Below are 55,579 nucleotides of genomic sequence, written 5' to 3'. Positions count from 1 at the left end.
ACGGGGGTAATGGCGGCCTGGGGAGGCGGCCACCGCGGCGTCGGTGACGGCGAGTATCTACATCGATGTAAAAGTGGGCCGGGCCGGTGCGGATCCAGACTGTGGCACACCCCGCGCGGAGGGGGAAGTGGCGGCGCACACGTGGCTGATTCCCGGCAGGAGTCCCGAGCGGAAGGGGCGCCGGGTTCAAGGCGGCGGTTGCTCCCTTGTGCGATTCCGCGCGCCGCTGCTCTATCGTGAGGAGGTCATCAACTACCGCATGACTTCTGCCCGGTGCCGGGGCCGACGTGGGGTGCGCGTCCCCGCTCCACGTCACCACTGGACGGCTCCAGGCGCAGCCACGGGTCGGCACATCCGGACGCCGACGACCCCGTGTGGCGCGTCCCGCCGGGTGGCGAAAGGGATGCGTCGTGCCTTCGGTATCGGCGAACTACGGTATTCTGCTGCGCACTTCGGGTGCCGCGGCCTTTTTCCTTCCGGCCGCTGTCGGGCGTCTGGGCATCGCCATGACGGGGATCGGCATCGTCTGGCTGGTACATGCACGCACCGGGTCGTATGCCATCGCGGGTCTCGTCACCGGCGGGTTCGCTGTGGCGGACGCCGTCGCCGGGCCTCAAATAGGACGCCTTGTGGACCGGTACGGTCAGGCTCGGGTGCTCTGCTGCGCGCTCGGCGCACATGCCGGGGCCGTGGCACTGCTGCTCGCCGGCGCCGTCCCGGACCTCGCCGCCGGAGTGCTTGTCGGGGCGACGTTGCCGCAGCTCGGTGCCCTGTCCGCCGCTCGCTGGACCGTCCTACTGTCCGGTGACCGGGCCGCCGCGCTGCCCACCGCCTTCGCCCTGGAGGCCCTCGCCAACGGCGTGTCCTACCTGGCGGGCCCGGCCCTGGTGAGCATCCTCGGTGCGGCGGGCCGCCCGGACGCCGGGGTGCTGCTCGCCGCCGCGCTCGTCGTCGGCGGCGGGCTCGCCCTCGCCGCCCAGCGCCGCACCATGCCGACCCTCACCGGCCGCGCCGAACGCCGGCACGCCGGACGCGCCCTGCTGCGCTCGGCATTCCTGCGGCAGGTCGCGCTCGGCCTCGCGCTCGGGGTGTTCTTCGGCGCGATGCAGGTGTCCGTCGCCGCGTACGCCGTCGGACGTGGCACGCCGGATGCGGCGGCTCTGCTCTATTCCGCTTCCAACTGCACCAATCTGGTGGGTGGCTGGGTCTACGGAGCATGGCGCCACGGCGGCTCACCACGGCGCCGTCAGGCCGCGGCCGCCGCCTGCCTCGCTCTCGCGAGCCTCCCGCTGACCTTCCTCGACGCGCCCCTCGCGGTCGGCGCCACCCTCGCCCTGACCGGACTCTCCGTGCCGGTCCTGCTGATCCTCGCCTCCGTCCTCACGGAGGCGTCGGTTCCGCGCGCCGTCCTCACGCAGGCGTTCACCTGGGGCAACTCCGCAAGCGCGGCAGGATCGGCGGGCGCCGCGGCGGTCGCAGGGCGGGTGGTGGACGCGGGCGGCGCGCACGGCGGTTTCGGTGTGGCGGCGGGGGCCGCGGTGGTGATGACGGTCCTGGCGCTCGGCGGCCCGCGGGAGGGCGTTCCGCGAGCCGTGTGATCGCACAGTCCGGCACGGCGCTGGGTGCTGCCCGCCCGGCGCCGGACAGGTCACCAGTCGTGGACCGTCCCGTCGTGCAACCGGTTGACCGGGAGGTACGCCGCTTCGTAGGGATGTGCGGCTGCCAGGCCCTCGTCCAGGTCGACCCCGATGCCCGGGGCCTCACCCGGGTACAGGTAGCCGTTCTCGAAGGTGTAGGCGTGGGGGAACACCTCCTCGGTGAGCGGGGTGTGGCCCGAGTACTCCTGGATCCCGAAGTTGTGTACGGCCAGGTCGAGGTGGACGGCGGCCGCCATGCCGACGGGGGAGATGTCCTCCGGCCCGTGGATCGCGCTCTTGATCTGGTACTGCGCGGCGAAGTCGAAGAGCTTGCGCAGCGGAGTGACGCCTCCGAAGTGCGTGACGGCGGAACGTACGTAGTCGATCAACTGCTCGGTGATCAGGGACTGGTAGTCGTACACCGTGTTGAAGACCTCGCCGATGGCCAGCGGGGTGGTGGTGTGGCGACGGACCACACGCAGGGCCTCCTGGTTCTCGGCGGGCGTGCAGTCCTCGAGCCAGAAGAGGTGGTACGGCTCCAGGTCCTTGCCGAGGCGGGCGGCCTGGAGGGGTGTGAGCCGGTGGTGTGCGTCGTGCAGGAGGGGCAGTCCGGGGCCGAACTCGGCGCGCACGGCCTCCAGGACTCGCGGCATGTGACGCAGATAGGCGTCGGTGTCCCAGTCCTCCACCAACGGCCGGGCCTGCTGGTGCAGCACCGGCGAGCCGCTGTCGTCCGTGCTCGACACGCCGTACACCGCCTTCAGTCCGGGGATGCCGGACTGCACGCGCACGGCGGGGTAGCCCTCGGCGAGGCGGGCCCGGACCGAGTCGAGGAGCTCGGGGATGTCACGGCCGTTGGCATGACCGTACGTCCCCACCCGGTCCCGGCTCGCGCCGCCGAGGAGCTGGTAGAGCGGGAGGCCCGCCGCCTTCGCCTTGATGTCCCACAGCGCGACGTCGACGGCGGCGATCGCGGCCATCGTCACCGGTCCGCGCCGCCAGTAGGCGCCCCTGTAGAGCGACTGCCAGGTGTCCTCGACGCGGTGCGGGTCCAGCCCGATGAGGAGAGGCATCACGTGGTTCTCGAGATAGCTGACCACGGCCAGCTCACGGCCGTTGAGCGTGGCGTCGCCGAGTCCGGTGAGCCCGTCGTCGGTCGTCAGCCTGAGGGTGACGAAATTACGGCCGGGGCTGGTGACGAGGACCTTCGCGTCGACAATTTTCATGGGGGTTACTTTCTTCCGAATGCGGTGGTGAGGGTCGTTCAGCCCTTGGTGGCGCCGGAGGCCAGGGCGGCCATCAGACCGCCCCAGCCGGTGCTCGCGTACGAGATGAAGTTGCATGGCCGCCGCAAGAGGTTCCGGCAGCTGATCTCCGGGATCCCGACCGGGCACCCGATCCAGCGTCGGACGGCACAGCCCCGTGCCACCGAACGGGACGCGAAAACGGCAACCCAGCGCATCCAACCCGTTCGGGATGCGCCCAGAACACATCAGTGGGCCCAGGACTCACTCCGTCGGCCTGCCCCGAGGTCTGCTCGCACACGAAGGAACCGCGACCGGACGCGACCTCGATCAGATGCTGGGCCTCCAGCCGGCGCGGAACCTCGCGTACGACGTTCCTGCCGGCGCCGAACTGAGCCGCGAACCCACGCCGTTCGGGCGCATGCGGCCTAGCCGGACCGGCGTACAGGCTGGTCCTGGGAGGTATGCGGCTGATCGGCACCTCCGATTGCCGCTCGCGACGGCGGCCGATCAGGAACCCCGGCGGCCGAAGGAACGGTTCGGTCTACGACCTTCCGGGGACGGACGTGCCCGTCCGTGTGGCGTCCGCTCCCCAGCTCGCCAGCAGCCGCAGCGCGTCGGCCGACGCCGAGCCCGGCTCCGGGTGATAGGCCACCATCGACTGTTCCGCGTCGTCGGGCAGGGCGAACGTCTCGAAGCAGAGCGTCAGGTCACCCACGAGCGGGTGATGCAGCTGCTTGAGGCCGTGGCTCTTCTCCTTGACATCGTGCCTGGCCCACAGCCGCCGGAACTCCTCGCTCTTCACGGACAGTTCACCGACAAGTGCGGAGAGGCGAGGATCGTCGGGATGGCAGCCCGCGTCCATCCGCAGATAGCTCACGATGTCCGACGCCTTCTGGTCCCATTCCACGAACAGGTCGCGGTACTCCGGCCTCAGAAACGTCAGCCGCGCCCAGTTCCGCTCCTGCGGTGGCAGCTGTGACCAGTCACCGAAGACCGAAGCGGCCATCCGGTTCCAGGCCAGGATCTCCGAACGGCGCCCGATGACGTAGGCGGGAACGCCGTCCATCGTGTCGAGCAGGTGACAGAGAGCCGTACGCACCCGCTGCTGCCGCGTCGACGGCTTCTTCCTGTGCTGCTTGGGTTTGGCGAGGTGGGTGAGATGCGCCTGCTCGGCGTTCGTCAGCCTCAGCGCGGACGCGATCGCGCCCAGTACCTCTGCGGAGACGTTCTGTCCGTTGCCCTGCTCAAGGCGTGTGTAATACGCCACGGACACTCCGGCCAGCTGGGCCAGTTCCTCACGACGCAGACCGGGGACCCGGCGGTGCCGCCCGAAGTCGGGCAGGCCCACGTCATCGGGTTTCAGCCGCGCACGCCGGCTGCGCAGGAACTCGCTGAGCTCGGCGCGCCGGTCGAGGGCATGCCCCGTGCCACCGCCGGGACCGGGGTCATCGGCGGACCGCCGCTCGGGTACAGGCTGCTCCTCCATGGGTCCAGTATCCACGGTCGTACGCACACCATCCTGACCCCGTCAGTAGTAGGACCACTGAACGTAGGCAGAACCGTGGCCTGGGTGTATGCGGTGGGATCAGGCAGGCTGGGGTGCGTGCCCGGACCGAAAGCTGCCGGGCGCAGGACCACTCCTTAGGAGAATTCCCGCATGACCACTGTCGCTGCGTACGCCGCCCCCTCCGCGAAGGCTCCGCTGGAGCGCACCACCATCGAGCGACGCACGGTCGGAGAGTTCGACGTCCTGATCGACATCAAGTTCGCCGGTATCTGTCACTCGGACATCCACCAGGCCCGTGACGGCTGGGGCGAGGGCATATTCCCGATGGTGCCCGGCCACGAGATCGCGGGCATCGTCACCGAGACCGGTTCCGGCGTCTCCAAGTTCTCGGTGGGCGACCGCGTGGGCGTCGGCTGCATGGTCGACTCCTGCCGTGAGTGCGACAACTGCAAGGCCGGCCTCGAGCAGTACTGTGCCGAGGGCAACACCGGAACGTACAACGCCGTGGACCGGAGCGGCGAGCCCACATACGGGGGCTACTCCACGCACATCGTCGTGGACGAGAACTACACCGTGCGCATCCCCGACGGCCTTGCGCTGGACGAGGCCGCGCCGCTTCTCTGCGCGGGCATCACCACGTACTCCCCGCTGAAGCACTGGAACGCCGGACCCGGCAAGAAGGTCGCCGTGCTCGGGATGGGCGGCCTCGGCCACGTGGGCGTCAAGATCGCGCACGCGCTCGGCGCCGAGGTGACCGTGCTCTCGCAGTCCCTGCGCAAGCAGGAGGACGGACTGAAGCTCGGCGCCGACCACTACTACGCCACCAGCGACCCGAAGACCTTCGAGGAGCTGGCCGGCACGTTCGACATCATCCTGTCCACGGTGTCGGCACCGCTGGACTTCGGCGCCTACCTCTCCCTCCTCAAGACGGACGGTGCGCTGGTGAACGTCGGCGCCCCTGAGGAGCCGATCTCCGTCAACCTCTTCTCGCTGATCGGCGGCCGCAAGTCCCTCTCGGGCTCCGGTATCGGCGGCATCCAGGAGACCCAGGAGATGCTGGACTTCTGCGCCGAGCACGGATTCGGAGCGGAGATCGAACTGATCGGCGCCTCCGAGATCAACGAGGCGTACGAGCGCGTGCTGAACAGTGACGTCCGCTACCGGTTCGTGATCGACACCGCGACGATCTGAGGCCCTTGGCCCCATCCCGTCCCGTACCGGGCCTAGCGCTCGGCCACCGGCCCCGACCCAACCGTCGGGGCCGGTCCTGTTTGTCGTGTCAGTCCTCGTCGGAGCCTGTGACCGCTCCGCCGGGTTCGATCTGTGACTGCCAGCCGTGGACCAGCAGGTCGAACACCGTCTCCACGGTCGCGCGTGGATCGTGCCGGCCCTTGGCCAGAGTCGGGATCTCCAGGGCGAACCGCGCGAGCGCCGAGCAGGCGAGATCGTCCACCTCCCGGCCGAGTTCCTCCGCGATCACGGTGCTGAGGGTGCCCGCGTGCCGCATCCACATACGCTCCGCGTACTCACTGAGGGCAGGAGTCCCGTCGACGAGTGCGGTGAACCGGTCCAGACGCGGATCGGATTTGATCGACACCCAGGATGTCAGCGCGTGGGCGCGGAGCGCCTCGACGACGCCTTGGCCGGCGGGCCGTTCGCGGACGGCGGCGGTCAGCTTCGCGTCGATGCTCTCCTCGCGGTCGAACACCAGCGCCTCCTTGCTCGGGAAGTGCGCGAACAGGGTCGTCGTCGACACGTCGGCCCTTTCGGCGACGTCACGGACGCTCACTCGCTCGAAGCCGTGATCGAGGAAGAGCTCAAGGGCTGCATCGGCGATGGCCTGTCTCGTCGCGGCTTTCTTGCGCTCGCGACGGCCAACGGGAGGAGAGTCGGGCATGGCAGCACTCTACCTCACCACTGGAACGAAGCAGAAACTGTAATGGTTGCACTTATGGACTCGTTTCTGCTTTGGTGGTGTCGGCAGGGGTTGCCGACCCGTCCGGGGTCGCGGCACCGGCGGCCGTCGTGCGACGGCGCCACCGGAGACCCCGCCGGCGAAAGGAACCCACCATGAACTCTCCGACGCCCGCGAACGCGCGGATCAGCATCATCGGCGCAGGCCCGGGAGGCCTCACCTGCGCACGGATCCTCCAGCGGCACGGCATCGCGGTGACGGTGTACGACCGCGACACGGATGCGGACTCCCGCGACCAGGGGGGCTCGCTCGACCTGCACGAGGAGGACGGCCAGCTCGCGCTCGGTGAAGCCGGCCTGCTGGAGGAGTTCTTCGCCCTCGCCAGGTTCGAGGGGCAGGAGATGCGCGTCGTGGACCCGGCGGGGCGTGTCCTCTCCCACCATCTGCCGGACGAGGACGAGAAGGCCAGCCCCGAGATCGACCGTGGACAGCTCCGCGGTCTCCTGCTGCGTTCACTCCCCGCCGGGACGGTCCAGTGGGGACGCACGCTCGAATCGGTGGGCGGACCGGCCGACGGGCCGCGCACGCTGACGTTCACCGACGGGACGGCCGTCGAGACGGATCTCGTGATCGGTGCGGACGGAGCCTTCTCCCGGGTCCGCGCGGCGATGTCGGCCGCGACCCCGCGCTATACCGGGGTCAGCTTCCTCGAAGCGTGGTTCGACGGGATGGAGAGCGCACACCCCGAGCTCAGCGAACTGGTCGGGAGGGGCAGCGCCCATGTCGCCGACGGCGAGCGAGGCCTCTTCGCGCAGCGCAACAGCGGCGGCCACATGCGCGTCTACATCATGCAGCGCGTCCCGGTGGACTGGATCGCCGAGAGCGGGCTCCGCCCCGAGGACACCGAAGGCATCCGCGCGCATCTGCTGAAGACGTTCGCGGGCTGGTCACCGCAGGTGCTTCGCATGATCACCGAAAATGACGGCCCCTATGTCGACCGTCCGCTCCTCGCCCTGCCGGTGCCCCACACCTGGGAGCGCTCATCGAGTGCGGCCCTGCTGGGAGACGCCGCACACCTCATGCCGCCGCTCGGCGTCGGCGTCAACCTCGCCATGCTCGACGCCGCCGAACTCGCGCTGGCGCTCGTCCGCTCCTCCACCGTCGACGACGCCGTGCGCACCTACGAGAAGTCGATGCTCCCTCGCTCGACCGAAATAGCGCAGATGCTCGAAGGTGGCGCCGAGCAGCTTCTGGCCGTCCCCGGCCCCGACGAGATCGCGCAGTCGGGTCCGGCCAGGCGCTGACGTCAGGTGCGTCGGCGGCCGCGTTCCCCGGACTCAGCGGAGCGCGGCCACCAGTGCGTCGCTCGCGGAGCACCAGACCTGTCGGGCCTCGCTGAAACCCTGCTCCAGCAAGGTCTCCACGTGCCAGCGGGTGAGGGCAGGACGATCACGCCGACCGCCGTCCGGCCTGGGCCGGCGTGGATCGCCCAGCTGGGCGAAGCGCTCGGCCGTGGGCGCGGCGAGGTGCGGGTCACGGGCAGCAGCGTCCCACCAGTCCGCCCAGTCCACCGCCCCCTGCCGGCGCTGTCGCTCCTGACGTCCGGTGTGCAGGGAACTCAGGGCCGCGTTGATGCGGGGGGCCGAATCGTCGTGCATGTGGTCGGCGTTGAGGAAGACGCCGCCCTCGCGAAGGACTCCCGTGAGCGAGCCGTAGAGACGGCGCAGGGGCTCGGTGTCCAGCCAGTGCAGGGCGGTGGCCGTCACCACGGCATCGTAGGGCGCTCGGGGGAGGCGTCCGGTCCAGGCGGGGTCCGTGAGGTCGGCCTCCACGAAGGTGACGCGGCGGTCGTCGGCGAAGTGCCCGCGTGCGATGGTCAGGAGCGCCGGGTCGATGTCCAGGCAGGTGCTGCTGGCGCCGGGCAGCCGCCGGAGGAGCCGGTCGGAGATGCTGCCGGTGCCACAAGCCAGGTCGAGGACGCGTGGGGTGGGGCCTGCCACGGCCTCGACCGTGTCGAGCATGACCCGGAAGCGCTCTTCCCGGTCCGGCATGTACCACTCCTGCTGGCGATCCCAACTGGTCTGCCAGCGCTGCCATTCGGAGGTGGCCGTTGCTGTCATGAGTGTGGTTCTTCCCTTCCGTTCACGGTGTGCGCGGGGCCGGGGGCCCCGCGGAGCCGGCGCCCGGATGCCGGGCGCGCAGCAGCAGGCGGGTGGTCGGTGCGTCATCAAGTTATTGCAAACTCTGTGCAAGTGGTGGCGGCGGACGCCGGGTGGGTGGACGGAAGTATCGACTGAGAAGCCGTCCCAGGAATCTTCCGCATGTCGAGACGGCCAGGCATGCGGAAGGTCGTCGTCCGTATATTCGTACGCATGTCTGCATCGGCCCTGACACTGTGCCTCGCGTTGTTCGCGCACTCGGCGTGGTGCGTCGACGACGGCCTCTGTCGCGGCTGAGACCCCGCGTCGGCGGCGCCTGTCACGCCGCCGGCAGCCAATGCCGCTGTCCGCCGAGCACCATCCCGGAGACCTTTCGTGACCCCCACCGCGCCATCCGCCGGGCCGGCCGCGCCGCCGCGCGCGCTGCCCGCCCTGTTCGTTCCTTCTCCCACCTCGGTGCCGCGACCGGAGGCGCCGCCCCTGCCTCCGGTTCGCAGGACGCCACTCGTCGTGTCCGGACTGCTCGCAGTGGCTCTGACCGCGTACGTGTGGTCCGCGCACGGCGCCAAGCCGGGCGTGCTGCTCCTGCTCGGGCTGGGGCTGGGCGTCGCCCTCTTCCACTCCCGGTTCGGCTTCACCTCCGCCTGGCGGCAGCTGATCGCCGTCGGCAACGGCGCGGGGCTTCGGGCCCACGCGCTGTTGCTCGGCACCACCGCCACGCTGTTCGCGCTGATCATCGGCACGAGCACAGGGCTGTTCGGATCGCAGCCGGCGCCGTCCGCCGGACCGATCGGCGTCGGTCTGTTCGCCGGCTCGCTGCTCTTCGCCATCGGGATGCAGCTCGGCGGCGCCTGCGCCTCGGGCACCCTCTTCGCGGTCGGCTCGGGACAGACCTCGGTGCTTCTGACGCTCGGCGGATTCATCGCGGGGGCCACCCTCGCCGCCTGGCAGTTCGACCTGTGGAAGGACCTTCCCGCCTGGGAGCCGGTCGTACTCTCCGACCACATCGGCTGGTTCGGCTCCTGGGCGGTCACGATCGCCGCGCTGCTGCTGGTGGTCGTGGTCACCCGGCGGGTCCAGGCCCGGCGCAACCCGCCGCCCCTCGGCGTCGTGCCTTCCGCGCGCACCTCGGTCGTACGGGCCTTCCGCGGCTCCTGGCCGCTGGCCGCCGGCGCCCTGGCGCTGGCCGTGCTCGGCGCGGGCGTCCTGATGGTGTCCGGCGGCGCCTGGGGTGTCACGAGCGCCTTCAGCCTGTGGGGCTCGGAACTGGTGGGCGCCCTCGGTGGCCACCCGGAGAACTGGACCTGGTGGCGGCAGGACGGCAATGCGGAGATGCTGGCGGGCCCGGTTCTGGCCGACAAGACCAGCCTCACCGATATCGGCATCATGATCGGTGCGGCGGTGGCAGCCGCGCTCGGCGGTACCTGGGCCCTGCATCGCGGTATCCCGTGGCGTACGGCCGTCGCGGCGGTGCTCGGCGGTGTGCTCATGGGCGTGGGCGCACGACTGGCCGGAGGCTGCAACATCGGTGCCTATCTCGCGGGCATCGCCTCGGGCAGCCTCAGCGGCTGGCTGTGGGGCGCGGTGGCGCTGGCCGGCACCTGGATCGGGCTCCGGCTGCGTCCCCTGTTCGGTCTGGGCAACCCTGCGCCGGGTGACGGCGTCTGCTGATCACCGCGGCCTCCCGTACGCCGAACTGTCCGTTCCCATGGCGGAAGTTCGCGGTTCGCGAGCCTCCTCTACGATCATCCACGTGTGCGCAAACGTGATAGTCGCGGAAGACGACGCTAAACAGGCCGAGCTGGTCCGCCGCTACCTCGAACGCGAGGGTCACGCGGTGACGGTGGTGTCCGACGGCCTAGCCGCGCTCGAACAGGCGCGGCAGGGTGCGCCGGACCTGCTGGTACTCGACGTGATGATGCCGCGAGCGGACGGGCTCGACGTGGTTCGCGTGCTGCGCGCCGAGGGACGGGAACTGGCGGTCCTCATGCTGACCGCCCGGGCCACGGAGGACGATCTGCTGCTCGGGCTGGACCTGGGGGCGGACGACTACATGACCAAGCCCTACAGCCCGCGCGAGCTCATGGCACGGGTGCGCACGCTCCTGCGGCGCACCCGACGGGACGCGGCACGCGAGGACGGCCACGTGCTGCGGGTGGGATCGCTCGCCGTCGACTCCGTGCGCCACGAGGTAGCCGTCGACGGCGTGGAGGTCGAGTGCACGCCGGGGGAGTTCCGGCTCCTCTCGGCAATGGCCGCAGAACCCGAACGGGTCTTCACCCGGGAGCAGCTCCTCGCCGAACTCCACGGATTCGACCGCTACATCAGCAGCCGTACCGTCGATGTGCACATCATGAACCTCCGCAAGAAGATCGAGCGAGCGCCCCGCCGCCCGGTCCGGCTGCTCACCGTCTTCGGAGTCGGTTACAAACTCATGGACCCGTTGAAGGGCGCCCCGCGTGTCCCGGCGCGCTGAGCGCGGCGGACCGCGCCTGAGGCTCCCGCTGCGCAAGAGTCTCCTGGGCCGGCTGCTGGCGGTGTCGGCTCTCGTCGCGGCCTGTTCGGTCGCCGCGACCGCGTGGCTGGCCGTACAGACCACTTCCGGAGCGATCGAGCAGGAGCAGGGCCGCAACCTGGCCGCGGACACCCGCGTCCTCGACGCCCTGCTCGCCTACGCGGCCGAACACCCCTCCTGGGACGGGGTGGGCGCCACGGTGAACGAGCTGGCCGACACGTCCGGCCGGCGGATCACGCTGACGACGCAGAGCCGGCAGATCCTCGCGGACTCCGCCGCCTCCCCGCCGCCGGCCCTGCCTCCCCAGGCATCGGCGGTCGTGGACCCGCTGTCCGTCGCCGCCACCTCCGAGGCCGATTCGGGGGCCGGTTCCGTGACGGTCGCCGCACCCGGAACGGACGGGGAACAGCGCTCCGGCAACGACCGGGTCGACCCGCGGGCCGTCGGACCGTTCAGGCTGCCCGCGGCCGAGCGCACGTCGTTGAGACGTAGCGCGGACGAGGCGGTGCAGTGCCTCAGCCGGTCCGGGATCGCCTCGGACGTCGTCGAGGGGCCGAGCGGGAGGCCACGTATCCAGGTCGTGGGCAACGATCCGGACCGCGTGCGCGACACCCGGTGCTCCACGGACGCCCTGGACAGCCCCACCGCGACAGAGACGAAGGCGCTCACCGCGCTCAACGAGCTCGTCAACGCCTGCCTGGACCGTCAGGGGCGCGAAGCAGTACGGCTCGATCTCGACCTCTCGTGGAGAACGGGCTCGGAGCCGGCCACCGCGACCGCGGTCCCCCAGGCGTCGCCCGTACCCACCATGGGTGTTCCGGGGGAGCCCCGGCCCACAGAGGTCGCCACCCCGTCACCCATGGACGGCGAGACCGACCGCGACACCGCCTCGTGCGTCGGCATCGCCCGCCAGGAGCAGCTCAGTTCGTACGTCGCCTCACCCGCCCTGCTGTTCATCAGCGACCCCGGCGGCGGCGCCGTGCCCGGGTTCGAGCTGTCCCCCGCCAACACGGCGAAGATCATCGGGGTCGCGGCGCTCGTCCTCGCGCTCACCGTCGGCGCCTCGATCCTCGCCGGAGTCCGGCTCGTGAGGCCGCTGCACGCGCTCACGGGAGCGGCCCAGCGGATGCGGGACGGAGAGGAACCGTCGCATGTGGTGGTCGCCGCGGACAACGAGATCGGGCGGCTGGCCGCCGCGTTCAACGACATGTCGGCGCACCGCGCCCGGCTGGAGGAACAGCGAAAGGTGATGGTCAGCGACGTCGCGCACGAACTGCGCACACCGTTGAGCAACATCCGAGGGTGGCTGGAGGGAGCCGAGGACGGCATCGCCGACGTGGACGCGATGTTCGTCTCCTCGCTCCTGGAGGAGGCCGTGCAGCTGCAGCACATCATCGACGACCTCCAGGACCTGTCGGCGGCAGACGCCGGCTCCCTGCGTCTGCACCCCGAACCCGTACGGATCGAGGACCTGCTCGCCCATGCCGTGGCGGCACACCAGTCACAGGCCGATGGCGCCGCTGTCGGGCTCACCGTGGCCGCTCCGGAAGGGCACGAGCCGGTACCCGAGCTCACCGCCGACCCGGTCCGGCTGCGGCAGGCGATCGGCAACCTGGTGTCCAACGCCCTGCGCCACACCCCGGCCGGAGGTCACGTGACGCTGCGCGCCTACGCGACCGGGGCCGGGGGAGTGGACGGCGAGGTGGTGCTGGAGGTCGCCGACACCGGGAGCGGAATGGCGCCCGAGGACCTGCCGTACGTCTTCGACCGGTTCTGGCGCGCGGAGAAGTCACGCAGCCGGCGTACGGGGGGCAGCGGCCTCGGGCTGGCGATCGTCCGCAAGCTCGTCGAGGCACACGGCGGGACGGCCGGCGTGGTCAGCACGGTGGGACAGGGATCGGTCTTCACCCTGCGGCTGCCGTCGGCCGGCCCTGATCCGATGAACATGGCGGTCTGACAGCTTCCTCACAACTTCACTCCAGTCTGTGGGCATGCCCGGCGCCCGACGCGCATCCGTGTAAGGGCAACAACACCAATGCCGAGCTGGAATCGGAGTTCTTCATGTCCCTTCGTCCGACCCTGCGTACCGCGGTCCTGGCCACAGTCGGCCTGGGCGCGGTTCTGCTCCCGTCCGCCGTGGCCGTCGCCGACAGTGCGCCCACAGAGGTGCCCACGGCGGAGCCCGCCAGGGAGAGCGCGACCCCGACGCCCGTGCCCGAAGCCGGGGAGCCCACCAAGATGTCGACTCCGGCCCCAGCCAAGATGAAGCCCGGCACGGTCCCGCGCGGCGGCGTCGCGGCCGGCGAGCGCCCGTCCCAGGGCGCCGGTGACACCGCGCTGTACGGTTCCGCGGCCGGAACGGTGCTGCTGGCGGGCGCGGGCGTCTTCGTGCTGCGCCGCCGGTCCACCGCACAGCGCAACGGCTGATCCAGCCCGGTGGCGCCGCTCCCCGCCAGGGGGCGGCGCCACCTGCCGTTCCTCCTCCCGATATCGCTCGCCCCGCACCGGAGTACTCATGCCCCTCGCACCGAACTTGTCCTGGCGGACGGCCCTGTCCGTGGCGGCAGCAGGTCTGCTGCTCGCCCCCCTCACCGCCTGCGGTGCGGCCGACGCGCCCGAACAGTCCGTCAGGACGGCCTCGCGCACGCCCCCGCCCTCGGAAGCGCCCAAAGCGCCGGCCCCGACGCGGCTGACCGTCCCGTCGCTCGGGATAGACAGCGAGCTGCTGCGGCTGGGACTCAACGAGGACGGCACGGTCGAGGTCCCGCCCGCAGACAAGGGCATGACAGCCGGCTGGTACGCGGGCGGTGCCGTGCCCGGCGAGCCCGGCGCCGCCGTGCTCATCGGCCACAACGACACACGGTTCGGCAAGGCCGTCTTCCACGACCTGCACACGATCGCCAAGGGGGCGGACATCGCCGTGTCCGACGGGGATGGGGAAGAGACTCACTTCGCCGTCACCGGCACGGAGACCGTCAGCAAGAATGCGTTCCCCAGCGAGAAGGTCTACGGAGCCACCGACGACCGGGTGCTCCGGCTGATCACGTGCGACGGCGACTTCGACGCCGACGGACACCCTCTGGACAACCTCATCGTGTACGCGGCCCTGCGCTGACCGGGGGAGCCCGGCCGCCCCGCGGCACTCACGGCGCCGGAGCTCCTGTTACGCCGGGTTACGGGCATGCTCCGCCCGGGTGACGGCGACCAGGGCCAGATCGTCGGCCAGGACGCCGTCCGTATGGGTGTGGACCGCCCGGGCGAGCGTGTCCACGACGGCCGGCGGTCCGTGGCGCCACGACTCCCGGAGGTCCTTGTCCGGTGTGTAGAACCGCCCGTGGGCGTCACGGGCCTCCAGGAGCCCGTCCGTGCACAGCAGGAGCAGACTCCCCGGGCCGAAGGAGCGCGACTCGTCGGCCCACGGTCCCGTGTCGAGTTCGCCGAGCCCCAGAGGCAGTCCGGGATGTTCGGGCTCCCAGACCTGCAGGGCGGTCTCGTTCACCAGGAAAGCCGGGCAGTGCCCACGGCTGATCAGACGTACTTCCGTGCCGTCGTCCGGGATCTGCGCGATGGCCGCGGTGATGAACTGCTCACCGGCCACCTCGCTCCCACCGCCGACCGCGGCGGTCTCCCGGGTGTGACGGGTCACCGCTTCGTCGAGGTGGCGGGCCAGCTCGGGCAGGGTCGGGGTGTGGTGGGCGGCTTCGTGGAAGCTGCCCACCAGAGCGGCGACGCCGGGAATGGAGTTCAGCCCCTTGCCGCGTACGTCACCGATGAGCAGGCGCACGCCGTACCTGGTGTGCTCCGCCGCGTACAGGTCGCCTCCGACGGAGGCCGCGGCGGACGCGGCTTCGTAGCGGACCGCGATCCAGGTGTTGCCCCACCACGCCCGTACGGGCGGGAGAACGGCACGCTGGGCGCTCTCCGCCACACGCTGGGCTCTGAGAAGGCGGTCCCACAGGGACAGCCGCAGCCGGCACAGAGGCACGGACGCCCAGGCGAGGACCACCATCGCGACGTAGTCGACCACCGCGTGCTCGCCGTCGGACGGCAGGTGCCTCGCGAAGAGAAGGATCAGTCCGGCCAGACTGTTGAGAACCGCTACCCAGACCACGGAACGCAGCGAGTACACACAAGCCGCGATCATGGAGCTCAGGATCAGGAACACGTCCCCGCTGAACGCTCCCGGCGTGGGCAGGTCGATCGCCAGGGCGAGAAGCACCAGTGACAGCGGCGCGAACCGCGTCCACCGCGGGAGCAGGTCGCTCGTGCTGCGCGGGGCGTGCGACGTCAGCCCTGTCGCGTTGCGGTAGGGGCTCAATGCATCGCCTCCGGGGTGAAACAGGCAGGCCGCCGCCGGGCAGGATCTGCTTCCTCCTCCGACCTTGGCGCCGGAAGCCCCGTCCCGCACTCGGAGCGGGCACCAAGAAGCAAGGGAGGGGGCTGCCGCGACTCTTGACGAGTACACGTACGCAGGCAAAGAATGATCGCGCAGTGCATATGACAACGTTGTCCAATGTCCGAGAGGCGCTCATTCCATGAGATGGACCCACTGGATTCGCGGTGCGGGGACGCTGGCCGCCACGGCCGCTCTCCTCGGCGGCGCCGTCGCCGCACCTGCCGCGGCGGACGGAGGGGGGCACGCGGAGCGCGCCCGGCTCACCGATCTCGTCAACCCGTTCATCGGGACCGAGAACGAGGGCAACACCTATCCGGGCGCGGCCGTGCCGTTCGGCATGGTGCAGTTCTCGCCCGACACCGGGCACAACACCGGCTACGACTACTCGGAGACCCACATCAGGGGCTTCTCCACCGTGCACATCTCCGGTGTGGGCTGCGGCCTCGGCGGTGACCTCCCGGTACTTCCGACGACCGGTGACATCACGTCGACGGACAACGCCGCATACGCGGCGGAGTTCAGCCACGACGACGAGAAGGCGAGCCCCGGCACCTATGAGGTCGGTCTCAAGACAGGCATCAAGGCCGAGCTGAGCGCCACCGAGCGCACGGGGGTGCAGCGCTACACCTTCCCTGCCACGGACAAGGCCAACGTCCTCATCAACGCGGGCCAGTCGCTGCACAAGACCGTGAACACCGAGGTCGAGATCATCGACGACCGCACCGTACGCACGGCGATCACCGGCAGCGGCTTCTGCCAGGACACCAAGCCGTACACGGTGTACACCATCACCCGCTTCGACCGGCCCTTCACGACCTCCGGTACATGGAAGGGCGACGCGGTCAGCGAGGGTTCGAAGTCCTCGTCCGCGGCTGAGGAGCGCAACGGCGCCTTCGTGCGCTTCGACACCTCCAAGGACCGCACCGTCGAGGCGACCACCGCGATCTCGTACGTGGACTCCAAGGGTGCCGCCCTCAACCTCCGCGCCGAAGGCGGCCGTTCGTACGACCGTGTCGCGCGTGCCGCGCAGGCAGCATGGGAGGACCGCCTCGACGACGTCCGGGCGAAGGGCGGCAGCGAGACCCTGCGCCGGACCTTCTACTCGTCCCTCTACCGATCGTTCCTCGCGCCGAACACCGGCAGCGACGTCGACGGCCGCTACACCGGCTGGGACCAGGAGATCCACCGCGCCAAGGGGTTCACCTACTACCAGAACTGGTCACTCTGGGACACCTACCGCACCCAGGCGCAGCTCCTGTCGCTGCTCGCACCGCACGAGTCCCGCGACATGGCCCTGTCCGTCCTCAAGATCGACGAGGACAGCGGCTGGCTGCCCAAGTGGGGCTACGGAACGGTCGAGACGAACATCATGACCGGTGACCCGGTCACACCGTTCCTCACCAACGCCTACCAGCAGGGCCTGCTCAAGGGGCACGAGGAACAGGCCTACCGGGCCCTGAAGAAGAACGCCGACGGCGTGCCCCCCGCCGGCTCCGCCCCTGTGGGCCGCGAGGCCAACAAGGAGTACCTCGCCGACGGCTTCGCGCCGTACATCAAGGACCGTGCCCATGTGAAGCCGGGCGACTCCGACTACGACCACGGCGCCTCGGCGACCCTGGAGTACGCGCTGTCCGACGCGATGCTCGGGCAGATGGCGAAGGAACTCGGGCACGACGACGACGCCGCGCGGTATGCGGAGCGGGCGCAGAACTACCGGAAGATCTTCGACAGTTCGACCGGCTTCTTCCGCGCACGGGACGCGGGCGGTGCCTTCACCGGCCCCGCCGACCCGGCGCAGAGCGAGGGCTTCCACGAGGGGACGTCCTGGCAGTACCAGTGGCTCGTCCCGCAGGACCTGCCCGGCGTGGTCTCCCTGATCGGCGGCACGCAGTCGGCCAACGAACGGCTCGACTCCTTCTTCGCCTACGAGGAGCTGCTGCAGGACCCGGCGAAGACCGCCCGCGAGGTGTGGGTGAACGGGCCGTACGACTACTACAACGCGGACAAGTACAACCCGCAGAACGAGCCCGACCTCATCGCTCCCTACACCTACCTGTCCACCGGACAGCCCTGGAAGACGACCGACGTGGTCCACGCCGCGCTCACGCTCTTCACGGACGCCCCGACCGGCATGACCGGAAACGACGACCTCGGGACGATGTCAGCCTGGAACGTCCTGTCCTCGATCGGGATCTTCCCGGTCCAGCCGGGCACCGACACCTGGGGCCTGTCGACCCCCGTCTTCGAGAGGGTGGACCTGACCCTCGACCGGCGCTACTACCCCGAGGGCGGCCTGACCGTGAAGGCTCCCGGCACCTCCGGCTCGGCGCGCTACATCCAGGCGGCGCGGGCGGACGGGGACGCGTACGGGAAGACCTACCTGACCACCGAGGACATCCGCTCCACGCGCGACCTGTCCTTCGAGGTCGGCACGGAGCCCTCGCAGTGGGGAACATCGGCGGACGCGGCACCGCCCGCCCTGAAGTGAGGTTCTGAGCGGGTGTCGAACCGGCCGGGGAGCGTCGAGCGCCCCGGCCGGTTCCGGTCGTCAGGACGACGGGAGCTCGCCGCGGACCGTGCGGGCCGCTGCCACGAGGTTCTCCAGCGCCGCGCGGGTCTCAGGCCAGCCACGGGTCTTGAGTCCGCAGTCCGGGTTGACCCACAGCCGTCCGGCCGGGATCGCCCTCAGCCCGGTGCGCAGCAGTTCGGCGGCCTCCTCGACGCTCGGCACGCGGGGCGAGTGGATGTCGTACACGCCGGGTCCCGCCTCGCGCGGGTATCCGTGCTCCGCCAGCTCATGGGCGACCTGCATGTGGGAACGGGCGGCCTCCAGACTGATCACATCGGCGTCGAGGTCGTCGATGGCCTGGACGACGTCACCGAACTCGGCGTAGCACATGTGGGTGTGGATCTGGGTGTCCGGCCGCACCCCGCCGGTGGTGAGCCGGAACGACTCCGTCGCCCAGCCGAGATAGGCCCGGTGGTCGGCGGCGCGCAGCGGCAGGGTCTCGCGCAGCGCGGGCTCGTCCACCTGGATGACCGGCGTCCCCGCGGACTCGAGGTCGTGCACCTCGTCACGCAGGGCGAGGGCCACCTGCCGCGCGGTGTCGCCGAGAGGCTGGTCGTCGCGGACGAAGGACCAGGCCAGCATGGTGACCGGCCCGGTGAGCATTCCCTTGACCGGACGGTCGGTGAGGGACTGGGCGTACGTCGTCCAGCCCACCGTCATCGGCTCGGGGCGGGAGATGTCACCGGCAAGGACCGGCGGACGGACGTAGCGGGTTCCGTAGGACTGGACCCAGCCGTGCTGGGTGGCGAGGTAGCCGGTCAGCTGCTCCGCGAAGTACTGCACCATGTCGTTGCGTTCGGCCTCACCGTGCACCAGGACGTCCAGGCCGGTCTTCTCCTGGAAGGAGATCACTTCCTGGATCTCGGCCCTGACGCGCTCCTCGTATCCGGCCGTGTCGATGCGCCCGGTCCGCAGTCCGGCGCGGGCGGCGCGCAGTTCGGTGGTCTGCGGGAAGGAGCCGATGGTGGTCGTCGGCAGCAGGGGCAGGCCGAGGCGCGCGCGCTGGGCCGGGGCCCGTTCCCCGTACGGCTGGGAGCGGTGGGCGTCGGCCTCGGTCACCGCCGTGGTCCGGGCGCGGACGGCGGGGTCCCGGGTGACGGGGGAGTGCGCGCGGGACGCCAGGTCGGCCCGGTTGACGGCGAGTTCGGCCGCGATGGCCTCGGTGCCCCGGGTGAGTCCCCTGGCCAGGGTGACGATCTCGGCGGTCTTCTGCCGGGCGAACGCCAGCCAGCGCAGGACCTGCGGCTCGATGTCCCGTTCGGCCGCCGTGTCGAGCGGGACGTGCAGCAGCGAGCAGGAGGACGCCACGTCGATCCGTCCGGCGAGCCCGAGCAGGGTGCCCAGGGTGGAGAGCGACTTCTCCATGTCGTTGATCCAGACGTTGCGCCCGTTGACGACTCCCGCGACCAGGCGCTTCCCGGGGAGTCCCCCGACGGCGGCGAGGGCTTCCAGATTCCCGGCGGCGGCCTCCGTGAAGTCCAGTGCGAGCCCGTCCACCGGTGCCTCGGCCAGGACGGGAAGAGCCTCGCCGAGCCGGCCGAAGTAGGAGGCGACGAGCAGCCTGGGCCGGTCGGTGAGTGTGCCCAGGTGCTGGTAGGCGCGCTCGGTGGCGTCGAGTTCGGCCTGGGTGCGGTCCTGGACGAGAGAGGGCTCGTCGAGCTGTACCCACTCGGCTCCCGCCGCGCGCAGGTCGGCGAGCACCTCGGCGTACACCGGCAGCAGACGGTCCAGGAGCGTGAGCGGATCGAAGTCCGCGGCCACGCCGGGGGCCGGCTTGGAGAGGAGCAGGTAGGTGACGGGACCGACCACCACAGGCCGGGCGGACATCCCGAGGGCCACGGCTTCGTTGAGCTCGGCGACCTGTTTGGCGGAGTCCGCCGCGAAGGCGGTGTCGGGGCCCAGCTCCGGGACGAGGTAGTGGTAGTTGGTGTCGAACCACTTGGTCATCTCCAGCGGTGCGACGTCCTGCGTGCCGCGTGCCATCGCGAAGTAGCCGTCGAGTGGATCGGTGGCGACTGCCTCGCGGTGGCGGGCGGGGACGGCTCCGACCATGACGGTGGTGTCCAGCACATGGTCGTAGTACGAGAAGTCCCCGGTCGGGACCTCGCCGATGCCTGCTGCGCTCAGCTGCTCCCAGTTGGCGCGGCGCAGTCCGGCGGCTGTGGCGCGGAGGGCACCGGCGGTGACACGCCCCTTCCAGTAGCCCTCGACGGCCTTCTTCAGTTCCCGGTTCTGTCCCTGCCGGGGGAAGCCGTGCACAGTGGACCGCGTTGCCGTGGTCGCGTGTTCGGTGGTCACGGAGATCTCCTTCGCGAGATGGATCCCTGAGATCCCGGAGACGGGACGAGAGCGCGAAGGGTGACGTACCGGACGGGCGCCGAGCGACGCGGGGATCCGTCAGGTATGTACGCCGACCCGCCCACGAGGTCACCGGGATGTCCGCGCGCGGTTCGTTCGCGCGCGGGCAGATGGCAGGTCTTCGGACTCGCGGGCACGCCCTCCAGGAGGACACCTAATGGCCGTCGCTTCCCAGGCCCGGTACGTCGGACCCAGTGCGTATGACGGCGGTCGTTCCCGCTCACCGCTGCGGGGCAGTCCCGGAATTCCACCGGGTTCCCTCTTGCGACGCATCCCGCATGGCGGACGGGGCGAACCAGCTGCGCCCTCCAGCCTACGGGGCCGTCCGAGGCCGCGGTGCGCCAGGTCCAGCATGCGGATGGTGGAGGCGCCGGCTCACCCAGGACCCGTGTTCCGGGCCCAGATGCGCTGAAGGGCCCGGTAGTCGATCACCGTGATGCCCTCCCGGGCCACCGCTTCCCATGCCCCCGGCGACGTCAGGAACGCGTGGTCCGTACGGCGCACCGGCCGGCCGCCGTCGACGGTCCCCGGCTCCTGGCCGCCGAGACCGGGATGGACGGCCCATTCGCTGAGTCCGGCCGGCAGATCGTGGAGCAGCCTCACATAACGGGCAGCCTTGTCCTCCGTCGCGAGGGAGAAGCTGTCCAGGAAGTCATGGTCGACGACGGGCAGCGCCCGACGCCGCATCGCCCGTAGCCCCGGCTCGAGCCATACGCGGACGGCGAGCCCGTACTCCGCGGCCAGCCCTGCGGTCAGGTCGAGGATGTCGTCGCGGCCGCCGTCGGCCAGGCAGTGGAAGTCCAGGTGGGTGGGCGTGAGCCCCGCATCGGTGACGGCCTCGATCTGCGCGCGGAACTCGGTCTCGACCTCGTCGGGCCGGGCCCTGCCGAGGACGGCGGCGCGCCCGTCAGGGGTGGGCTCGAAGAAGCCGCCCGCGGAGTCGAGCAGGGAGGGAACCCTCTCCTTGGCGGTCAGGGGACCCCAGGGCCGGTGCGGCGTCTCGCACACCATCGTGAGGTGGATCCCGAACGGGATCCACGGCCGCCGCCGGAGCATCCGCACGGCGTCCGGTGCCGCCGGACACACGGTCATGAGGCTGCACGAACTGGCGATCCCCTGCTCGATCGACTCGATCACCGCGGCGTTGATCGAGGGATCCATACCGAAGTCGTCGCAGTTGACGATCAGCAGGCGGGCATCGGGCGGAAATCCCAGGGCCCGGTTCCACCGCGCCGAGGACGTCACGGGCGGGGGTCCGACGGCTTCTCGATCCATGCCCGCAGTCTGGGCCCCGCCCTGACGATCGCGCACATGGATTTGTGCGTGCAGTAGGCGACCCGGCGTTGTCGAAGCGCGTTGTTGAAGCGCTTCGACAAACACTCGCTACCGCCAGGTCTATTGACACCCCGATGCGGTGCTGCCATCTTCGAAGCGTTTCGACGATCATGGCCTGGGGACCCGGTCCTGGCCCGAACCTGAGGACAGACCATGGTGCTCTTCGACAATCCCGTGATTCCCGGCTTCAGCCCGGATCCGAGCATCTGCCGCGTGGGCGAGGACTACTACGTGGCGACGTCCAGCTTCGAATACGTACCCGGCGTGCCGCTGTGGCACAGCCGGGACCTCGTCCACTGGCGGCTGATCGGACACGCCCTGGACCGGCCTTCGCAGCTGGAGCTGCCTGACACGGCTCCGTCCTCGTGCGGGGTGTACGCGCCCACACTGCGGTACCACGACGGCCGGTTCTGGATGATCACGACCGTGGTCGCCGGTGCCGGCAACGTCCTGGTGACCGCCGAGGATCCCGCCGGTCCGTGGTCGGACCCTGTGCCGGTCGGCGTGCCCGGCATCGACCCCGATCTGGCCTGGGACGACGAGGGCGACTGCTGGTGCGTGTTCTCCCACGGTGGGATCCGCGGGGTGCGCATCGAGCCGAAGACGGGCGAACTGCTCGGTGAGCCGGTGGAGATGTGGTCGGGCAGCGGGCTCAAGTACCCCGAGGGCCCGCACCTCTACAGGATCGGCGACTGGTGGTATCTGCTGCTGTCGGAGGGTGGGACGGAGAGCGGGCACGCGATGTCGGTGGCCAGGGCCCGCACGCTGCCGGGCCTTTTCGAACCGCACCCGGACAACCCAGTGCTGTCCCATCGCAGTACGGATCACCCGGTGCAGAACACCGGCCACGGCGACTTGGTGCAGGCGCACGACGGCAGCTGGTGGATGGTGCTGCTGGGCACCCGGCCCCGCGGGGACACTCCTGGGTTCCACGGCATGGGGCGTGAGACGTTCCTGGCACCGGTGCGATGGGAGGACGAATGGCCGCTGCCGGGGCCGCTGGGACTCCGCGCCGAGGCGCCGGGACTGACTCGGCGCCCCTGGCCCGCCGAGCCGCACCGCGACGACTTCGACTCCCTCGCACTCGCACCCTGCTGGGTGTCGCCAAGACGGCGCGATCCGGACGACGTCCGCCTCGACGAGAGGCCGGGCCACCTGGTGCTGCACGCCCGGGCGGACGGCATGGACAAGCCCGGCGGGGTGTTCGTGGGGCGGCGTCAGCGCGATCCCGACTGCGGGGCGCGGACGCGGATCGACGCCGGTGAAGGAGGCCGGGGCGGCCTCGCCGTACGGCTCGACGAGGCGCACCACTACCAGGTGGAGACCGAGGACGGCCTGGTGCGTGCGGTCGCCCGCATAGGCCCGCTGCGCCAGACCGTCGCCGAACGCGCCGGGCCCCGCGGGCCTTTGACGCTGCGGATCGACGTGACGACCACGGGGATCCTGCCGCCCACAGTCACCGTACGTCCCGAGGACCCCGGCGCCGTCGCGCGTGCCGGCCTGCGCGTCGGCGGCCCCGACACCCTCCGCCTCGGGTACGAGACCGACGACGGGGACTTCGAGGTTCTCGCCGAGCTCGACGGCCGCTACCTCACCACCGAGGTCGCCGGCGGCTTCACCGGCAGGGTCATCGGCATGTACGCGACCCAGGGCACCGCCGCCTTCGACTGGTTCGAGCTGAGGCCGGCCTGAGGGGCACCGAGGCCGGCCGCCGGCCGGGCCGACGCTGTTCAGCGAGCCACGACGGTCTCCAGCCACTGGGTGATCTCGGGCGTGACAGGGTCGGTGAGGTCCGCGAACTCCTCGTGCCTCTTGAGGAACTTCGCCACATAGGGGCAGACCGGCACGATCCGCTTGCCCGAGTCCCGTACGTGGCCGAGTGCCTCCCGCACGAGGACGGAGGCCAGCCCCCGGCCCGCGTAGGCGTCGTCGATCTCGGTGTGGAAGAAGACGCGCTGCCCGTCGCGGTCGCGGTAGGCGGTGAACCCGGCGCCCGCCCCGCCGACGAGGATCTCGTAGCGGTGCCTGGTGTCCACGTGCCGGACGACGGGGGTGTCGGCCTGGGTCATCGTGTGCTCCCTCTCTGTCGTGCCGGGTTGCCACGCGGTGCGATGGCGGCGTGGTCGACCCGGACCTCCATCATGAGCCGGAACGCCGTGCGCGGTGACCCCGGCCCTGACGCCCCCGGACCGCCGCAGGCGCCCGGCTGTCCTCGTTCGGCTCCGCCGTTCCGTCCGCCGTCCGGGTGAAGTCCGCTCCGACCGGGCCGGGTGCCGGGCAGGCATAGGGGCATCCGCGGGTCCTCGCGGCCGGAAGACCGGTGGACGCGGAAGCGGGCACCGGGGCGAAAGGGGATGTCCATGCTCGGTCCACGGGCGGCGCGGGCAGGAACCCTGGGCACCACCCGGAACGGGGCGGGCGCATGAGGACCGTGCCCGGCCCCACGGACCACGTGGTGGTGGTCGGCGCGGGCCTCGCGGGCCTCGCCGCCGCCCTCCATCTGCTCGGGTCGGGACGCAGGGTGACCGTCGTCGAGCGGGACACCGGGCCCGGAGGCCGCGCGGGACGGCTGGAACTCGGCGGATACCGGATCGACACCGGGCCGACGGTGCTGACCATGCCGCACCTGGCGGACGAGGCCTTCGCAGCCGTCGGGGACAGCCTCCACCGGCGGGTGGAGCTGATTCCGCTGCACCCCGCCTACCGGGCCCGCTTCGCGGACGGCAGCCGGCTGGACGTCCATACGGACGGCGACGCCATGGAGGCCGAGGTCCGGCGGTTCGCCGGAGCCGCCGAGGCCGCGGGGTACCGCCGTCTGAGGCACTGGCTGGAGCGGATGTACCAGGCGCAGATGCACCGCTTCATCGACACCAACTTCGACTCGCCGTTCCAGCTCCTGCACCCGGACCTCGCCCGGCTGGCGGCCCTGGGCGGCTTCGGCCGGCTCGACCCGCAGATCGCCAGGTTCCTCTCTGACCCACGGCTGCGCCGGGTCTTCTCCTTCCAGGCGCTGTACGCGGGAGTCACCCCCGCCCGTGCGCTCGCCGCCTACGCCGTCATCGCGTACATGGACACCGTCGCGGGCGTGTGGTTCCCGAAGGGCGGCATGTACGCACTGCCCCGGGCGATGGCGGACGCGGCGGCCGACGCCGGAGGAGAGTTCCGCTGGTCGGCCGAGGTGGCCGGGCTGGAGCGCGTGGCCGGGCGGGTGCGGGCCGTCCGGCTGGCTTCGGGCGAGCGGATCGCCTGCGACGCGGTCGTCCTGACACCGGATCTCCCCGTGGTCCACAGGCTCCTGGGCCGGGCGCCGCGCCGGCCCGTGCCGCTGCGGCACGCGCCGTCGGCCGTGATCCTGCACGCCGGCACCGACCGCACGTGGCCCGGACTGGCCCACCACACGCTCTCCTTCGGCGGCGCCTGGGAGCACACCTTCGACGAACTCACCCGGTCCGGGAGGGTGATGAGCGACCCGTCGCTCCTGATCACCCGTCCGACGACGCACGACCCGTCCCTGGCCCCGGAAGGCAGACACCTGCACTACGTCCTGGCTCCCTGCCCCAACACCACGACCGGCCCGTCGGCGGACACCTGGCGCTCCATGGGACCGCGCTACCGGGACGGGCTGCTGGCCGAGCTCGAGCGCCGGGGGCTCCACGGCTTCGAGGCCTCCATCGACCAGGAGCTGCTGATCACCCCTGTGGACTGGACGGCCCAGGGCCATGGGGCGGGCACCCCGTTCTCCGTGTCGCACACCTTCGCGCAGACCGGCCCCTTCCGGCCACGCAACCTCGTACGCGGCTACGACAACGTCGTCCTCGCCGGGTGCGGGACCACCCCCGGCGTGGGCGTGCCGACCGTGCTCGTCAGCGGCAAGCTCGCTGCCGCCCGCATCACCGGCCTCCGCCGCGCGAGGGGCGCGGGCCGTCGACCCCCCGTACTCGAAGGGCAGAGCCGATGAACCACCGTGAACTGGACGCCGCCGGCATCACCGGGCACGCCCTGCGTTCCGCCTACGCCGACTGCCGCCGGCTGAACGCCCGGCACGGCCGCACGTACTTCCTCGCCACCAGGCTGCTTCCGGTCGAACGCCGCTGCGCCGTGCACGCGCTGTACGGATTCGCCCGGTGGGCCGACGACATCGTGGACGACCTGGACCGCCGGCTGCCCCCGGCCGAACGGGACCGACTGCTGCGTCTGCTGGAGAACGACCTGGCCCACGGCCTGCGTAGAGGAGCGGGAGAGGAGCCCGTGGTCAGAGCCGTGGCGGACACCGCCGGCCGTTATGCCCTCGACCACGGGCTGTTCGCCGACTTCCTGGCGTCCATGCGCAGCGACCTGACGGTCACCGACTATCCGACGTACGCCGATCTGCGTGCCTACATGCATGGTTCCGCCGGAGTGATCGGCCTCCAGATGCTCCCCGTGCTCGGGACGGTCGTGCCCCGTGAGGAGGCGGCTCCGCACGCCGCCGCACTCGGCGTGGCGTTCCAGCTGACCAACTTCCTGCGGGACGTGGGCGAGGACCTGGACCGCGGGCGCGTCTACCTGCCGGCCGACCTGCTCGCCGCCCACGGCGTGGATCGCCCCCTGCTCGAGTGGAGCCGCCGCACCGGACGGCACGACCCGCGCCTCCGGGCCGCCTTCGCCGAGGCCGAGACGGCGATCCGCGCCGTGTACCGGCAGGCGGAACCGGGCATCGCCATGCTGGAGCCGCGGGTGCGTCCCTGCATCCGTACGGCCTTCGTGCTGTACCGGCGGATCCTGGACGCGGTCGCCGCCGACGACTACCGGGTGACGCACCGACGCGCGGTGGTGCCGCGCCGGCGGCGGGCCGTCACCGCCGCGAGCGGGCTCGTACGGATCCTGGGAGCGCGCGTGCGCGCCCGGCCGCCGGCGGCGGCACCGGCGGCCGCCGGTGCGGAGGGCACCCTGCGATGAACACCCCTCGGAGAAGGACCAGGTGGACGTCACCGCTGCGGCTGCGGCCGGTCCCCAGCTGGGAGCGGCAGGCACCGACCTGGCGCGAGGCGAAGCCCACCGTGATCGCCGGAGCGCTGAAGAGGGCCGCCGCCCGGCCGTCGGGCAACTGGTACGTCGTCGGCGCCTCCCGGGAGATCAGGGCGCGGGACCGCCCCTACGGCCGGACGGTCGCCGGGGTGGAAGTGGTCCTCTGGCGGTCCGTGGCCGGGGTGCTGCGCGCCGGACCGGGGGAGTGCCCCCACCTGGGAGCCCCGCTCCGCGACAGCCGCGTGGTGTGCGGGACGCTCCTGTGCCGGTGGCACGGTCTGGCCCTGGACGGCGGGCCGTTCGCCGGGTGGGAACCGTACCCGGTGCACGACGACGGCGTCCTGGTCTGGGTGAGACTGGACGTGGCCGGGGGAGAGAGCCCGCTGGAGCACCCGCCGGTTCCGGTGCGGCCGGAAAGGGCGGACGCGGTGGACGCGGTGTTCACGGCCGTCGGCCGGTGCGAACCCGAGGACGTGGTCGCCAACCGGCTCGACCCCTGGCACGGTTCCTGGTTCCACCCGTACGCGTTCGTCGGCCTCCAGGTGGCCGGCACCCCCGAGGACGGCGGGGACGACGCGTTCGCCGTCGATGTCTCGTTCAAGGTCGCCGGCCGGCTGGTCGTGCCGGTGCGGGCGGTGTTCACCGCGCCCGGACCGCGCACGGTGGTCATGCACATCACCGACGGCGAAGGCGTGGGGTCGGTGGTGGAGACCCATGGCACGCCGCTCACCGCGCCCGGCGTGACGGCCCCGAGGACGGCGGTCGTCGAGGCCGTCGTCGCGGCATCGGGCCGCCGGGGTTTCGCCCTGGCCCGCGCCGCCGCGCCCGCCCTGCGACCTCTGATGCGCCGCACGGCGGGCCGGCTGTGGCGTGACGACCTGGCGTACGCCGAGCGCCGCTGGTCGCTGCGGAGCACCGGGCGCTTCCCCGGATGAGCGTCAGCGCCGGGCGGCAAGGCCCGCGAGGGCGCGCAGGGCCCGGGAGCGCCCGGCACGCGGGACGGTCCTGAGCACCTGTCCCCGGATTCCCCAGCCGGCGAGGAGCGCGTTGGCGGCGAGGAAGCCCGAGGTCGCCGCGCGCTCCATCAGGGCGACGGGGAGGCCGGTGCGGACCAGGTCGCCCGCCAGCGTCACGCGGGGATGAGGCGTGCGTACGGGGGGCCGGCGGCGGTACCCGCCCACGGAGAAGACGGGGCAGTCGGCGTGCCATTCGTGGCGGGAGTCGACGGTCCCGGCGTTCGCGGTCTCGGGATAGACCTCGTGCAGACGGTCGAGCATCCGGCGCTGGACCTCCTTCGGCTCGGCGCCCTCGTCGACGGCGTAGGCGTGCAGTTCGACCACGGAGCCGCCCGTCCGCGCCGCCCAGCGGGCGGATTCGCCCTCCCAGCGGTCGAGGACGCTGATGTTGTCGAGCCCGTCGAAACCACTGGTGCCGAGGAATCCCGCCCGGTCCGCGCGCGCGGGGCGGTCGAGCCACAGCCGGGACACGAGGAACGGGGGCGCCGTGCGCAGGGCCGCGATGTCCGCGCGCCAGGACTCGTCCCCCAACTTTTCCGAGGCGCCCACGACATGGCGCAGGCCACGCGTGTCCAGGGCGAGGACCACGGCTTGGTGGCGGTCGGCCGCCCCTTCGGTTTCCACGGTCAGGTCCCCGCCGGCGGCCGCCCGGACGCGGTGGACCGCGGTGCCGGTGCGCACCTCCGCGCCGAGCTGTCTCAGACAGTCGCCCAGCGGTTCCCATAGCGCCTGGGGGAAGGGCTCGCGCGGCACGTCGAAGAGGAGCCCCTCGGACGACCCGAGGAAGTAGATGTGGAACATCAGCAGCAGTTCGGCCGCGGACAGTTCGCGCGGGTCGGCGAAGAAGCTGCGGGAGAAGACCTCGAAGGCCAGGTGGTGGGCCGCTTCGGGGAAGTTGATCCGGTGCAGGAAGTCCGCGGCGCTGACCCCGTCGAACCGCTCGTACACCTCGGGAACCCGCACATCGAGCAGCGGCAGGGCCTCGCGCGGGTTCATCGCGGCGAGGTCACGCCAGCCGAACGCCGGGCTGAGCGCCACGAATCCGAGCGCGCTCCACGGAGGGGTCCTCGGCACACGGGCGAAACTGTCCGCCATGCCGTTGCGGTGCCGGAGCGGATAGTCGGGCAGTGGAGTGAGCATTCCGAGGCCGGGATCCGCACGGCGCAGCAGGTCGCGCAGGTTGTAGTACTGCCGGAAGAACGCGTGGAAGCCACGGCTCATCGTCACCCCGGACCCGTCGGCGAGCCGGACGGGCCACCCGGCGAGGCGCCCGCCGAGGGACTCCCCCTGTTCGTACAGGGTCACGTGGACGCCGCGTTCGGCGAGTGCCGTCGCCGCCGCGAGGCCGGCGATGCCCCCGCCGACCACCGCCGCCGAAGGCGCGTCTCCGGTGAAGCGCTCGCGCCCGGGTTCCGGCAGGATCACCTCGGCCCGTCGGTCACGTCCGTGCCGGGCAGGACCGGGGCGGCGCCTGCGGGCCCTCATGACGCCTCGGGCCGTACGCCGTCCACGCCGCTCCGGGCCAGGAACACGTGGACGATCCCGGTCTGCCAGCCGCTGACGGGCACGGTCCGCACGAAAGGGAATCCGGCCCTGGCGATCCGTCGCTCGAAGACGGGGGCCGTGTCGAACGCCAGGACGCTGCGCCACAGATGGTGGTACAGCGCGCGGTCGCCGGTCAGCGTGCCCGCCGGGACGATGACACCCCGGCAGACCGTGTTCCACACGGTCCGGTGCACGGGCGAGCCGCTGAGGCTGTACTCGTGGACCAGCAGACGGCCACCGGGACGCAGGAGAGCGCGCACGGTATCGAGGACCGCACCGGGTTCGGCCACGTTGCGGAAGAGGTAGGCGGCGAAGACGGCGTCGTAGGAGCCGTCGTCGTCGGTGGTGGTGAGGTCCTCCGCTGACCGGTGCACGAAGCGGACGTTCGGGGGCCAGCGCTTCTCACGCGCCCGCTCCAGCATGCCCGCGGAGGCGTCGACCGCCGTGATCTCGGCGTACGGGGCCGCCCGCAGCAGCGCCCGTGTGGAGGCGCCCGTCCCGCAGCCGAGATCGAGCACCCGCTGCCCCCTCCCGCCGCGCGGCAGCCGGAGCCGGTGCGCCGAGCGGAGGAGATCGGAGCGGTAGCCCGGATTCAGCGCGGTGAGCCGGTCGTACGTGTGCGACGCGTGATCGAAGGCGTGTGCCAGGTCGTGGTCCCTCAGGAGTGTCATCGGGGGCTCTCTTCGGATCGGCCGGTGGCCCGGCGGGTGAGGAAGGGGAGTTCGGCCGCGGTGCGGAGTATCGGGCCCACGGGCGTACGCAGGCCGATCCCGAACTCCTCCCACGGCGTGCTCCCGCCGTCGAGGAAACGCAGCAGCCGCTCCATGGGGATGCTGCGGAAGAGGTCGGTGAAGAAGCGCGGCCCGTCCACGCGCCCGGTGTCGAGGGCCCGGAGCAGCACGGCGTCCATGGCGAGCGCCCTGCGGCCGTGCGGCGGCGGAACCCCCGGGGACCCGCTGTGCAGGGCGGCGGCGATGGCGCGGCTCTGGCGCTGCACGGCCGCGAAGGTGTAGCCGGTCGCCGGGCGGGTGGCACCCCCGGCGGCCCCGATACGGAAGACGGCACGGCCGGCCCGGCGGGGGAAGCGTGCGTCGGTCATGGGGATGACACCCTGCTCGGCCGACTCCACGGCGAACCGCCCGAGTCGCAGGACGTCCCCCGTGTACTGGCGCAGGGCCGCCTCGTACGCGGCTGTCGTGAGCGGGGCACGGGAGAACTCCGTGTACTCCACCAGCGCCAGGTCCGGTGCGAGCGGCAGCACGTAGCCGAACGAGAGACCGTGGCTGGGCTGCGGGACCCGGAAGTCCATGAGGTCCGCCACGCCGGGGTCGAAGCGGGGGAGGGCGGTGCGCACGAACCAGCCACGGAAGTGCTGCAGCAGCAGCGTGCGGTGCGGCGGTGTACGTCGCACGGGCCGCGAGTCGAAGACATGTCTGCCGCGCAGGGTGAGCGATTCGCCGTCGCCCGTCGTGCAGCGCACCTCGGCGCCGTACGGTGCGTCGCGCACCTCGTGTGCGGTGGCACGCACGACGCGGGCCACCGGGGACGCCGCCAGCCGGGAGTGGACCAGCCGTTCGAAGGGGCCCGAGCGCACCATGCGGTAACGCAGGGGCGCGGAGTCCGACTCGATGACGCCGCCGCCCGGCTCCCGCACCCGCAGCCGCTCCCAGGAGGCCACGACGGCGTCCTCGAACTCGCCCGCACCCGCCTCCCAGTAGCACCAGGTGCGCTCCGGAGGGCGCAGCGGTCCGTCGGGGGCCTCGACCAGTGTGACCGCCGTACCGGTCCTGATGAGCCGGTCGGCCAGGCAGAGTCCGGCGGCGCCGCCGCCCACGACGACGGCGTCGTCCACGCGCCCCCGGAAGCGTCCGGTCACGTCCCGGGGGTCCGCGCCGCCGCACGGTCGGCGAGCACCTCGCGCGCCGCCCTGCTCCCGGAGGCCAGCGCGCCCTGCACCGAGCCGGTGGCCCGGTGGTCCCCGCAGACGTACCGGCCCCGCGCGAAACGGGTCGTACGGCTCAGCGGCCAGGGAGGCCGCATGGCGGGCAGGGCGCCCTCCACGGTGTATGCGGCGACCGTGTCCCAGGTGCTCGTGTCCACGTCGTACAGCTCGGCCAGGCGTGCGCGGACCGTGGTGTCCCCGCCGGGCGGGCCGGAGCCGAGGACGGAGGTCGACATCAGCGCCGTGCCCGGGGGACCGTAGGTGGGGGCGACCTCGGTGAGGACACAGCTGTTCAGGACCGCGAGGCCGCTGTCCACCAGCAGGGTCGGTTCGGTCAGCGGCGACCGGTCGGCCGTGTGGTAGTACGTCGTCACCGTGCGGCTGTCCGGTACCGGCAGGCCGGGAAGCAGACGGGCGGCCGTGGCGGAGTCGGTGGCCACCACGACCGAGGCGGTCGGCCGTTCACCCCCGTCGGCCAGGAGCACCCCGAAGTCCGTGACCTCGGCGACGGCCGCACCGAGCCGGAGGGCGCCGTCCGGCAGCCCTTCGGCGAGCTGGGCCGGTACGGAGCCGATGCCCCGGGCCGGCAGGCAGAGCGTGCCGCGCGCCATGCTGCGCCAGACCAGGTGCAGGAAGCGCGCCGAGGTCTCCAGCCCCTCCTCCAGGAACACCCCGGAGAGGAACGGCCGCAGCAGGTCCTCGATCGCGCGCGGTGACAGCCCGGCCCGGACGAGCGCTTCCGACGCGGTGCGGTCGGGCATGCCTCCCAGCCGCTTCGCGGGAAGCAGGACGTCACGCGCGGTGAGCAGACCGAGGGCGGCGAGGTCACGGGCCGGGAGAACACGTCCGGGCAGCAGCTGTGCCGCGTCCTCCGGCCGCCGGGTGGGGTCGGTGACCCGCACCCGCCCGGAGGGCGTACGGGCGATGAGACCGGGGGTGAACGGCCGCAGGCGCAGCGCGCGCAGGTCGAGGCGCCTCTTCACCTGTGGGTACGAGGTGTTGAAGACCTGGAAGCCGCGGTCCAGGAGGAATCCGTCCTTGCGGTCCGTGCGCATCCGGCCGCCCACCCCGTCGGAGGCCTCCAGCAGCTCGACGCGGAGGCCGGCGACGCACAGGTCGAGCGCGCAGGCCAGTCCCGCCAGGCCCGCGCCCACGACGACGGCGTCCGGTGCAGGCGGGTGCTGTCGGTTCGTCATCCGTGTCCCTAGGCTCGGTCCCCGTACGGCTGGCGGGGTGTCAACCCGATCACGTTCCGGGCTCCGAAGCCAGCAGCCGCCACGGGGATCGCCTCTTCGTGTGACCCGACTGCCCGCCCGCGGCCCCGTTCGCCGGGGTCAGGAGCCGCCGCGCCTCTTCCGCAGGGCGTCGGGTCTGTGCACGGCGGACCGGCCGGACTTGTCGCTCTCCACCTCGTACTGCGGTTCCTCCTCGGAGGCGTCGACGGTCCGCCCCGCGGCACTGGTGCGGTCCGTGTGCTTCTCGGTGACCTTGCCCGTCACGTCCTGGCCGTGGCTCTTCCAGGCCACCTTGTCGCCCTTGCCCAGGCTGTCCTTCTTCTTCGTCACAGCAACCTCCTCGAACGGACGGTCGATCTCTGCGGCACCCATTCCAGCGTCATGCAGATCGCACGACCCCGCACCCGCTCGCTGCCCTCCCGGGGAAAACGGTTCAGGTCGTCAGGTGGCGCAGAACGGTGCCCATGGCGCGGTGCACGGCGTCGCGTGACTCGTCGGTCCGGTCGATCGTCTCGAAGGCGTGGTGGCCGTTCGGCACGTCGACCACCTCGATGTCCGCCCCGCTCCGGCCCGCCGCGGTCAGGAACTCCTCCACGGTGACCGCGACAGCAGCGGTCTCCAGCCCGGCCCGGACGAGTACGAGAGGCAGGGACCCCGCGTGTGCGACCGCGTCCGACGGGTAGAACCGGCTGTCGAGCCGCCCCCAGTTCGGCAGCGGCGCCATGATGGGGTAGTCGGCCGCCAGGCAACGCAGCCACGGCGGAGGCTTCGCCATCCAGCCCGCGGTGAGCGGGCCGCTGCCGGAGAAGAACCACAGGGCGACCCGGTCCGGATCCACCCGTGGATCGGCCCGGACCCGTTCCACCGCGTCCGCCACATCGGAGGCGGCCCGCTCGTAGTCGGTCACGGCGTGCAGACGGTGGTCCAGTGTCACCCCCACCACTCCGTGGCCGGCGGCGTAGCGGGCGTATCCCGTGAGGACCGGCCAGTCCCGGGGGGTGGGGCGTGCCTCAGCGGGCACCGGGCCGCCGTGGACGAACACCACCGCCGGACGGGGGCCGTCGCTGTCGGGCGGCAGATACAGATCGATGTTGTCCGTCCGCTCGCGGGGCAGTTCGGGCACGTCCAGCAGGAACGGCAGCAGTTGCGAGGGCGGATTCGTGGCGTCCACAGGGGTCAGCCGCCGGCCCTCGCCCGCCGCGGCCTTGAGCAGGGTCACCGCCAGTGCCGTGGGATTCGACAGCATCGGCCAGTGACCCGTGGGCAGTTCGAAGAAGGTGACCCGAGGGCCGGTCAGCGCCCGCAGGCTGGGTTCGCCGAGGTTCACACGGGCCTGGACCATCGCGATGCTCGCTCCGTTGCCGGTGCACAGCACGCCGGCCATGGGCAGCTCGGCCGCCGCACCCGTCAGCCGCAGTGGCTGGAGCAGCGTGCCCAGGGGGTGCGGCGAGGCGAGTGCGGTGAGCCGGTCGAGCGCCGAGCCGGGAACGCCCGCGGTGCTGCCCCAGAGCTGCCACGCGTCACGGGCCGGAGGCGGCAGCGCCGCGCCGGCCCTCCCGCCCTCGGCGGCCCCCAGCGCCTCCTCGCGCAGACCCTGGTCGGCCACGGCGGCCAGGGCCGGGACACCGTCCTGGGGCAGCCCCGAGTCCAGGTACACGATCCGGGCGACCGACCCCGCGCGCCGGTCCGCGGCTCCCACGACCGGATGGATGCCGTAGTCGTGGCCGACCAGCACGATCTCCGGTCCTGCCCCCTGCCCGACCGAGTCGATCACCGCGACGACGTCCGCGATGTGCGTCTCCAGGTCGATCTCCGTACCGGCGGACGGGAGGGCCCCTCCGAGTCCGGTCAGGGCCACCGCATGGACCTCGGCTCCCGCCGAGGCCAGTCGCGCGGCTGCCTCGTCCCACACGTGCGGGCCGGTGAACACACCGGACACCAGGATGAACACGGTCATGGTCTCTCCTCGCTACGCCTTCGTCCGCGGACCGGCCCGCTCGGCCGGCCCCTCTCGTGGGTACCGTAGGAACTCCCCCAGAGGGAGGTTCAAGTGTTCTCGTCGTACGACGGACTGTGCGGCATCGGTGAACTCGCCCAGCGGGCGGGAGTCAGCGTCAAGACGGTCCGCTTCTACTCCGACAGCGGTCTGCTGCCCGAAGCGTCACGCAGCACCGGCGGTCACCGCAGGTACGGCCCCGACTCCCTCGAGCGGCTACGGATGATCCGCTCCCTGCGCACCATGGACCTGCCCGTCTCCGCAGTGCGCCGGGTCCTGGACGAGGAGGGGGCCGCGGGGCGGGCGGGCGGAGCCCTGGAGGATGCCGTCGCGCGGCAACTGCGCGAACTGGGCTCCCAGCTGAGGGCGCTGCGCTGGCGAGAGGCGGCGCTCCGCGCGGTGCAGGAATGCCCGGCGGCCGAACGCCCCGACCGGCTGCGCCTGATCGGCGCGGTGACCGCGCCGCCGGACACCGCACCACTGGCCCGCTTCTGGCGCGGCTGGCTGCCGCCGCGCATGCCGGCCAGGGCCGTCACCGCGTTTCTGGAGATCGCGGTCCCGCAGCCACCCGAGGATCCCGATCCGCCCCAGGTGCTCGCCTTCGCCCGGCTGTACGCGATGGTGTCCCGCCCGTGCGGCGGGGACGAGCCGACCCAGCCTCACGCGCACAGAGCCGCGGGAGCCCATGAGTCGGCCGTGCTGTACGCGGGCCTGGCCGAGGCGTACGACCTCGCGGCCACCTAGATGCGTCAGGGCAGGGCGCCCTGCCCGGGGGAGGCGCTGGACGGCTTCGTGGACGCGTACGCGAGCGCCTGGAACACGGCGGACACCCCGGGCTTCCGCCGCGCTCTCGCCCGGCAGCTCGCCTCCGACCCGCGCATCGACCGGTACTGGGAACTGACGGCCGAGCTGGTCAGCCCGTCGGCAGACCGGCCCGAGCCGACGCCCGGGTCCGCGCACGACTGGCTTCTCGCCGCGCTGGAGTCCCGGTCGGGGACCGCGCTGACCGCCTAGGGCCCCGGGTTCACGGACGTACGGTCAGGCCCTGCGCGGTGCCTTCCACGACCGTCACATAGGCGCGGGCGACCTCGGCGACCGGCGTACCGCCCGTCCCGTCCGCACCCATGCTCTCCAGGGTCTCCTTGATCCAGCCGGGGCTGATGAGATTCAGACGCAGATTCCTCGGCAGCTCAGGAGCCGCGTTGCGGACGAACCCCTCCAGGCCGGTGTTGACGAGCGCACCCAGCGAGCCGCCGGCCAGCGGGGCGGAGAAGGTGCCTCCCGTCAGCGTGACCGACCCGCCGTCCCGCAGATGACGTACGGCTCGCCGGACGAGTGCGACCTGGCCCAGCAGCTTGCCCCGCACCCCGTCTGCGATCTCCGCGTCCGTCACCGAGGCCAGGTCCACCAGCGGGCCGCTGGCGGCGCAGCACACCACCGCGTCGAGGTCCGGCACGTCGCCGAAGAGCGCGTCCAGCGAGGAGGGAACGTCCAGGTCGACCTTCACCGGGGCGCCACGGGAGGCCTTGACGACCTGATGAGAGGCATGAGAGACCTCCAACGCGCCGGCCACAGCACTGCCGATCGTCCCGGTCGCACCGATCACAAGTACCTTCATGCCACCGATCATGTCAGTGGGGCCTGCTCAGGCGCCCGGAAATTCCCAGGGCGACCGACGGCCGTCCCGCACACCTGCCCTCACTGCGGCCGTCCCAGTGCCCAGCCCGACACGTCGGACAGCCGCCCGCGCCAGAGGGGTAGTCGCAGGGACCCCGTACCGCCGAAGACCAGTGTGGCGTCTCTCAGATGGATCCAGCGTGGCAGCTGCGTGGCGGCGCCGTCTCCGGTGCTCAGCTCTCTGATCCCCTGGTCCACCGTCTCCGGGAACTCCGCGATCAGGTTCGCGCCTTCGCCCTCGACCTGACGAAGGCTTCGCGCCCAGTCGGCCTTCCACGCCTCGTGGCCGATCACGTCTCCGTGGAGCACGCCACCGGCCAGCGTGAGGGTGATCGGCAGGCTGGAGCGCAGCTCTCTGTCCAGCAGTTGGATCAGCAGCTGAAGCTGCAGATCGGGCACGGGCTCCGTCATCACGGCCGTTGTTTCCGGCCGTGCCTCGACAGACTCGCTCATGGACGACTCCCTTCACCTGACAGACGGCAGGTGACAGCCCGTATGCCCCGGGCGGCAGCAGGCACACCCCCAGGAACCGGGTGATTGGGGCATCGCAAGAGGGGCACCCGCACTTCACCGTAAGCACACAGCACGATGAACCGACGGGAGAGAGTGATGTCGCACTACGACAGTTCGTCCATGGCCACTCCCAGGTCCGGGACCAACGGTCTCGCTGTCGCGAGCCTGGTCTGCGGAATCGTGGGGCTCGTCTTCTTCAGCGTGATCCTCGGCCCGGTCGCCATCGTTCTCGGCGTCTTCGGCCTGCGTCAGGTGGCCGCGAAGGGCGGGGCCGGGATGGCGAAGGCCGGACTCGTCCTCGGCATCATCGACGTGATCCTCTTCGTCGTCCTGATGGCCGTGGCCGCCTCGTCCGGGGGCTTCAGCTGGTACGTCGGCGGCTGACCGGCTGACCGGCTGACCGGCTGACCGGCTGCGCGGGAAGCACGGACGCGCGGGAAGCACGGACGCGTCACCACGGCTCGTGGTGGCGCGTCCGTGCGTACGCGTCACAGCCACCGGCGGATCGGCAGCACCGCGGCCTCCTGGATCCTCTGCGCGGGCGAGCGGCGCTTCCACCGCGCGCCGTCGATCAGGGTGCTCCGCTCCACGTCCTCCTCGAAGTGACCGTCGAGCGTCGCGGTGAACTCCCGGTCAAGGACGGCGAGCATCACCTCCTCGTCGTGGTCGAGGGAGCGGCGGTTGAAGTTCGTCGAACCGATCAGCGAGGCGATGCCGTCCACCGTCAGCACCTTGGTGTGGAGCATGGTCGGCTGGTACTGGTAGATCTTCACGCCGCAGGAGTTGAGCTCCTCGTAGTGATGCTGACCGGCCAGCCTGCACACCCGCTTGTCCGTGTGCGGCCCGGGGAGCAGTATCTCCACCTCGACGCCCCGGCGGGCCGCGTCGCACAGCACACCGATGAAGTACGGGTCGGGTGCGAAGTACGCCGTGGAGAGCCGGACCCGCTCCTCGGCCGACTCCAGAACGACACGCAGCAGGGTCTGCATGTCCTGCCAGCCGAAGCCGGCCGATCCGCGCACCACCTGGACCACGGCGTCGCCGTGATCCGTGGCGTCGACGAACCGGTCCCGATCGGTGAACAGCTCGTCGTGGCACTCCGCCCAGTTCTGCGCGAACGCTGCGGCCAGTCCGTCGACCGCCGGTCCCTGCACCCGCACATGGGTGTCGCGCCACTCCGTCTCGTCGCGGGCGTCGCCGCACCATTCCTCGGCTATCCCGACCCCGCCGGTGAACGCCGTCTCCTCGTCCGTGATGAGGACCTTGCGATGGCAGCGGTGGTTCTGCTTGAGCGGCGAGAGATACAACGGCTTGCGGAACCACGCCACCTCCACCCCGGCCTCGTCCATCATCGCCAGCTGGTCCTTCTCGATGAGCCGCGAGCCGAACCCGTCAAGCAGCAGACGCACCCGCACTCCGGCCCGCGCCCGCTCCGACAGCGCCTCGGCGAACTCGCGGGCGATGTCCCCGCGCCAGTACACGAACGTCATCATGTCCACGGTGTGTTCCGCACCACGGATGGACTCCAGCATCGACGCGAAGATCTGGTCACCGTTGCGGAGCGGAACGAGCTTGTTGCCCTCGGTCGCGGCGATGCCGATCAGACGTTCCAGCCGCCGCCGGAGCCGTTGCGCCCGCGCGGCGTAGAGGTCGGCATCGGGTCTGTCGTGCGTGGACCGCTCATCTATGTGGCTGGACATCTCTCACCTGGTGGACCTGGGGCGGCTGGGGCAGGGCGACTGTACTCCTGAGGAGCGCACACTCCGCTACGGCCCGCTGCGGGCCGGCCGTCCTCGGGCAGGCGGACGGCTCCGGGGCGGACGCGCGACGGAACGATTCCGGCTTCCGATCCACGGTGCGGCGCGGCCTTCTAGGATGCGTCCATGCCGGAAGCCCAGCCCCGCCCCGAGCCGTTCGTCCAGCAGACCGATCCCGCCGCGCTCGAAGACCTGCGCACACGGCTCCGCGCGACGCGCTGGCCCGACGCGCCGGAGGACGCCGGGTGGTCGCTGGGGACCGATCTGGCCTACCTCCGTGAACTCGTCGCCTACTGGGCGGAGGACTTCGACTGGCCGGCGCAGGAGGCGGTGCTCGCCCGGCTTCCCCGCTTCCGCGTTCCGCTGGGCGGCCTCGGGATCCACTTCGTGCACGCCAGGGCCGTCGCGCCTGCCGGGCAGCCCCTGCCGCTGGTCCTCAGCCACGGATGGCCGGACTCGTTCTGGCGCTACTCGAAAGTCATCCCGCTCCTCACCGACCCGGGCGCGCACGGCGCGGATCCGGCCGACGCGTTCGACGTGGTCGTGCCCGACATTCCCGGTTTCGGATACTCCGACCGCCCCGTCGGGCCGCCCCTCGACTCGATCGCCGTGGCCGGCCTCTGGGCCGAGCTCATGACCGTCCTCGGCTACGAGCGGTTCGGCGCGGCGGGCGGGGACCTCGGCAGTCACGTGAGCCGCTTCCTGGGCCTGGACCACCCCGCACGGGTCGTGGCCGTCCACCGCACGGACGGCGGCCTGCCGAGGTTCAGCGGCGACCCGGCGGATCTCGCCCCGGAGGAGCGGGCCTGGATCGAGTCCGCCACGGCCTGGGGCGGGGCCGAGGGTGCCTACGCCGCGATCCACCGGACGAAGCCCCAGACAGCGGCCTTCGGGCTCCACGACTCACCGGCCGGGCTCGCGGCCTGGATCCTGGAGAAGCTCCGGGGCTGGAGCGACTGCGGCGGTGACGTCGAGCGGAGCTTCACGAAGGACGAGATCCTGACGAACATCACGCTCTACTGGCTGACCGGCACGATCGGGTCGTCCATGCGCATGTACCACGCGAACGCCGCCGTCCCGCCCGCGCAGTACGAACGGAAGGTCGAGGTGCCGTCCGGCTTCTCGATCTTCTCCGGCGACGTCGTCCGCCCGCCGCGGGCGTGGCTCGAGCGCACGACGAACATGGTGCGCATGACCGAACCCGCGCGTGGCGGACACTTCGCGCCGTTCGAGGAGCCCGAGATATACGCGGAGGAGCTCCGGGCCTTCTTCCGCCCCTGCCGTGCGGCGGCGACGGGCTGAGGGCGAGAGACGGCCGAACGGGCTCGCACCGCCGGTTCGGGAAGTGACCGCTCGGCCTCGAGCACGACGACGGCGTGTCAGGAGGCGGGGTACGGGCTCCCTGTGAGCAGACGCGCCAGATGAGTCGCGTTGACGGCGAGCGTGCGGGTCGTCGACGCGACCGCCTCCGGCGGACCGCCGAGGTCCTTGTAGTCCGAGCCCTGCATGGCCTCGCCGACCCAGTAGGTGACGGCTCCCGGAGCGAGGGAGAACCCCAGGTCGTTGAGGCCCTGGAACAGATCGGCGCTCACCTTGTGGGCGCCGTCCTCGTTTCCGACCACGGCTGCGACGGCGACCTTGCCGTATGTCAGCAGCCGGCCCTGCTCGTCGGTCTCGGACAGTTCGGCGTCCAGCCGTTCCAGGACACGCTGGCAGATGCTGGACGGGTGACCGAGCCAGATGGGGGTCGCGATGAGGAGGATGTCGGCCGCCATGACCTTCTCGCGCAGGGCAGGCCAGTCGTCCCCGCCTCCCATGTCGAGCTGAACCCCCGGCCGGATGTCGTGGTCGGCCACACGGACCACCTCGCCACTCATCCCGAGCCTTTCGAACTCGGCCATCACCTGGTCGGCGATGAGATGGCTGCTGGAGGGGGTGGGTGAGGAGTTGAGGGTGCAGACGAGAGCCAGAGCACGCATGGGGGGGACACTCCTTCGGGCGAAACTTGCACGTACGCGGTGGCAGTCAGAATTCGATGTCCTCGGCCTTCCGGATCGACGCGTCCATATTGCGCTCCATCATCCGGAGGGACGCCTGCGCCAAGTCCTGGTGAATATGGGCCACGGCGTCCTCGGGAATCGTCACATCCAGGTGGCGGATATGTGCGTCGAGGGCCGAATACAGGATGCATTGCTCGGTGACCTGACCACAGAGGATCACATGGCCCACGTCCAACTGCGAAAGAAGGTAGCTGAGCGGCGTCTCGTAGAAGATCGAGTGCCTGGCCTTGACGACGAACAGTGAATTCTCGTCCGGCAGCACGGGCTCCACCAGGTCGCTGTGCGGCCCCGATATCGTCGTGTCGATGATCTCGCCGTGGTGGGAACGCCATTCCCCGAAATTGTCATTCACATAGATCACCGGCACCGCCCCGCCCCGGGCCCGTTCGATGAGACCCACGATGCGGGGGAGCGCCTCACGAACGGAGGGAATGAGGGCCTCGGCATCCGAATGGCCGTATGTATTCAGCATGTCGACGACGATGAGGGCGCTACGGCTCATGGTTCTCATTCTCTCCGTACCGTGACGTGAGGCACGCGGGCGACACGACGTCACGACGTGTCGGACCCACGAATGCGCGGGTGGCCGCCTTCGGCAAGCGGCGGCCATACACCGAGGCCCCGGAGGTCACTGCCAGCAGAGGCAGAACGGATGCCCCGCAGGGTCGGCGTACACGCGGAACCTGCGCTCACCGCCCCGGTCGTCGAGATCCAGCGGCGTCGCACCGAGCGCCAGCACCTCCTCCTGTGCCCGCTCGACATCCGTCACGTCGAAGTCCAGGTGTGCCTGCTGCGAATTGCTGTCCCCCCGGGGCCACTCCGGCGGACGGTGGTCGGCTGCCAGCTGGAACGCGATGTGCGCGCCGCCCGGGACACGGAGGTCGTACCAGACCTCGTTGTACTTCTTGATCTCACCGCCCAGAACGCCCTGGTAGAAGCCGGCCAGAGACCTGGGGTCGCGGCAGTCGAGAGCGACAAGGCCGTACGTGGCGATGGGCATGTCCGGAGTCCTTCCGTCATGTGGATCTCTGTGTCTTCCCTGGTCACGTCCCCGGGCCCGAGCCGTCCGCGCAGACACGAACCGTCCGCAGGGTCGGGTCGGCCGGGTCGGGAACGTTCATCCCCGCGTCGACTCCCGATCGCAGGTACCGGAGCAGTGGCCCCGTGAGCCGCTCGCCCGGCAGAACGGCGGGAATGCCAGGAGGGTAGGGGGTCATCATCTCCGCGGCGACGCGTCCCACGGCCTCCTCGGCCGGCACGTCCTCGGTGGCGGAGAAGTAGGCGTCCCGGGGCAGGCACACCTGGTCCGGGCGCAGTTCGTCCGGCCCCGGGACCTCTACGACAGGCGCCGGGCCGAGCGTATGGGCCTCTCGCGACAGGTCACGCAGGGCCTCCAGCAGGCGGTCGGCGGTGGTGTCGTCATCGGCGTGGGTGAACTGGGCGCTGATGCGGCGGTGGTCGACGATATGCATGTCGATCTGGTGGTGGGCGCGGAGCCAGTCGGCCGCCCGGTATCCGTTGGTTCCGAGGTCACTGATGTCGATGATCACGGGAAGCGGGTCGAATTCCGCAGCCCGTCCGGGCCCGCAGAAATCGAGGCGGTCGTTCACGTGCATGCCGTCGATCTTCTCGATCCGTTCCCGGACGCTCCCGGCCAGATCGAGTGCGCGGGACAGGAGTTCGTGCCCCTCCAGGGCCATCTGCCGTCGCCAGCCGTCGATGCCCGCGTACAGCAGGACGGACGGGCTGGTGGTGCCGAGCAGGTCCGCACGCGAGGCCAGCGTGTCGTGGTCCACGAGATCACCCTGGAGGTGGAAGACCGAGCCTTGCTCGAGGCCGCTGCCCATCTTGTGGATGCTGGTGACACAGACGTCGGCGCCGGCGTCCATGGCCCAGGAGGGCAGGTCCTGATGGAACGGCAGGTGCGCGCCCCATGCCTCGTCGACGATGACCGGCCTGGAACGTCGGTGGCACACCTCGGAGATGGCGCGCAGATCCGCCGCGGAACCGTACGGCGTGGGGCTGGTGACCAGGGCGCCGCAGGCATCCGGATGCGTGTCGAAGGCCTTCTCGAACGCTCCCGCCGAAGGTGGATGGGCGAGGTGCCGCTCGGGATCCCACTGCGGCTCCACCCAGACGGGTTCGATGCCGGACAGGATCAGCCCGGCCACGACGGACTTGTGGGCGTCCCGGCCGATCAGGAGTTTCCGGCCCGGGGCGGCCACGCTGAGCATGGCCGCCTTCACCGACAAGGAGCTGCCGCAGGTCGAGAAGAACGTGTGCTCGGCGTGCACCGCGTCCGCCATCAGTTCCTCGGCGCGTCGCAGCACACCGGAGGTCTGGCGACGGTCGTCGAGCCCGCCGATGGCGAGTACGTCGCCGAAGAACACGGCGTCTCCGAGCACGGCCCGTACGGCCGGGGCTGCCCCGCGTGCCTGCTTGTGGCCGGGCGGGGAGAAGCCCAGCTGCCCCTTCTCCTTGTAGGCCGCCAGTGCGTCGAGAACGGGTGCTTCATGATGATCTGCAGGCATTAACGGCGCCTTCCCTGGTATCCGTCGGAACAATCACCGTCAGCGATGCTCCTGGCTGGGGGACGCGGGCGGCGCCGTGCCGGCCCCTGGGGCTGCTCGGCGTAGGTCACCAGCGTCTCCCTCTCTCCGTCGCCGGCCGCGGGCGTGCTGCCATGTCGCCGCGTTCCCCGGAGGCGGCTGGTCAATCATCGCGGGCGGATGAACGGCGGGCATGTCGAGCGGAGAGCCCCCGGCAGAGCCACCGAGACGGTAAATTCAAACGATGAGTTCCACCACCGAGCCAGTACCTCATCCGCCGGAAGGCGGCGGCCGGCTCCTCGCGGTCAGCGATCTCCACGTCGGGATCGCGGACAACCGGCCCATCGCCGACTCGCTGCACCCATCCTCCGACGAGGACTGGCTCATCGTCGCGGGGGATGTGGCCGAACAGGCGGAAGAGGTCGAACGGGCGCTGGAACTGCTCGCGGGCCGATTCGCCCATGTGGTGTGGACTCCCGGAAACCACGAGCTGTGGACGGTGGACAAGGACCCCGTGCGCCTGCGTGGCCACGCGCGGTACGAGCACCTGGTGAAGGTGTGCCGCGAGCTCGGCGTGACCACGCCCGAGGATCCCTACCCTCTGTGGCAGGGCCCGGACGGCCCCGTGGCTGTGGCTCCCGTGTTCCTTCTGTACGACTACTCGTTCAGGGCTCCGGGAACGGCGACCAAGGAGGAGTCCCTGGCCCGCGCCCACGAGGCGGGTGTCGTCTGCACCGACGAGTACCTGCTGCACCCCGACCCGTATGCGACCCGGGACGACTGGTGCCGGGCACGGGTGGCACTGACCGAGAAACGGCTGGCCGCGCACGACCCGGATCTTCCGCTCGTCATCGCCGGGCACTGGCCTCTGCTGCGCGAGCCCACCTCCGTGATGTGGTACCCGGAGTTCGCCCAGTGGTGCGGGACGGAACTCACCGCCGACTGGCACCGTCGCTTCAACGTCGCCGCCGTCGTATACGGGCACCTCCACATCCCCCGGACGACCTGGTACGACGGCGTACGGTTCGAGGAAGTCTCCATCGGCTACCCCAGGGAGTGGCGCAAGCGCGGCCACCCCCGCGGGCTGCTGCGGCAGATCCTTCCGTACGGGGGAGAGCCGCCCGCCGCGGTGAGGGGCGACGGCTCGTGATCGAACGGCTTCTCCCCTCGTACGTCGCCTGCGCGGACACCTACGAGGCGGATGCTCCGGCGGGCAGCCTGTATCCGGAGGAAGCGCGGCTGGTGGCCAGGAGTGTGGACCGGCGCCGGCACGAGTTCGCGGCTGTCCGCGCCTGCGCACGGCGTGCCATGGCCGAGCTGGGGCTGCCTCCGGCTCCGGTGCTGTCCGGTCACCGTGGCGTGCCGTTGTGGCCCGACGGGACCGTCGGCAGCATGACGCACTGCGACGGCTATCGCGCTGCGGTACTGGCAAGGGCGTCCGAGGTCCGCGCGATCGGTATCGACGCCGAGCCGAACGAACCGCTTCCGGCCGGTGTGTGGGACGCGGTCTCGCTGCCCTCGGAACGGGCGAGGTCGGCGCTGGGCGTGGACAGCCCGGCGATCCACTGGGACCGGCTGCTGTTCAGCGCCAAGGAGAGCGTCTTCAAGACGTGGTACCCGCTCACCCGGATCGAACTCGACTTCGACGAGGCGGACATCAGTTTCCGGAGGAGTCACGGTGCCGCCACCGAGGGCACGTTCGTCGCGGAGGTCTCGCTGACAGCGCCCGGGATGCCGAGGTCGTACGAGGGCAAGTGGCTGATCCACGACGGCTTCGCGGTGACCGCGATCGTGCTCCCGGCGGACTCATCCGTGTGACGCGTGCGCGATCATGACCGGATGGACACCCGATTCCTTGGAATCCCTGAGCTGACCGAAGCCCCGTCCGTGGCGGTCGTGGTCGACGTCATGCGTGCGTACACGGTGGCAGCCTGGGCCTTTGCTCAGGGGGCGGAGAAGATCGTGCTTGCCGGGTCGCTGGAAGAGGCCCTGGCGCTCAAGGCTCGCAACCCGGACTGGGTGGCGCTCAAGGACGGTCCGCCGACGCCCGGGTTCGACGCCGTGAACTCGCCGGGCCTGCTACGTTCCATCGACCTCGGCGGACGGACCGTCGTGCAGAAGACCACGGCAGGGACGGTCGGCGCCCTCGCGGTGAAGGAGGCGTCGCTGGTGCTGTGCGCCGGCTTCGTGGTGGCGGAGGCAACGGCCCGGCTCCTGCGGACACGGGGGTGTGGCAGCGTCACGTTCGTGGTCACCGGCGAGGACGGGCGGGCCGACGAAGACCTGGCGTGCGCTCAGTACATCGCGCGGAGGGCCGTCGGCGCCGGGACGGACGCAGACGAGTTCATCCGCCGCGCCGGCGAGTCGCGCGCCGCCGCAGAGCTGACGGAGGGCGTCCGTCAAGGAGTCCATCCCGATGACGTCGCGCTCTGTCTCGAGCTGGACCGCTTCCCCTTCGCCATGGTGGCGACCCTGGAGGAGCCGCTCATGGTCCTCCGTCCGTGCGCCGTGCCATAGCGGGGCCAGTAACGGCGTTACGGTCGATGAGTAGCAACGCTAACGTAATAATGTTAGCGTTGTTCCTGTCGGGGTTCGTGGAACCGACAGCAACCTCTGCCACAGGAGCGACGTCATGACCGAGCAGCACACCACTCCCACCCGCCGGGTCGCGCTTGTCACCGGCGGCTCGCGGGGGATCGGCCGCGAGAGCGCCGAGCGGCTGGCGGCAGACGGGTTCGCGGTCGTCGTCAACTACGCGGGAAACAGGGCCGAGGCCGAAGCGGCGGTGGCGGCCGTCGTCTCTGCGGGCGGCGAGGCCCTCGCACACCAGGCCGACGTCGCCGACGAGGCGGCGGTCGCCGCCCTCTTCGACACCGCCGAGGAGGCCTTCGGCGGAGTCGACGTGGTCGTTCACGCCGCGGGCGTCATGGCACTCTCTCCGCTGGCGGATCTCGACCTGGACGAGCTGGACCGGATGTACCGCACCAACATCCGCGGCACCTTCGTCGTCGACCAGCAGGCGGCGCGCCGTCTGCGCGGCGGCGGGGCGATCATCAACTTCTCGAGTTCGGTGCTGGCCCTGGCCATCCCCGGGTACACCGCTTACGCCGCCACCAAGGGGGCGGTGGAGGCGATGACGCTGATCCTCGCCCGTGAGCTGCGTGGCCGGGACATCACGGTCAATGCCGTCGCCCCGGGGCCGACCGCCACCGCGTTGTTCCTGGACGGCAAGGACGAGGAGACGATCGCGCGGATGGCCGCGCAGCCTCCCCTCGAACGGCTGGGCGCCACCCAGGACATCGCGGAGGTCGTCGCCTTCCTCGCCGGCCCCGCCCGCTGGGTCAACGGGCAGGTGCTGCGCGCCAACGGCGGGATCGTCTGACCGGGCCCCAGAGGGTGTGCCGCCTCCGCTCCCACCGGGCGTTTCGCCCCGTGCGGCGCTTGATAGCGTCCCTCCGATGAGTACACGAGCGCGCATCCTCGAAGTCGCGGCCCGGCTGGTCGCGGAGTCCCCTGACGGGGACATCTCCACGCGCGCCGTGTGCGAGGCGGCGCAGGTCGGCGCGCCCGCCCTCTACAGATACTTCGGGGACAAGGAAGGCCTGCTGTCGGCTGTCGTCGACCACGGCTTCGACGCCTATCTGGCGACCAAGCGGGAGCGGGGTGAGACCACCGACCCCGTCGAGGATCTCCGTAACGGCTGGGACAGCCATGTCGATTTCGCTCTACGGAACCCGAATCTGTACCGGCTGATGAACTCCCCGGCGATGAGGACGCCGCCGGCGGCCGCATTCGAGTCGCACCGCATCCTGACGCGGGACCTGGAGCGGGCCGCGGAGCAGGGGAAGCTGCGCGTCGCTCCCGAACTGGCCGCACAGATGATCATGTCGGCCACGACGGGCGTGGCGCTGATGCTGGTCTCCCGGCCCGCGACCTTCCAGGACGCCGGGGTGTCGACGCGTGTGCGCGATGCCGTGCACGCCTCCGTGTTCACCCAGGGCGTGCGGGCGAGTGAGCCGGTGGACGCCGAGGTTCCCTCCGTGGCGGCCAGGCTGGGCGCCCTCCTGCGCCGGTCGCACGGATCAGGGCTCAGTACGGCTGAATCGGCGCTGATGACCGAATGGCTGGACCGGGTGTCGAACGCCCAGCGGTGAGCCGCCCGGGGCAGGGGCGGGAGACGCGGCCTCGTCCCCCTGCCCCCTCCGCCGGCATGTGCCGTTACCCCTGGTTCCGCTGGTCCTGTGCAAGAAGCTCGGGCCCGAGGTCCCCGGTCATCGCGTGGGCCATCCGCAGCTGGGTGGCCGCCTCCGTCTGCCGGCCCTGGCGTTCGAGCGTGCGCCCTAGCATCAGTCGTGCGTAGTCCTCGGCAGGGCTGCGCTCCAGCACCTCACGCAGCTCCGCCTCGGCCTTGGTGAGCCTGGCCGAGTGGTAGTAGGAGCGCGCGAGCAGCAGGCGCGGCGCCACCTGCTCCGGCGCCTCCTGCACCAGCCCGCCGAGGATCCGCGCCGCGGTCAGGTACTCCTTCGCCTCGAAGAACAGCTGCGCCCGGTCCCAGCGGTCGGCGGGCGTACCGAACTCGTAGTAGGTGTCGTCCACTTCTCCTCCTCGGCCGCAATGTTTCCAGCGGCGTCAACGTAAGGTAGTGGTTGAAAATTCCACTAAATATTCGGCGTGGGGGCCCTCGCTCCGCGACCGTACGGGAATAGGTTGTGCGCCATGAGCAATCTCGATCGCCAGGCCGCTCTCTCCGTCTGCGGAGGACGCGGCTTCGTCGTCGCCGAACCGGTACGTGAACTCCTCACCCCGCGCCGAGTCCAGCTCGGCGAGTCCACCGAGGTGCGCAGACTGCTGCCCAACCTGGGCCGCCGCATGGTCGGCGCCTGGGCGTTCGTGGATCACTACGGCCCCGACGACATCTCCGACGAGCCCGGGATGCAGGTGCCGCCACACCCCCACATGGGCCTGCAGACGGTCAGCTGGCTGCATGACGGGGAGGTCCTGCACCGTGACAGCCTGGGCAGCCTCCAGCGGATCCGGCCGCGGGAGCTGGGCCTCATGACGTCCGGCAGAGCCATCAGCCACTCGGAGGAGAGCCCGAAGCCGCATGCCAGGTTTCTGCACGGTGGCCAGCTCTGGGTGGCCCTGCCCGACGCCGACCGGCATGTCGAGCCGCACTTCCAGCACCACGCCGACCTGCCCACCGTCACGGCGCCGGGGCTCACCGCCACCGTGATCCTGGGTGAGCTCGACGGAGCCGTATCGCCCGGCACCTCGTACACCCCGATCGTCGGAGCCGACCTCGCCTTGACCGCCGGATCCGAGGCCCGGCTGCCGCTGGACCCCGACTTCGAGTACGCGGTGCTGTCGATGTCCGGCGAGGCCCAGGTCGACGGTGTCCCTGTCCTCCCCGGGTCGATGCTCTACCTCGGCTGCGGCCGCACCGAACTGCCGCTGCGAGCTGTGTCGGATTCCGGGCTGATGCTGCTCGGCGGCGAGCCGTTCGAGGAGGAGATCGTCATGTGGTGGAACTTCGTGGCCAGGACCCATGACGATATCAGGCAGGCCCGCGAGGACTGGATGAACGGTGATCGGTTCGGTGCCGTACGTGGCTACGACGGCCGGCCCCTCCCGGCTCCCGCACTGCCCGATGTGCACCTGAAACCGCGGGGACGTGTGCGCTGAGCTGCGGGTTCTTACGCGTTCTTGGCTTTCGAGGCGTGCCCAATCGTGCCTGCGTCGTGCTGTGGTCGGGGGAGGCCTGGAAGCGGCTGACAGCGCCTCAGGGGAAAGGCTTTCGCTGGACCAGCGTTCCCATCTGCGCCCGCGTCCGACCTCGTGTGCCAGGACGGATGCTGACTTTCCTGACTGGGCGTCAGGTAGGTTGGCTGCTGGTTGAGGCGGCCGGAGATCCGGGCGCCTCTCGGGCGCACTGTCTGGCCGACGAATGGTGGCGTTGCGGTCCGGTCAAGCCGCCGTCGGCTGTCACAGCAAGATGGGGTCAGCCGAGTCGAAGTGCAGACGGTTGGCGGCTACCTGGCTCCGAGGAGGACCTCGCTGCGACGCCAGGACGTCGGCGATCGGCCCGTGAACGCGCGCCAGTCCCGAACGAGATGGGCCTGGTCGGCATAGCCAGAGACGGTTGCCCCATCGCCCCACGGGGGGCGGGTCCTGCGCCGCCGCCAGTTCGTGCGCGTGCTCGAACCGCAAGAAACTCGGCTTCCGCGGCGGTCGCCCGCCCTTAGTTCGACAAGGCCGACTGCAAAGAGCGCCATGCGGTTGAATGCGGGATCAATCGGCTCAAGCGCCACCGCGCGGTGGCAACGAGATACGACAAGCTTGCCGTTCGCTACGAGGCGACCGTGCTGGTCGCGGCCATCAATGAATGGCTGTGACCAGCACCTTCACAATAGCCCCTGGGCGAGGTTGTCGGTGACGCGCTGGAGCACCGAGACCGCAGTCGCGCACTCCTCCTCCGTGATGTCGCCGAGGAGCTCCGCGCGCACCCGGTCCATGTGTTCCTTCGCCGTCGCCAGGCCCTCGCGACCCTGCTCCGTGAGGGTCAGTCGGCCGTCCGTGCCGATGCCGAGCCAGCCCCGGTGTACGAGGGCGTCGGCGGCGTGGACCATCACCTGGGTGCCCATGCCGTAGGGCACGGCCAAGGCACGGATATCCTCCCTGGTGAGGCCGTGCTCGGCCCGGACGATGTTGTTGAGCGCCCACCAATGGGGCTGGGTCATGTCGATGCGTGCCAGGGCGGCCTGCGAATGATGCAGGATCGCCTCGGTGGCGCCCCAGGCGACCAGGGCGATGGGCCGCTGGCCGAGCGTGGTGGTGCCGTTCTGCGGGGTGCTTACGGTCGTCATGATCGCTAAGCTAGGACCTCAAGTGCAGTTGAGGTCAAGGCTGGTTCGGATCATCATGGCTGCGACGGCGCAGCGCCAGTAGGAACATGCGGGGGTATCGCCGGGGATCTCCTGCATTTTCGCGATGGCTTTCCGTTCAGCCGCGAGTCGTTCGCACTTCTGGCGGGATCAAGGCAACGATCCCGGTTCCGGCGGACCGAGTCCGCAACCGTCAGAAGCTCCTGCGCGGTGGCGCTGCCGCCATGAGATGCGAGGAACTTGCCGTGCATCAAGTGGCAACCATGCTGGTCGCAGTCCTCAACGAGCGGCTGTGACCAGCAGTTTCGCAACGGACCCTAGAGGACGTGCACCACCAGCACGATACTGAGGGCAACTCCCACAGGCCCGCCATGTCGTAGTGCTTCCAGAATGGTTTGCGGGAAGCGAGTGCCGTCTCCGCGCGCCCAGGGGACATCGGGTCGTAGAGGACTGCAACGCTGTCCCCTTCTCGAGTGCCGGCGGGGACGCGGCCTTCACCTGCACTGTGTGTCCGCTTGACACCGTCGGGCGTCGTGTAGCTCAGCAGGAACTGCGGGCCGCCCTTCCCACGCCAATCACGATCGAAGCACCGAGCGATGACCTCGACGCCCCGGGAACGAAGCGTCAGCCGTCGCCGCATCTGCCAAACCACGATCAGCAGTAGAAAAATTGCGACGCCGTCGGAAGCGATCATGTCCTGCACCCTCAAAGCTCCCCTAGTTTCGCAGCGGCACTGATGAGCATTCAGCCAGCCGTCGAGACCATCCGGGGCTGCGTTACCGGCTGGCGAAGCCAGAGGATGAGTGAAGCGAGGTGAAGTCCGGCGTGGTAACGCGCGGCGAGCTTGTCGAAGCGGGTCGCGATCGCCCGGAGATCAGCTCCCCGCTGCGCGCCGCGGTGTCCAGCTCCAGCGCGAGCACGGCCGTCAACCGGGTCTGCGCCGGAGACATGGGCCTGGCGAGGTATTGGTCGAGCTGGCGGGCCAGGGCCGAGAGGGTGGCCGCCTCCGGTGCGGGCTGCAGCGGGATATCCCCGCCGCCCAGGTGCAGCGCTGGCAGGCCCAGCGCGTCGCGCAGCGGCCGCCGTGGTTGCCCTTGCGGGCCGCGGTGTCGAGCCCTTCCAGGGTCGACTCCCGGATGTTCTCCCGTTCGGTTTCCGCCATCGCGGCGAAGAACGCGAACAGCGGTCGGCCCGGCCCGCTGGGGTCGTACATCCCGGGTAGAGGTCCGGCGCGCACCCCCAGGACCAGGCCGTGGGCGGTGAGGTGGTCGGCGAGCGCGGTGAGTTCGGCGGCGTCGCGGCCGAGGCGCTTCATCTCATAGACGGTGAAGATGACCCGGCAGTGCGGGGCGTGGACCTTGATGTCGCGGGCGGCGGCGAGCGCGGTCTCGAACCGGGGGCGGACCCGGATGCGGGTGCTGATCTTCTCGCTGAAGACCTTCTCTCGCGGGACGCCGTGCTTGGTGAGGGCGTCGAGCTGGGCGTCGAGTTCCTGCACGAGGGTCGAGCATCGGGCGTAGCCGATCCGGATGTCCGCGCCCGGGGTGTCCGGGTCGACCGGGGCCGGCGGCGGGGTGCCGGGCCGCCACGGCTGCCCCGGCCCGCGGTCGGCCGGGGTCTGGACCCGCAGGAGCTTCGCGAGCCGGGGCACCTTGGTGAACCGGCCGGTGTGGTACGTCCCGGCGACCGCGCCGCCGCGCGAGCGGCACGGCGATCCCGGTGCGGCCGCGCACCACGGGCAGGGGTGGCGCTCGACGTCGTCGGCGTCGGCCGGGGCGGGGTCGTGAGGGTCTGTCATGACCCCGGAGGTTCTCACAATTCAGTTTTCAGAACGGGGTGTCGCCCGCTCTTGCGTGAGACGGGTTGTGAGAACCGATGCGGCGTCCGCGCGTCCTCCCGCACCTTCAGTTGATCTTGCTCTGGGAAAGGACCGCTTATGCGAGATCAGACTGTCCGCGAACGGCCTGAAACGTCCCTGCTGCGGTGAATGCGTTGGTGATCGGCGCGATGAGCGAGGCGAAGCGGCGGGCGCCTGCGTTGCCAATCGGTGCCCATAGCGCGGCGCAGTGCCGGTCTGTCTCCACTTCGATGCGCTCGCGCGCCGCACTGCCGGCGTCGGTGACCACGCCGTGGGAGTCGAGCCAGCCGCGCGCGACGAGGCGTGCCGTCGCCGCGCTCCACTCCTCGTCGTCCCACCGGCGGGTCGCTCGCGCCAGAGCCGTCGAGAGGCGGCCGGTCGCGGTGTGTAGAACGAGACAGTCGCACGGCCCGAGGCCGTTGTCGGCGAGTACGACGAGATGGGCGTCGCCGCGCCACTCGCGCGCCACCGTGATCTGCTGCCAGAGTGCGACGAGAGGATCGGGGGGAAGCACGACCGAGGCGTTCGCGGCGGCCAGCACCTTACCGGCGTAGTCGGCACCGGCGACGACCGGGTCGATCAGCGAGCGCGCCTCGGCAAGGTGGTTTTCGATGAGATGTACTTCGACGCGCCGCATCGCCCGGCCGGCGGCCAGGAAGCGGGCGGCTTGCCACCGCTCGGGCGGCGCGGCGTCCCATACGCCCGCCATGGCCCGCGCTGCCCGCGGGCTGAAGTTGTAGAAGGCCGCGAGCGTGACCTGCCACGGAACTGCGCCCATCGCGGCCGACCGGAAGGCCAGATACGTCGGCCCGCGGTCGGTCACGCCGAGCTCGGCCGCCTCCTCGGCGGTCTCGGGGACGAGATATATGAACAGGTGAGCGGCACTGATGGCGCGGCTGACATCACGGACGGCGTTCAGGTCCATCGGGCCGTCGCCGGTACGGGCGGAGTCGGGAAGGGCATTGAGGTGCATGACGGTGGTGTCTCCAGGAGCCGGGTGGCGCTGTCAGGCGGGTGTTTCAGCGGTGGCGGTCAACACCGCCCGTCCAAGGGTGTGACCGGCCATGGTGAAGCCGAGGACGGCCGGTGTGGCGTCGGCCGGGACTCCTGTCGAGGGGGTGTCGAGGGCGTGCACGACGACGAAGTAACGGTGCGGGCCGTGTCCGGCCGGCGGGGCGGCGCCGATGTAGCGGGCCACGCGGGCGTCGTTGGTCAACTGGTAGGCGCCCTCGGGTATCTGTGAGCCGGTGCCGTCGCCGGCGCCCTCGGGCAGCTCGGTGACGGTGGCAGGGATGTCGGCGACCGCCCAGTGCCAGAACCCGGACCCGGTGGGGGCGTCGGGGTCGTAGACGGTGACGGCATAGCTCTTGGTGCCGTCCGGGGCGCCGCTCCAGGACAGCTGCGGGGATGTGTCCTTCCCGCCGGGCAGGCTGGAGGAGTGCTGCTCGGGCGGCCACGTGGCGCCGTCGGTGACGGTGGTGCTGGTGACGGTGAACGAGGCCGCCTGAGGGAGGCGGGCGAAGGGGTCGTTGGCAGGCACAGCGGTCGTTCCTTTCCGGACGAGGACGTCCTCGTCGGCTACTGAATCGACGGTAACACGGATAATCGATTATCTAGTGGATCGTCTAGGATGGGCTCATGGATCAGACGGCGCACTCCTCGACCCCGCCGGGGAAGCAGATGCTTTCCGAGCAGGTCTACGCACACCTGCGGGACGCGATCATGCGTGGGGACCACCCCCCTGGCGCCCCTCTCAAGCCGCAGGATCTTGCCAAGGAGCAGGGCGTGAGCCTGGCTGTGGTGCGCGAGGCGCTCGTGCGGGTGGTCGGCGAGGGGCTCGCCGACCGGCTGCCCAACCGCGGTTTCGCCGTCCCGTCCTTCTCCGACCGCCGCTGGCAGGAGATCGCGGAAGCCCGTCGGACCGTCGAACCGGTCGTACTGCGCATGTCCATCGAGCGCGGCGACGTCGACTGGGAGGCCCGCGTGCGGGCCGCCCACCATCGTCTGGTGCGCACTCCGGCATACGCGCCGGAGGAGAGCGAGTACTACACCGGCGCTTGGGCCGAAGCTCACAGAGCCTTCCATCGCACGTTGCTGGAGGGGTGTGGCAACCGCGCACTGCTGGAGACCTTCGACCGGTTGTGGACCCAGAGTGAGCTGGCCCGCCGTTGGTCGGCGCACCGTAACCCCGACCGGGACGGCGCCAAGGAACACCGCAGGCTGGAGGAGGCGGTGCTGGCCCGCGACGCCGACACCGCAGCCGCGGTCCTGGTCCAGCACCTCACTTTGACCGCGGCTGCTCTGACCGACGATTCAGGCCAGGCCACCTAGGCTTGCGCCACAACAGTGAGGTCGAGGTGAGAATTCATGTCCAGCTCGAACCGGCCGTAGGGGTTCACGTGGGTCCAGAACAACGGGGATAGTGCCCGCCGGTCGGCGTCGGTGAGCCGCTTCGGCCACTTCTCCTCGCTCAGGATGTCCCGGAGGAGCAGGGTGTTGACGTGCACCAGCGCGGACTGGAGCAGGTGCAAGGCGAGCATCGAGATTTCCTGGGACTCCTTGTCGGAGCCGGTCAGGTCGCAGTCCTTGCCGTAGAAGAGGTCGTGGTTGGCGGATCCAGTTCTTAACGACCTGGAGGCCGTCGTTGATCTCGCGCCGCAGGTCCGCGTCGGCGAGGTAGTCGCAGATGAACGCCGTACGCACCGCGCGCCCGAGTTTCTCGATCGCCCGGTAGGTGGGGTGCTTGGGCCACCCGCGGGTGAAGCGTCGCAGGACCTGCTCGGCTTCGGCTGTGCCCAGGCGCAGGGCGGTGGTGTACTTCACGATCTGGTCGTACTGCTGGCGGATCAGCTCCCAGCCGATCGTCATGGTCGATAGCACCGGCGCCGGGTTCGGCCACTTCTCGTCCTCCCCGGCCGCCGGCCGGTACAGTCGCGCCGAGCCGACGTTCTTCAGCCTGGGCAGCAGGTTGAAGCCGAGCATGTGGGCGAAGGCGAACCCGACGATGGAGGCGCCGTGCGTGTCGGCCCCGGTCTCCTATCTCTGACCCACGGTGCAAAGTAGCGACAGGGGTCGCAGCGGTCAGGCGCTCGTCAGTGCTGCCGCCTGTTCGTCGTGTTCGCGCAGCATCCGCATGACGGTGGCGGGTGAGGGGTGCTGTCCCTTCTTCGTGCCCGTGGTTATGACGAGCCGCTTGGCGATGTCGCGCAGGTTCATCTCCTTCTCGTCGCGCAGGTGGAGGGCCATGGAGAGCATGTCGGGGTCGGTGACGCCGGCGCCGCCGATGGTCTTGCCGCGGTTGCGGGCGGACTCGTGGCCTTCGAGGGTGCGGTCGCGGATGTACTCGCGCTCCATGCCGGACATGGCAGCCAGCACGGTGAACACGATGTCGGAGGGGTCGTGCGAGCCCTTCAGCTCCCCGGCGAGGAATCCCAGGCCGACGTCGCACGCCTTCAGTTCCTCGGCGAGCATGACGAGTTCGATGCCGCGGCCGAGCCGTTTGTGTTCGTGGACGACGAGGGTGACGGCGACGCCGGAGGAACGGATCTCCCCGGCGAGTCTGACGGCCGCCTCCAACTCGGGGCGGATGGTAGCGCGGGTGGAGATCTTCTCCGAGAAGACCCGGGTCGCCCCGGCCTCGGCGAGGGAGTCGAGCTGTGCGTCCAGGGACTGCCGGGCGGTCGAGGCGCGGGCGTACCCGAGTCGGACGTGTCCGACCATCTCGGCGCCGGCGCCGGCGCTCGCGGGCCGGGGGAGCTCGGTCCAGACCGAGCCCGGCTTGCGTACGGCAGGGGTCGGGATGCTGAGGGCCTAGTGATCTGGTTGTGAGTTGCTCTGGCACCACGTGAGTCGTTTTCCGCACCAGTTCACGGGTTTGGGTGCCGCGAGCCGGCTGGCTGCGGTGT

The 55,579-nt window shown here is 70.9% G+C and carries 51 protein-coding genes, 4 pseudogenes and 1 riboswitch; of the genes and pseudogenes, 23 read left to right on the top strand and 32 right to left on the bottom strand.

Annotated features, from left to right (window positions below):
* The first annotated feature begins 410 nt into the window (after positions 1–410).
* Positions 411–1,598 carry an MFS transporter gene (locus ACIREO_RS06490; protein WP_404105905.1) on the top strand — a complete coding sequence of 396 codons (1,188 nt, stop codon included), beginning with the start codon at positions 411–413 and terminating at the stop codon, positions 1,596–1,598.
* A gap of 50 nt (positions 1,599–1,648) precedes the next feature.
* On the opposite strand, the gene manD is transcribed toward ACIREO_RS06490, so the two are convergent.
* From manD to ACIREO_RS06475, 3 genes and pseudogenes are all read right to left on the bottom strand, one after another.
* On the bottom strand, positions 1,649–2,863 hold the full coding sequence (manD, locus tag ACIREO_RS06485; RefSeq protein WP_404105903.1) for a D-mannonate dehydratase ManD: 1,215 nt from the start codon (positions 2,861–2,863) through the stop codon (positions 1,649–1,651).
* 286 nt (positions 2,864–3,149) lie between these two features.
* Positions 3,150–3,356 (bottom strand): annotated as a pseudogene (locus tag ACIREO_RS06480) (GntR family transcriptional regulator); the annotation flags it as partial.
* Positions 3,357–3,425: 69 nt separating this feature from the next.
* The gene (locus ACIREO_RS06475; RefSeq protein ID WP_404105901.1) at positions 3,426–4,370 is read right to left on the bottom strand and encodes a helix-turn-helix domain-containing protein; all 945 of its coding nucleotides are present in this window, start codon (positions 4,368–4,370) and stop codon (positions 3,426–3,428) included.
* A gap of 171 nt (positions 4,371–4,541) precedes the next feature.
* Here ACIREO_RS06475 and ACIREO_RS06470 point away from each other — a divergent pair, with 171 nt between their 5' ends.
* The gene (locus tag ACIREO_RS06470) at positions 4,542–5,582 is read left to right on the top strand and encodes an NAD(P)-dependent alcohol dehydrogenase (RefSeq protein WP_404105898.1); all 1,041 of its coding nucleotides are present in this window, start codon (positions 4,542–4,544) and stop codon (positions 5,580–5,582) included.
* 88 nt (positions 5,583–5,670) lie between these two features.
* Here ACIREO_RS06470 and ACIREO_RS06465 read toward each other — a convergent pair whose 3' ends face one another.
* Positions 5,671–6,288, bottom strand: a complete 618-nt coding sequence (locus ACIREO_RS06465) for a TetR/AcrR family transcriptional regulator (protein WP_404105895.1) — start codon at positions 6,286–6,288, stop codon at positions 5,671–5,673.
* Positions 6,289–6,461: 173 nt separating this feature from the next.
* Between ACIREO_RS06465 and ACIREO_RS06460 the strand changes: the two genes are divergently transcribed.
* Positions 6,462–7,610, top strand: coding sequence for an FAD-dependent oxidoreductase (locus ACIREO_RS06460; RefSeq protein WP_404105892.1), 1,149 nt, complete (start codon positions 6,462–6,464; stop codon positions 7,608–7,610).
* Positions 7,611–7,643: 33 nt separating this feature from the next.
* Here ACIREO_RS06460 and ACIREO_RS06455 read toward each other — a convergent pair whose 3' ends face one another.
* Positions 7,644–8,426, bottom strand: coding sequence for a class I SAM-dependent methyltransferase (locus ACIREO_RS06455; protein ID WP_404105890.1), 783 nt, complete (start codon positions 8,424–8,426; stop codon positions 7,644–7,646).
* Positions 8,427–8,840: 414 nt separating this feature from the next.
* Here ACIREO_RS06455 and ACIREO_RS06450 point away from each other — a divergent pair, with 414 nt between their 5' ends.
* The 5 genes from ACIREO_RS06450 (at position 8,841) to ACIREO_RS06430 (ending at position 14,095) form a co-directional block, all read left to right on the top strand.
* Positions 8,841–10,136 (top strand): YeeE/YedE family protein, encoded by a 1,296-nt coding sequence (locus ACIREO_RS06450; RefSeq protein WP_404105887.1) that lies wholly within the window; start codon positions 8,841–8,843, stop codon positions 10,134–10,136.
* Positions 10,137–10,218: 82 nt separating this feature from the next.
* Positions 10,219–10,941 carry a response regulator transcription factor gene (locus tag ACIREO_RS06445; RefSeq protein WP_404105884.1) on the top strand — a complete coding sequence of 241 codons (723 nt, stop codon included), beginning with the start codon at positions 10,219–10,221 and terminating at the stop codon, positions 10,939–10,941.
* Positions 10,925–12,937: a sensor histidine kinase gene (locus ACIREO_RS06440; protein WP_404105881.1), complete on the top strand. Its 2,013-nt coding sequence runs from the start codon at positions 10,925–10,927 to the stop codon at positions 12,935–12,937. Before ACIREO_RS06445 ends, ACIREO_RS06440 begins: the two co-directional genes overlap by 17 nt.
* A gap of 104 nt (positions 12,938–13,041) precedes the next feature.
* Positions 13,042–13,407, top strand: coding sequence for a hypothetical protein (locus ACIREO_RS06435; RefSeq protein ID WP_404105879.1), 366 nt, complete (start codon positions 13,042–13,044; stop codon positions 13,405–13,407).
* Positions 13,408–13,495: 88 nt separating this feature from the next.
* Positions 13,496–14,095 carry a class F sortase gene (locus tag ACIREO_RS06430; RefSeq protein ID WP_404105876.1) on the top strand — a complete coding sequence of 200 codons (600 nt, stop codon included), beginning with the start codon at positions 13,496–13,498 and terminating at the stop codon, positions 14,093–14,095.
* A 48-nt stretch (positions 14,096–14,143) separates the two neighbouring features.
* Here ACIREO_RS06430 and ACIREO_RS06425 read toward each other — a convergent pair whose 3' ends face one another.
* Positions 14,144–15,298 (bottom strand): PP2C family protein-serine/threonine phosphatase, encoded by a 1,155-nt coding sequence (locus tag ACIREO_RS06425; RefSeq protein ID WP_404105873.1) that lies wholly within the window; start codon positions 15,296–15,298, stop codon positions 14,144–14,146.
* 217 nt (positions 15,299–15,515) lie between these two features.
* On the opposite strand from ACIREO_RS06425, the gene ACIREO_RS06420 reads away from it, so the two are divergent.
* Positions 15,516–17,864 (top strand): GH92 family glycosyl hydrolase, encoded by a 2,349-nt coding sequence (locus ACIREO_RS06420; protein ID WP_404105871.1) that lies wholly within the window; start codon positions 15,516–15,518, stop codon positions 17,862–17,864.
* 60 nt (positions 17,865–17,924) lie between these two features.
* Here the strand turns inward: ACIREO_RS06420 and metE are convergent, their stop codons facing one another.
* Positions 17,925–20,243 carry a 5-methyltetrahydropteroyltriglutamate--homocysteine S-methyltransferase gene (metE, locus tag ACIREO_RS06415; RefSeq protein WP_404105869.1) on the bottom strand — a complete coding sequence of 773 codons (2,319 nt, stop codon included), beginning with the start codon at positions 20,241–20,243 and terminating at the stop codon, positions 17,925–17,927.
* 154 nt (positions 20,244–20,397) lie between these two features.
* Positions 20,398–20,618, bottom strand: a riboswitch (cobalamin riboswitch).
* Positions 20,619–20,678: 60 nt separating this feature from the next.
* On the bottom strand, positions 20,679–21,578 hold the full coding sequence (locus ACIREO_RS06410; protein WP_404105866.1) for a polysaccharide deacetylase family protein: 900 nt from the start codon (positions 21,576–21,578) through the stop codon (positions 20,679–20,681).
* 213 nt (positions 21,579–21,791) lie between these two features.
* On the opposite strand from ACIREO_RS06410, the gene ACIREO_RS06405 reads away from it, so the two are divergent.
* Positions 21,792–23,330: a glycoside hydrolase family 43 protein gene (locus ACIREO_RS06405; protein WP_404105863.1), complete on the top strand. Its 1,539-nt coding sequence runs from the start codon at positions 21,792–21,794 to the stop codon at positions 23,328–23,330.
* Positions 23,331–23,368: 38 nt separating this feature from the next.
* On the opposite strand, the gene ACIREO_RS06400 is transcribed toward ACIREO_RS06405, so the two are convergent.
* The gene (locus ACIREO_RS06400; protein WP_404105861.1) at positions 23,369–23,707 is read right to left on the bottom strand and encodes a GNAT family N-acetyltransferase; all 339 of its coding nucleotides are present in this window, start codon (positions 23,705–23,707) and stop codon (positions 23,369–23,371) included.
* A gap of 353 nt (positions 23,708–24,060) precedes the next feature.
* Here ACIREO_RS06400 and crtI point away from each other — a divergent pair, with 353 nt between their 5' ends.
* The 3 genes from crtI to ACIREO_RS06385 are packed head-to-tail and all read left to right on the top strand — an operon-like array spanning position 24,061 to position 27,580.
* Positions 24,061–25,596, top strand: coding sequence for a phytoene desaturase family protein (gene crtI / locus ACIREO_RS06395; protein ID WP_404105858.1), 1,536 nt, complete (start codon positions 24,061–24,063; stop codon positions 25,594–25,596).
* Positions 25,593–26,576: a phytoene/squalene synthase family protein gene (locus tag ACIREO_RS06390; protein WP_404105855.1), complete on the top strand. Its 984-nt coding sequence runs from the start codon at positions 25,593–25,595 to the stop codon at positions 26,574–26,576. Before crtI ends, ACIREO_RS06390 begins: the two co-directional genes overlap by 4 nt.
* Positions 26,573–27,580 carry a DUF5914 domain-containing protein gene (locus tag ACIREO_RS06385; protein WP_404105852.1) on the top strand — a complete coding sequence of 336 codons (1,008 nt, stop codon included), beginning with the start codon at positions 26,573–26,575 and terminating at the stop codon, positions 27,578–27,580. The genes ACIREO_RS06390 and ACIREO_RS06385 overlap by 4 nt, the downstream gene beginning before the upstream one ends.
* 3 nt (positions 27,581–27,583) lie before the next feature.
* Here ACIREO_RS06385 and ACIREO_RS06380 read toward each other — a convergent pair whose 3' ends face one another.
* The 6 genes from ACIREO_RS06380 to ACIREO_RS06355 form a co-directional block, all read right to left on the bottom strand.
* Positions 27,584–29,146 carry an FAD-dependent oxidoreductase gene (locus tag ACIREO_RS06380; protein ID WP_404105849.1) on the bottom strand — a complete coding sequence of 521 codons (1,563 nt, stop codon included), beginning with the start codon at positions 29,144–29,146 and terminating at the stop codon, positions 27,584–27,586.
* Positions 29,143–29,877, bottom strand: coding sequence for a methyltransferase domain-containing protein (locus ACIREO_RS06375; RefSeq protein WP_404105846.1), 735 nt, complete (start codon positions 29,875–29,877; stop codon positions 29,143–29,145). Before ACIREO_RS06375 ends, ACIREO_RS06380 begins: the two co-directional genes overlap by 4 nt.
* Positions 29,874–31,082 (bottom strand): lycopene cyclase family protein, encoded by a 1,209-nt coding sequence (locus tag ACIREO_RS06370; RefSeq protein ID WP_404105843.1) that lies wholly within the window; start codon positions 31,080–31,082, stop codon positions 29,874–29,876. Before ACIREO_RS06370 ends, ACIREO_RS06375 begins: the two co-directional genes overlap by 4 nt.
* Positions 31,079–32,344, bottom strand: a complete 1,266-nt coding sequence (locus ACIREO_RS06365; RefSeq protein ID WP_404105840.1) for an NAD(P)/FAD-dependent oxidoreductase — start codon at positions 32,342–32,344, stop codon at positions 31,079–31,081. Before ACIREO_RS06365 ends, ACIREO_RS06370 begins: the two co-directional genes overlap by 4 nt.
* A gap of 138 nt (positions 32,345–32,482) precedes the next feature.
* A complete protein-coding gene (locus ACIREO_RS06360; protein WP_404105837.1) occupies positions 32,483–32,713 on the bottom strand; it encodes a DUF2945 domain-containing protein in 231 nt (76 codons plus the stop codon).
* 103 nt (positions 32,714–32,816) lie between these two features.
* Positions 32,817–34,340, bottom strand: a complete 1,524-nt coding sequence (locus tag ACIREO_RS06355) for an alpha/beta hydrolase family protein (protein WP_404105834.1) — start codon at positions 34,338–34,340, stop codon at positions 32,817–32,819.
* Between the two features lie 93 nt (positions 34,341–34,433).
* Between ACIREO_RS06355 and ACIREO_RS06350 the strand changes: the two are divergent.
* A pseudogene (locus ACIREO_RS06350) lies at positions 34,434–35,393 on the top strand (MerR family transcriptional regulator).
* Positions 35,394–35,403: 10 nt separating this feature from the next.
* On the opposite strand, the gene ACIREO_RS06345 reads toward ACIREO_RS06350, so the two are convergent.
* Positions 35,404–35,997 carry a short chain dehydrogenase gene (locus ACIREO_RS06345; protein ID WP_404105831.1) on the bottom strand — a complete coding sequence of 198 codons (594 nt, stop codon included), beginning with the start codon at positions 35,995–35,997 and terminating at the stop codon, positions 35,404–35,406.
* Between the two features lie 80 nt (positions 35,998–36,077).
* Complete coding sequence (locus ACIREO_RS06340; protein ID WP_404105828.1) at positions 36,078–36,509, bottom strand: hypothetical protein; 432 nt, start codon at positions 36,507–36,509, stop codon at positions 36,078–36,080.
* A gap of 156 nt (positions 36,510–36,665) precedes the next feature.
* On the opposite strand from ACIREO_RS06340, the gene ACIREO_RS06335 reads away from it, so the two are divergent.
* Positions 36,666–36,953, top strand: a complete 288-nt coding sequence (locus tag ACIREO_RS06335) for a DUF4190 domain-containing protein (RefSeq protein ID WP_404105825.1) — start codon at positions 36,666–36,668, stop codon at positions 36,951–36,953.
* Positions 36,954–37,057: 104 nt separating this feature from the next.
* On the opposite strand, the gene ACIREO_RS06330 is transcribed toward ACIREO_RS06335, so the two are convergent.
* A complete protein-coding gene (locus tag ACIREO_RS06330) occupies positions 37,058–38,269 on the bottom strand; it encodes a phosphatidylserine/phosphatidylglycerophosphate/cardiolipin synthase family protein (RefSeq protein WP_404105823.1) in 1,212 nt (403 codons plus the stop codon).
* 183 nt (positions 38,270–38,452) lie between these two features.
* On the opposite strand from ACIREO_RS06330, the gene ACIREO_RS06325 reads away from it, so the two are divergent.
* Positions 38,453–39,628: an epoxide hydrolase family protein gene (locus tag ACIREO_RS06325; RefSeq protein ID WP_404105821.1), complete on the top strand. Its 1,176-nt coding sequence runs from the start codon at positions 38,453–38,455 to the stop codon at positions 39,626–39,628.
* A 77-nt stretch (positions 39,629–39,705) separates the two neighbouring features.
* Here the strand turns inward: ACIREO_RS06325 and ACIREO_RS06320 are convergent, their stop codons facing one another.
* From ACIREO_RS06320 to ACIREO_RS06305, 4 genes are all read right to left on the bottom strand, one after another.
* Positions 39,706–40,305, bottom strand: a complete 600-nt coding sequence (locus ACIREO_RS06320) for a flavodoxin family protein (protein WP_404105818.1) — start codon at positions 40,303–40,305, stop codon at positions 39,706–39,708.
* A 46-nt stretch (positions 40,306–40,351) separates the two neighbouring features.
* On the bottom strand, positions 40,352–40,888 hold the full coding sequence (locus tag ACIREO_RS06315; RefSeq protein WP_404105816.1) for an isochorismatase family cysteine hydrolase: 537 nt from the start codon (positions 40,886–40,888) through the stop codon (positions 40,352–40,354).
* A gap of 126 nt (positions 40,889–41,014) precedes the next feature.
* Positions 41,015–41,386 (bottom strand): VOC family protein, encoded by a 372-nt coding sequence (locus ACIREO_RS06310; protein ID WP_404105814.1) that lies wholly within the window; start codon positions 41,384–41,386, stop codon positions 41,015–41,017.
* Positions 41,387–41,429: 43 nt separating this feature from the next.
* Positions 41,430–42,917 carry an aminotransferase class I/II-fold pyridoxal phosphate-dependent enzyme gene (locus ACIREO_RS06305; RefSeq protein ID WP_404105811.1) on the bottom strand — a complete coding sequence of 496 codons (1,488 nt, stop codon included), beginning with the start codon at positions 42,915–42,917 and terminating at the stop codon, positions 41,430–41,432.
* Positions 42,918–43,179: 262 nt separating this feature from the next.
* Between ACIREO_RS06305 and ACIREO_RS06300 the strand changes: the two genes are divergently transcribed.
* The 5 genes from ACIREO_RS06300 (at position 43,180) to ACIREO_RS06280 (ending at position 47,089) form a co-directional block, all read left to right on the top strand.
* Complete coding sequence (locus ACIREO_RS06300; protein ID WP_404105808.1) at positions 43,180–44,085, top strand: metallophosphoesterase family protein; 906 nt, start codon at positions 43,180–43,182, stop codon at positions 44,083–44,085.
* On the top strand, positions 44,082–44,753 hold the full coding sequence (locus ACIREO_RS06295; RefSeq protein ID WP_404105806.1) for a 4'-phosphopantetheinyl transferase: 672 nt from the start codon (positions 44,082–44,084) through the stop codon (positions 44,751–44,753). The genes ACIREO_RS06300 and ACIREO_RS06295 overlap by 4 nt, the downstream gene beginning before the upstream one ends.
* Positions 44,754–44,774: 21 nt before the next feature.
* Positions 44,775–45,452: a 2-phosphosulfolactate phosphatase gene (locus ACIREO_RS06290; RefSeq protein ID WP_404105803.1), complete on the top strand. Its 678-nt coding sequence runs from the start codon at positions 44,775–44,777 to the stop codon at positions 45,450–45,452.
* Between the two features lie 115 nt (positions 45,453–45,567).
* Positions 45,568–46,317: an SDR family oxidoreductase gene (locus ACIREO_RS06285; RefSeq protein WP_404105800.1), complete on the top strand. Its 750-nt coding sequence runs from the start codon at positions 45,568–45,570 to the stop codon at positions 46,315–46,317.
* 76 nt (positions 46,318–46,393) lie between these two features.
* Entirely contained in the window at positions 46,394–47,089 is a 696-nt protein-coding gene (locus ACIREO_RS06280; RefSeq protein ID WP_404105798.1) for a TetR/AcrR family transcriptional regulator, read from the top strand.
* Between the two features lie 64 nt (positions 47,090–47,153).
* On the opposite strand, the gene ACIREO_RS06275 is transcribed toward ACIREO_RS06280, so the two are convergent.
* The gene (locus tag ACIREO_RS06275; protein ID WP_404105796.1) at positions 47,154–47,531 is read right to left on the bottom strand and encodes a tetratricopeptide repeat protein; all 378 of its coding nucleotides are present in this window, start codon (positions 47,529–47,531) and stop codon (positions 47,154–47,156) included.
* Between the two features lie 120 nt (positions 47,532–47,651).
* Here ACIREO_RS06275 and ACIREO_RS06270 point away from each other — a divergent pair, with 120 nt between their 5' ends.
* Positions 47,652–48,617 (top strand): pirin family protein, encoded by a 966-nt coding sequence (locus ACIREO_RS06270; protein ID WP_404105793.1) that lies wholly within the window; start codon positions 47,652–47,654, stop codon positions 48,615–48,617.
* A gap of 347 nt (positions 48,618–48,964) precedes the next feature.
* Here ACIREO_RS06270 and ACIREO_RS06265 read toward each other — a convergent pair.
* The 6 genes and pseudogenes from ACIREO_RS06265 to ACIREO_RS06240 form a co-directional block, all read right to left on the bottom strand.
* Positions 48,965–49,142, bottom strand: a pseudogene (locus ACIREO_RS06265) (AraC family transcriptional regulator); the annotation flags it as partial.
* Positions 49,143–49,336: 194 nt separating this feature from the next.
* On the bottom strand, positions 49,337–49,798 hold the full coding sequence (locus ACIREO_RS06260; RefSeq protein ID WP_404105790.1) for a MarR family winged helix-turn-helix transcriptional regulator: 462 nt from the start codon (positions 49,796–49,798) through the stop codon (positions 49,337–49,339).
* A 268-nt stretch (positions 49,799–50,066) separates the two neighbouring features.
* Positions 50,067–50,456 carry a DUF3592 domain-containing protein gene (locus ACIREO_RS06255; protein WP_404106757.1) on the bottom strand — a complete coding sequence of 130 codons (390 nt, stop codon included), beginning with the start codon at positions 50,454–50,456 and terminating at the stop codon, positions 50,067–50,069.
* Between the two features lie 285 nt (positions 50,457–50,741).
* Positions 50,742–51,614, bottom strand: a complete 873-nt coding sequence (locus tag ACIREO_RS06250) for a recombinase family protein (RefSeq protein WP_404105788.1) — start codon at positions 51,612–51,614, stop codon at positions 50,742–50,744.
* A 136-nt stretch (positions 51,615–51,750) separates the two neighbouring features.
* Positions 51,751–52,647: a hypothetical protein gene (locus tag ACIREO_RS06245; protein ID WP_404105785.1), complete on the bottom strand. Its 897-nt coding sequence runs from the start codon at positions 52,645–52,647 to the stop codon at positions 51,751–51,753.
* Between the two features lie 33 nt (positions 52,648–52,680).
* Positions 52,681–53,214 carry a YbhB/YbcL family Raf kinase inhibitor-like protein gene (locus ACIREO_RS06240; protein ID WP_404105783.1) on the bottom strand — a complete coding sequence of 178 codons (534 nt, stop codon included), beginning with the start codon at positions 53,212–53,214 and terminating at the stop codon, positions 52,681–52,683.
* Between the two features lie 98 nt (positions 53,215–53,312).
* Between ACIREO_RS06240 and ACIREO_RS06235 the strand changes: the two genes are divergently transcribed.
* Positions 53,313–54,005 (top strand): GntR family transcriptional regulator, encoded by a 693-nt coding sequence (locus ACIREO_RS06235; protein WP_404105780.1) that lies wholly within the window; start codon positions 53,313–53,315, stop codon positions 54,003–54,005.
* Here ACIREO_RS06235 and ACIREO_RS06230 read toward each other — a convergent pair.
* From ACIREO_RS06230 to ACIREO_RS06220, 3 genes and pseudogenes are all read right to left on the bottom strand, one after another.
* Complete coding sequence (locus ACIREO_RS06230; RefSeq protein ID WP_404106755.1) at positions 54,002–54,250, bottom strand: Tn3 family transposase; 249 nt, start codon at positions 54,248–54,250, stop codon at positions 54,002–54,004. The two genes, ACIREO_RS06235 and ACIREO_RS06230, sit on opposite strands and share 4 nt — an antisense overlap.
* Positions 54,251–54,353: 103 nt before the next feature.
* A pseudogene (locus ACIREO_RS06225) lies at positions 54,354–54,656 on the bottom strand (Tn3 family transposase); the annotation flags it as partial.
* Positions 54,657–54,755: 99 nt separating this feature from the next.
* Positions 54,756–55,394 (bottom strand): recombinase family protein, encoded by a 639-nt coding sequence (locus ACIREO_RS06220; protein ID WP_404105777.1) that lies wholly within the window; start codon positions 55,392–55,394, stop codon positions 54,756–54,758.
* Between the last annotated feature and the right edge of the window lie 185 nt (positions 55,395–55,579).

This window comes from Streptomyces sp. NPDC102441 (assembly GCF_044765585.1).
Lineage (GTDB): Bacteria > Actinomycetota > Actinomycetes > Streptomycetales > Streptomycetaceae > Streptomyces.
The sequence above is the reverse complement of the archived record's forward strand: the minus strand, read 5'-3'. Positions and strand labels throughout refer to the sequence as shown.

Excerpts from the sequence above, each read along its gene's own strand:
- ACIREO_RS06335 (WP_404105825.1), top strand. The coding sequence starts at position 36,666 with ATGTCGCACTACGACAGTTCGTCCATGGCCACTCCCAGGTCCGGGACC.
- ACIREO_RS06430 (WP_404105876.1), top strand. The coding sequence starts at position 13,496 with ATGCCCCTCGCACCGAACTTGTCCTGGCGGACGGCCCTGTCCGTGGCG.
- ACIREO_RS06455 (WP_404105890.1), bottom strand. The coding sequence starts at position 8,426 with ATGACAGCAACGGCCACCTCCGAATGGCAGCGCTGGCAGACCAGTTGG.
- ACIREO_RS06340 (WP_404105828.1), bottom strand. The coding sequence starts at position 36,509 with ATGAGCGAGTCTGTCGAGGCACGGCCGGAAACAACGGCCGTGATGACG.
- ACIREO_RS06420 (WP_404105871.1), top strand. The coding sequence starts at position 15,516 with ATGAGATGGACCCACTGGATTCGCGGTGCGGGGACGCTGGCCGCCACG.
- ACIREO_RS06460 (WP_404105892.1), top strand. The coding sequence starts at position 6,462 with ATGAACTCTCCGACGCCCGCGAACGCGCGGATCAGCATCATCGGCGCA.
- ACIREO_RS06270 (WP_404105793.1), top strand. The coding sequence starts at position 47,652 with ATGAGCAATCTCGATCGCCAGGCCGCTCTCTCCGTCTGCGGAGGACGC.
- ACIREO_RS06260 (WP_404105790.1), bottom strand. The coding sequence starts at position 49,798 with ATGACGACCGTAAGCACCCCGCAGAACGGCACCACCACGCTCGGCCAG.
- ACIREO_RS06470 (WP_404105898.1), top strand. The coding sequence starts at position 4,542 with ATGACCACTGTCGCTGCGTACGCCGCCCCCTCCGCGAAGGCTCCGCTG.
- ACIREO_RS06465 (WP_404105895.1), bottom strand. The coding sequence starts at position 6,288 with ATGCCCGACTCTCCTCCCGTTGGCCGTCGCGAGCGCAAGAAAGCCGCG.
- ACIREO_RS06245 (WP_404105785.1), bottom strand. The coding sequence starts at position 52,647 with ATGCACCTCAATGCCCTTCCCGACTCCGCCCGTACCGGCGACGGCCCG.
- ACIREO_RS06320 (WP_404105818.1), bottom strand. The coding sequence starts at position 40,305 with ATGCGTGCTCTGGCTCTCGTCTGCACCCTCAACTCCTCACCCACCCCC.
- ACIREO_RS06345 (WP_404105831.1), bottom strand. The coding sequence starts at position 35,997 with ATGAAGGTACTTGTGATCGGTGCGACCGGGACGATCGGCAGTGCTGTG.
- ACIREO_RS06380 (WP_404105849.1), bottom strand. The coding sequence starts at position 29,146 with ATGAGGGCCCGCAGGCGCCGCCCCGGTCCTGCCCGGCACGGACGTGAC.
- ACIREO_RS06305 (WP_404105811.1), bottom strand. The coding sequence starts at position 42,917 with ATGCCTGCAGATCATCATGAAGCACCCGTTCTCGACGCACTGGCGGCC.
- ACIREO_RS06290 (WP_404105803.1), top strand. The coding sequence starts at position 44,775 with ATGGACACCCGATTCCTTGGAATCCCTGAGCTGACCGAAGCCCCGTCC.
- crtI (WP_404105858.1), top strand. The coding sequence starts at position 24,061 with ATGAGGACCGTGCCCGGCCCCACGGACCACGTGGTGGTGGTCGGCGCG.
- ACIREO_RS06300 (WP_404105808.1), top strand. The coding sequence starts at position 43,180 with ATGAGTTCCACCACCGAGCCAGTACCTCATCCGCCGGAAGGCGGCGGC.
- ACIREO_RS06280 (WP_404105798.1), top strand. The coding sequence starts at position 46,394 with ATGAGTACACGAGCGCGCATCCTCGAAGTCGCGGCCCGGCTGGTCGCG.
- ACIREO_RS06355 (WP_404105834.1), bottom strand. The coding sequence starts at position 34,340 with ATGACCGTGTTCATCCTGGTGTCCGGTGTGTTCACCGGCCCGCACGTG.
- ACIREO_RS06330 (WP_404105823.1), bottom strand. The coding sequence starts at position 38,269 with ATGTCCAGCCACATAGATGAGCGGTCCACGCACGACAGACCCGATGCC.
- ACIREO_RS06435 (WP_404105879.1), top strand. The coding sequence starts at position 13,042 with ATGTCCCTTCGTCCGACCCTGCGTACCGCGGTCCTGGCCACAGTCGGC.
- ACIREO_RS06475 (WP_404105901.1), bottom strand. The coding sequence starts at position 4,370 with ATGGAGGAGCAGCCTGTACCCGAGCGGCGGTCCGCCGATGACCCCGGT.
- ACIREO_RS06390 (WP_404105855.1), top strand. The coding sequence starts at position 25,593 with ATGAACCACCGTGAACTGGACGCCGCCGGCATCACCGGGCACGCCCTG.
- ACIREO_RS06400 (WP_404105861.1), bottom strand. The coding sequence starts at position 23,707 with ATGACCCAGGCCGACACCCCCGTCGTCCGGCACGTGGACACCAGGCAC.
- ACIREO_RS06410 (WP_404105866.1), bottom strand. The coding sequence starts at position 21,578 with ATGGATCGAGAAGCCGTCGGACCCCCGCCCGTGACGTCCTCGGCGCGG.
- ACIREO_RS06365 (WP_404105840.1), bottom strand. The coding sequence starts at position 32,344 with ATGACGAACCGACAGCACCCGCCTGCACCGGACGCCGTCGTCGTGGGC.
- ACIREO_RS06385 (WP_404105852.1), top strand. The coding sequence starts at position 26,573 with ATGAACACCCCTCGGAGAAGGACCAGGTGGACGTCACCGCTGCGGCTG.
- ACIREO_RS06315 (WP_404105816.1), bottom strand. The coding sequence starts at position 40,888 with ATGAGCCGTAGCGCCCTCATCGTCGTCGACATGCTGAATACATACGGC.
- ACIREO_RS06250 (WP_404105788.1), bottom strand. The coding sequence starts at position 51,614 with ATGACAGACCCTCACGACCCCGCCCCGGCCGACGCCGACGACGTCGAG.
- ACIREO_RS06310 (WP_404105814.1), bottom strand. The coding sequence starts at position 41,386 with ATGCCCATCGCCACGTACGGCCTTGTCGCTCTCGACTGCCGCGACCCC.
- ACIREO_RS06285 (WP_404105800.1), top strand. The coding sequence starts at position 45,568 with ATGACCGAGCAGCACACCACTCCCACCCGCCGGGTCGCGCTTGTCACC.
- ACIREO_RS06325 (WP_404105821.1), top strand. The coding sequence starts at position 38,453 with ATGCCGGAAGCCCAGCCCCGCCCCGAGCCGTTCGTCCAGCAGACCGAT.
- ACIREO_RS06405 (WP_404105863.1), top strand. The coding sequence starts at position 21,792 with ATGGTGCTCTTCGACAATCCCGTGATTCCCGGCTTCAGCCCGGATCCG.
- ACIREO_RS06235 (WP_404105780.1), top strand. The coding sequence starts at position 53,313 with ATGGATCAGACGGCGCACTCCTCGACCCCGCCGGGGAAGCAGATGCTT.
- ACIREO_RS06220 (WP_404105777.1), bottom strand. The coding sequence starts at position 55,394 with ATGGTCGGACACGTCCGACTCGGGTACGCCCGCGCCTCGACCGCCCGG.
- ACIREO_RS06255 (WP_404106757.1), bottom strand. The coding sequence starts at position 50,456 with ATGCGGCGACGGCTGACGCTTCGTTCCCGGGGCGTCGAGGTCATCGCT.
- manD (WP_404105903.1), bottom strand. The coding sequence starts at position 2,863 with ATGAAAATTGTCGACGCGAAGGTCCTCGTCACCAGCCCCGGCCGTAAT.
- ACIREO_RS06375 (WP_404105846.1), bottom strand. The coding sequence starts at position 29,877 with ATGACACTCCTGAGGGACCACGACCTGGCACACGCCTTCGATCACGCG.